Origin of the sequence: Variovorax raffinosi, assembly GCF_051216615.1 — a bacterium.
Classification (GTDB): Bacteria; Pseudomonadota; Gammaproteobacteria; order Burkholderiales; family Burkholderiaceae_C; genus Variovorax.
The window spans coordinates 846,877-903,815 of record NZ_JBPJZR010000002.1; the positions used below are offsets into that span (position 1 = coordinate 846,877).

47 protein-coding genes (2 of these 47 only partly in view) are annotated in these 56,939 nt (G+C 67.7%); 30 read left to right on the forward strand and 17 right to left on the reverse strand.

The window, feature by feature from the left end:
- The 4 genes in view from ACSFB7_RS09915 to ACSFB7_RS09930 are tightly spaced (at most 53 nt apart) and all read left to right on the forward strand, a layout consistent with a single transcriptional unit that may run on beyond the window.
- On the forward strand, positions 1–229 hold the end of the coding sequence (locus ACSFB7_RS09915) for a dihydrodipicolinate synthase family protein (protein ID WP_093246358.1). 710 nt of this gene lie to the left of the window's left edge; only the last 229 of its 939 coding nucleotides appear in the window; the start codon falls outside the window, past its left edge; it ends in the stop codon at positions 227–229.
- A 53-nt stretch (positions 230–282) separates the two neighbouring features.
- Entirely contained in the window at positions 283–1,263 is a 981-nt protein-coding gene (locus ACSFB7_RS09920) for a Bug family tripartite tricarboxylate transporter substrate binding protein (protein WP_435469477.1), read from the forward strand.
- A complete protein-coding gene (locus ACSFB7_RS09925) occupies positions 1,253–1,966 on the forward strand; it encodes an SDR family NAD(P)-dependent oxidoreductase (RefSeq protein WP_435469479.1) in 714 nt (237 codons plus the stop codon). Before ACSFB7_RS09920 ends, ACSFB7_RS09925 begins: the two co-directional genes overlap by 11 nt.
- Before the next feature lie 36 nt (positions 1,967–2,002).
- Positions 2,003–3,169, forward strand: coding sequence for a mandelate racemase/muconate lactonizing enzyme family protein (locus tag ACSFB7_RS09930; RefSeq protein ID WP_435469481.1), 1,167 nt, complete (start codon positions 2,003–2,005; stop codon positions 3,167–3,169).
- Positions 3,170–3,193: 24 nt separating this feature from the next.
- On the opposite strand, the gene ACSFB7_RS09935 is transcribed toward ACSFB7_RS09930, so the two are convergent.
- Positions 3,194–4,171: a tripartite tricarboxylate transporter substrate-binding protein gene (locus tag ACSFB7_RS09935; protein WP_435469483.1), complete on the reverse strand. Its 978-nt coding sequence runs from the start codon at positions 4,169–4,171 to the stop codon at positions 3,194–3,196.
- Between the two features lie 194 nt (positions 4,172–4,365).
- On the opposite strand from ACSFB7_RS09935, the gene ACSFB7_RS09940 reads away from it, so the two are divergent.
- A complete protein-coding gene (locus tag ACSFB7_RS09940) occupies positions 4,366–4,911 on the forward strand; it encodes a MarR family winged helix-turn-helix transcriptional regulator (RefSeq protein WP_435469485.1) in 546 nt (181 codons plus the stop codon).
- Positions 4,912–4,962: 51 nt separating this feature from the next.
- Here ACSFB7_RS09940 and ACSFB7_RS09945 read toward each other — a convergent pair whose 3' ends face one another.
- Entirely contained in the window at positions 4,963–6,096 is a 1,134-nt protein-coding gene (locus tag ACSFB7_RS09945) for a CaiB/BaiF CoA transferase family protein (protein WP_435469487.1), read from the reverse strand.
- A gap of 12 nt (positions 6,097–6,108) precedes the next feature.
- Positions 6,109–7,110 carry a YhdH/YhfP family quinone oxidoreductase gene (locus ACSFB7_RS09950; protein WP_435469489.1) on the reverse strand — a complete coding sequence of 334 codons (1,002 nt, stop codon included), beginning with the start codon at positions 7,108–7,110 and terminating at the stop codon, positions 6,109–6,111.
- A gap of 121 nt (positions 7,111–7,231) precedes the next feature.
- Between ACSFB7_RS09950 and ACSFB7_RS09955 the strand changes: the two genes are divergently transcribed.
- Positions 7,232–8,464 carry an acyl-CoA dehydrogenase family protein gene (locus tag ACSFB7_RS09955; protein WP_435469491.1) on the forward strand — a complete coding sequence of 411 codons (1,233 nt, stop codon included), beginning with the start codon at positions 7,232–7,234 and terminating at the stop codon, positions 8,462–8,464.
- A gap of 12 nt (positions 8,465–8,476) precedes the next feature.
- Here the strand turns inward: ACSFB7_RS09955 and ACSFB7_RS09960 are convergent, their stop codons facing one another.
- Entirely contained in the window at positions 8,477–9,634 is a 1,158-nt protein-coding gene (locus tag ACSFB7_RS09960; RefSeq protein ID WP_435469969.1) for a CaiB/BaiF CoA transferase family protein, read from the reverse strand.
- Positions 9,635–9,868: 234 nt separating this feature from the next.
- Between ACSFB7_RS09960 and ACSFB7_RS09965 the strand changes: the two genes are divergently transcribed.
- From ACSFB7_RS09965 to ACSFB7_RS09980, 4 genes are read left to right on the forward strand one after another with little or no spacing between them, the layout of a single operon-like run.
- Positions 9,869–10,678: an IclR family transcriptional regulator gene (locus ACSFB7_RS09965; protein ID WP_435469493.1), complete on the forward strand. Its 810-nt coding sequence runs from the start codon at positions 9,869–9,871 to the stop codon at positions 10,676–10,678.
- Between the two features lie 28 nt (positions 10,679–10,706).
- Positions 10,707–11,867: an acyl-CoA dehydrogenase family protein gene (locus ACSFB7_RS09970; RefSeq protein WP_435469494.1), complete on the forward strand. Its 1,161-nt coding sequence runs from the start codon at positions 10,707–10,709 to the stop codon at positions 11,865–11,867.
- Positions 11,868–11,908: 41 nt separating this feature from the next.
- Positions 11,909–12,889 carry a tripartite tricarboxylate transporter substrate binding protein gene (locus ACSFB7_RS09975; RefSeq protein ID WP_435469496.1) on the forward strand — a complete coding sequence of 327 codons (981 nt, stop codon included), beginning with the start codon at positions 11,909–11,911 and terminating at the stop codon, positions 12,887–12,889.
- Positions 12,886–13,998 (forward strand): NAD(P)H-dependent flavin oxidoreductase, encoded by a 1,113-nt coding sequence (locus ACSFB7_RS09980; protein WP_435469498.1) that lies wholly within the window; start codon positions 12,886–12,888, stop codon positions 13,996–13,998. The genes ACSFB7_RS09975 and ACSFB7_RS09980 overlap by 4 nt, the downstream gene beginning before the upstream one ends.
- Positions 13,999–14,012: 14 nt before the next feature.
- On the opposite strand, the gene ACSFB7_RS09985 is transcribed toward ACSFB7_RS09980, so the two are convergent.
- Together ACSFB7_RS09985 and ssb are read right to left on the reverse strand one after the other, a co-directional pair.
- A complete protein-coding gene (locus ACSFB7_RS09985; RefSeq protein WP_435469500.1) occupies positions 14,013–14,426 on the reverse strand; it encodes a PaaI family thioesterase in 414 nt (137 codons plus the stop codon).
- A 202-nt stretch (positions 14,427–14,628) separates the two neighbouring features.
- Positions 14,629–15,210, reverse strand: a complete 582-nt coding sequence (gene ssb / locus ACSFB7_RS09990; protein WP_435469502.1) for a single-stranded DNA-binding protein — start codon at positions 15,208–15,210, stop codon at positions 14,629–14,631.
- A gap of 105 nt (positions 15,211–15,315) precedes the next feature.
- Between ssb and ACSFB7_RS09995 the strand changes: the two genes are divergently transcribed.
- From ACSFB7_RS09995 to ACSFB7_RS10005, 3 genes are read left to right on the forward strand one after another with little or no spacing between them, the layout of a single operon-like run.
- Complete coding sequence (locus tag ACSFB7_RS09995) at positions 15,316–16,698, forward strand: chloride channel protein (RefSeq protein WP_435469504.1); 1,383 nt, start codon at positions 15,316–15,318, stop codon at positions 16,696–16,698.
- Between the two features lie 49 nt (positions 16,699–16,747).
- Entirely contained in the window at positions 16,748–19,852 is a 3,105-nt protein-coding gene (gene uvrA, locus ACSFB7_RS10000; RefSeq protein WP_435469506.1) for an excinuclease ABC subunit UvrA, read from the forward strand.
- 8 nt (positions 19,853–19,860) lie between these two features.
- Entirely contained in the window at positions 19,861–20,751 is an 891-nt protein-coding gene (locus ACSFB7_RS10005) for a DMT family transporter (RefSeq protein ID WP_435469508.1), read from the forward strand.
- Here ACSFB7_RS10005 and ACSFB7_RS10010 read toward each other — a convergent pair.
- The gene (locus ACSFB7_RS10010) at positions 20,728–21,852 is read right to left on the reverse strand and encodes an ABC transporter substrate-binding protein (RefSeq protein WP_435469510.1); all 1,125 of its coding nucleotides are present in this window, start codon (positions 21,850–21,852) and stop codon (positions 20,728–20,730) included. The two genes, ACSFB7_RS10005 and ACSFB7_RS10010, sit on opposite strands and share 24 nt — an antisense overlap.
- A 90-nt stretch (positions 21,853–21,942) precedes the next feature.
- On the reverse strand, positions 21,943–23,028 hold the full coding sequence (locus ACSFB7_RS10015) for an aldo/keto reductase (protein WP_435469512.1): 1,086 nt from the start codon (positions 23,026–23,028) through the stop codon (positions 21,943–21,945).
- A gap of 129 nt (positions 23,029–23,157) precedes the next feature.
- Between ACSFB7_RS10015 and ACSFB7_RS10020 the strand changes: the two genes are divergently transcribed.
- Positions 23,158–24,054: an AraC family transcriptional regulator gene (locus ACSFB7_RS10020; RefSeq protein WP_435469514.1), complete on the forward strand. Its 897-nt coding sequence runs from the start codon at positions 23,158–23,160 to the stop codon at positions 24,052–24,054.
- A 13-nt stretch (positions 24,055–24,067) separates the two neighbouring features.
- Here ACSFB7_RS10020 and ACSFB7_RS10025 read toward each other — a convergent pair whose 3' ends face one another.
- From ACSFB7_RS10025 to ACSFB7_RS10035, 3 genes are all read right to left on the reverse strand, one after another.
- On the reverse strand, positions 24,068–24,823 hold the full coding sequence (locus tag ACSFB7_RS10025; RefSeq protein ID WP_435469516.1) for a GntR family transcriptional regulator: 756 nt from the start codon (positions 24,821–24,823) through the stop codon (positions 24,068–24,070).
- Between the two features lie 371 nt (positions 24,824–25,194).
- Complete coding sequence (locus tag ACSFB7_RS10030) at positions 25,195–26,958, reverse strand: glycerol-3-phosphate dehydrogenase/oxidase (RefSeq protein WP_435469518.1); 1,764 nt, start codon at positions 26,956–26,958, stop codon at positions 25,195–25,197.
- Positions 26,955–28,445 carry an FGGY family carbohydrate kinase gene (locus ACSFB7_RS10035; protein ID WP_435469521.1) on the reverse strand — a complete coding sequence of 497 codons (1,491 nt, stop codon included), beginning with the start codon at positions 28,443–28,445 and terminating at the stop codon, positions 26,955–26,957. Before ACSFB7_RS10035 ends, ACSFB7_RS10030 begins: the two co-directional genes overlap by 4 nt.
- A gap of 181 nt (positions 28,446–28,626) precedes the next feature.
- Here ACSFB7_RS10035 and ACSFB7_RS10040 point away from each other — a divergent pair, with 181 nt between their 5' ends.
- The 12 genes from ACSFB7_RS10040 to ACSFB7_RS10095 all read left to right on the forward strand — a co-directional run bounded on the left by ACSFB7_RS10040 (position 28,627) and on the right by ACSFB7_RS10095 (position 44,593).
- Positions 28,627–29,673 (forward strand): substrate-binding domain-containing protein, encoded by a 1,047-nt coding sequence (locus tag ACSFB7_RS10040; protein WP_435469523.1) that lies wholly within the window; start codon positions 28,627–28,629, stop codon positions 29,671–29,673.
- Positions 29,670–31,178, forward strand: a complete 1,509-nt coding sequence (locus ACSFB7_RS10045) for a sugar ABC transporter ATP-binding protein (RefSeq protein WP_435469525.1) — start codon at positions 29,670–29,672, stop codon at positions 31,176–31,178. Before ACSFB7_RS10040 ends, ACSFB7_RS10045 begins: the two co-directional genes overlap by 4 nt.
- On the forward strand, positions 31,175–32,197 hold the full coding sequence (locus ACSFB7_RS10050) for an ABC transporter permease (protein ID WP_435469527.1): 1,023 nt from the start codon (positions 31,175–31,177) through the stop codon (positions 32,195–32,197). Before ACSFB7_RS10045 ends, ACSFB7_RS10050 begins: the two co-directional genes overlap by 4 nt.
- 20 nt (positions 32,198–32,217) lie before the next feature.
- Positions 32,218–33,198, forward strand: a complete 981-nt coding sequence (locus ACSFB7_RS10055) for an aldo/keto reductase (protein WP_435469971.1) — start codon at positions 32,218–32,220, stop codon at positions 33,196–33,198.
- 50 nt (positions 33,199–33,248) lie between these two features.
- The gene (locus tag ACSFB7_RS10060; RefSeq protein ID WP_435469529.1) at positions 33,249–34,100 is read left to right on the forward strand and encodes a class I fructose-bisphosphate aldolase; all 852 of its coding nucleotides are present in this window, start codon (positions 33,249–33,251) and stop codon (positions 34,098–34,100) included.
- A gap of 145 nt (positions 34,101–34,245) precedes the next feature.
- Positions 34,246–38,967: an Ig-like domain-containing protein gene (locus ACSFB7_RS10065; RefSeq protein WP_435469531.1), complete on the forward strand. Its 4,722-nt coding sequence runs from the start codon at positions 34,246–34,248 to the stop codon at positions 38,965–38,967.
- A 486-nt stretch (positions 38,968–39,453) separates the two neighbouring features.
- Complete coding sequence (gene atpE, locus ACSFB7_RS10070; protein WP_013538854.1) at positions 39,454–39,693, forward strand: F0F1 ATP synthase subunit C; 240 nt, start codon at positions 39,454–39,456, stop codon at positions 39,691–39,693.
- A 194-nt stretch (positions 39,694–39,887) separates the two neighbouring features.
- Positions 39,888–41,093 (forward strand): ABC transporter substrate-binding protein, encoded by a 1,206-nt coding sequence (locus ACSFB7_RS10075; protein ID WP_435469533.1) that lies wholly within the window; start codon positions 39,888–39,890, stop codon positions 41,091–41,093.
- Positions 41,094–41,218: 125 nt separating this feature from the next.
- A complete protein-coding gene (locus ACSFB7_RS10080) occupies positions 41,219–42,139 on the forward strand; it encodes a branched-chain amino acid ABC transporter permease (protein WP_435469535.1) in 921 nt (306 codons plus the stop codon).
- A complete protein-coding gene (locus tag ACSFB7_RS10085) occupies positions 42,136–43,131 on the forward strand; it encodes a branched-chain amino acid ABC transporter permease (RefSeq protein ID WP_435469537.1) in 996 nt (331 codons plus the stop codon). The genes ACSFB7_RS10080 and ACSFB7_RS10085 overlap by 4 nt, the downstream gene beginning before the upstream one ends.
- Entirely contained in the window at positions 43,128–43,883 is a 756-nt protein-coding gene (locus ACSFB7_RS10090) for an ABC transporter ATP-binding protein (protein ID WP_435469539.1), read from the forward strand. The genes ACSFB7_RS10085 and ACSFB7_RS10090 overlap by 4 nt, the downstream gene beginning before the upstream one ends.
- Entirely contained in the window at positions 43,880–44,593 is a 714-nt protein-coding gene (locus ACSFB7_RS10095) for an ABC transporter ATP-binding protein (protein WP_435469541.1), read from the forward strand. The genes ACSFB7_RS10090 and ACSFB7_RS10095 overlap by 4 nt, the downstream gene beginning before the upstream one ends.
- Positions 44,594–44,608: 15 nt before the next feature.
- Here ACSFB7_RS10095 and ACSFB7_RS10100 read toward each other — a convergent pair whose 3' ends face one another.
- The 5 genes from ACSFB7_RS10100 to ACSFB7_RS10120 form a co-directional block, all read right to left on the reverse strand.
- Complete coding sequence (locus ACSFB7_RS10100) at positions 44,609–44,953, reverse strand: hypothetical protein (protein ID WP_435469543.1); 345 nt, start codon at positions 44,951–44,953, stop codon at positions 44,609–44,611.
- 23 nt (positions 44,954–44,976) lie between these two features.
- Positions 44,977–45,432, reverse strand: coding sequence for a FecR family protein (locus tag ACSFB7_RS10105; protein ID WP_435469545.1), 456 nt, complete (start codon positions 45,430–45,432; stop codon positions 44,977–44,979).
- A 14-nt stretch (positions 45,433–45,446) separates the two neighbouring features.
- Positions 45,447–49,259, reverse strand: coding sequence for a beta strand repeat-containing protein (locus ACSFB7_RS10110; RefSeq protein ID WP_435469547.1), 3,813 nt, complete (start codon positions 49,257–49,259; stop codon positions 45,447–45,449).
- Between the two features lie 23 nt (positions 49,260–49,282).
- Positions 49,283–50,902: a ShlB/FhaC/HecB family hemolysin secretion/activation protein gene (locus tag ACSFB7_RS10115; RefSeq protein WP_435469549.1), complete on the reverse strand. Its 1,620-nt coding sequence runs from the start codon at positions 50,900–50,902 to the stop codon at positions 49,283–49,285.
- 164 nt (positions 50,903–51,066) lie between these two features.
- On the reverse strand, positions 51,067–52,293 hold the full coding sequence (locus ACSFB7_RS10120) for a multidrug effflux MFS transporter (RefSeq protein WP_435469551.1): 1,227 nt from the start codon (positions 52,291–52,293) through the stop codon (positions 51,067–51,069).
- A 75-nt stretch (positions 52,294–52,368) separates the two neighbouring features.
- On the opposite strand from ACSFB7_RS10120, the gene ACSFB7_RS10125 reads away from it, so the two are divergent.
- Positions 52,369–53,328 (forward strand): AraC family transcriptional regulator, encoded by a 960-nt coding sequence (locus ACSFB7_RS10125; RefSeq protein WP_435469553.1) that lies wholly within the window; start codon positions 52,369–52,371, stop codon positions 53,326–53,328.
- Here ACSFB7_RS10125 and ACSFB7_RS10130 read toward each other — a convergent pair.
- Entirely contained in the window at positions 53,312–54,016 is a 705-nt protein-coding gene (locus ACSFB7_RS10130) for an SDR family oxidoreductase (protein ID WP_435469555.1), read from the reverse strand. The genes ACSFB7_RS10125 and ACSFB7_RS10130 overlap by 17 nt on opposite strands.
- Before the next feature lie 260 nt (positions 54,017–54,276).
- Here ACSFB7_RS10130 and ACSFB7_RS10135 point away from each other — a divergent pair, with 260 nt between their 5' ends.
- From ACSFB7_RS10135 to ACSFB7_RS10145, 3 genes are all read left to right on the forward strand, one after another.
- Positions 54,277–54,915 carry an RNA polymerase sigma factor gene (locus ACSFB7_RS10135; RefSeq protein ID WP_435469557.1) on the forward strand — a complete coding sequence of 213 codons (639 nt, stop codon included), beginning with the start codon at positions 54,277–54,279 and terminating at the stop codon, positions 54,913–54,915.
- Positions 54,912–55,991 (forward strand): FecR family protein, encoded by a 1,080-nt coding sequence (locus tag ACSFB7_RS10140; RefSeq protein ID WP_435469559.1) that lies wholly within the window; start codon positions 54,912–54,914, stop codon positions 55,989–55,991. The genes ACSFB7_RS10135 and ACSFB7_RS10140 overlap by 4 nt, the downstream gene beginning before the upstream one ends.
- Positions 55,992–56,300: 309 nt before the next feature.
- Positions 56,301–56,939: the 5' end (the start) of a TonB-dependent siderophore receptor gene (locus ACSFB7_RS10145; RefSeq protein ID WP_435469561.1), read on the forward strand. It continues 1,773 nt past the right edge of the window; the window shows 639 of its 2,412 coding nt (coding positions 1–639); its start codon is at positions 56,301–56,303; its stop codon lies off the right edge, out of view.

A 56,939-nucleotide genomic window follows, 5' to 3' on the forward strand; every position in this document is an offset into this window, starting at 1 on the left:
CGACCTGAAGAAGGCGATGGCGGTGCAGGCGCTCATCACGCCGCTGAAGGATGCGGTGTACGGCGGTGGTGAGCCGACCGGCGAAGCGCATGCGCGCATGAAGGGCGGCATGTACCTGGCCGGCGTGCTCGACAACGCCACGGTGCGCCCGCCGACCGAAGCGCCCAACGCGCGCGAAATGCAAGCGCTGCACGCGGCCGTGCAGCAGGCCGGCCTGTCCAGGCGCTGAGCGCCCGCCCGGCACGGCCCGGTCTTTCCGATAAACACAAGGAGACAAGAGACATGCAACGCCACCATTTCCTGCGCGCCGCGCAGGCCACGCTCATGGCCCTCGCGCTGGCCACGGCCGCCCCGGGCTTTGCCCAACAGACCTGGCCGAGCCGGCCGGTACGCATGGTGATCCCGTTTCCGCCGGGCGGCACGCTGGACACCATCGGCCGGCTGCTGGCGCAGAAGCTCGGCGAGCAGACGGGCCAGACCTTCATCGTCGAGAACCGGGCCGGCGGCAACGGCATCATCGGCGCCGACGTGGTGTCGAAGGCACCGGCGGATGGCTACACGCTGCTGTTCAACGCCTCGACCTTCACGACCGCGCCGATGACGATGAAGTCCGTGCCCTACGACGTGGTGAAAGACTTCGCGCCGGTGGCGCTGGTCGCCAAGGCGCCGCTGTCGGTGGCCATCAACAAGAACCTGCCGGTGACCGACGTGAAGTCGCTCATTGCCTATGCCAAGGCGCATCCGGGCAAGATGACTTTCGCGGTGGGCTCGATCGGCTCGGCCGGCCACCTGTCGACCGAACTGCTCAAGCGCGCGGGCGGTGGGCTCGACTACCTGATCGTGCCGTACAAGGGCACCGCGCCGGCCTTCCAGGATCTGATCGGCGGGCAGATCGACGGCTTCATCGACCCCATCCTCGGCTCGCTGCAGTACCAAAAGAGCGGCATGGTGAAGGTGATTGCCGTGACCTCGGCCGCGCGCGCCACAAGCCTGCCGAACGTGCCCACGGTGGCCGAGAGCATTCCGGGCTACGAGTTCTACAGCTGGTATGGCCTCTGGGGCCCGGCGAAGCTGCCGCCCGCCATCACGCAGCGGCTGAATGCCGAGGTCAACAAGGCATTGGGCACCGACATGCGCGAGACGCTCAATGCGCAGGGCCTGCTGCTCACGCCGGGCAGCGTCGACGACTTCGCCAGGTTCCAGGCGGCCGACATGGAGCGCTCGAAGAAGATCATTGTGGAAGGCCGCATCCATGTCGAATGAGGCCACCGCAGCACCGCATGCCGTGGTGACGGGCAGCAGCGGCGGCATCGGCCGCGCCATCGCATCGCACCTGCTGGCGCAAGGCTGGCGCGTGAGCGGGTTCGACCTGGCGGCGCCGACGCTGCTGTCGCAGGCGGGCTTCACGCATGCGACGGTGGACCTGTCGCAGCCCGAAGACATCGCGCGCGCCACGGCCACGCTCGGCGACGTCGACGCGCTGGTGCATGCGGCCGGCGTGCTGCGCGTGGGCCCGCTGGGCCGGCTCGACCATGCGGGCGGCGAGCTGATGTGGCGCCTGCACGTCGATGCCGCCACGCGGCTGGCCGATGCCCTCGTGCCCGCGATGGCCGCGCGCGGCACCGGTGGCCGCGTGGTGTTCGTCGGCAGCCGCGTCGCGCAAGGCATGCCCGGGCGCGGACAGTACGCCGCGACCAAGGCCGCGCTGATCGCGCTCGCGCGAAGCTGGGCGGCGGAAGTCGCCGACCGGGGCGTGACGATCAACGTGGTGTCGCCCGGCGCCACACAGACATCGATGCTGCAGGACCCCGCGCGCGCGGGCAGCGCGCCGCGCCTGCCGCCCATCGGCCGGCTGATCCAGCCGGAAGAAATCGCCGCGCTCGCCGGCTTCCTGCTTTCCCCATCCGCCGCCGCCATCACCGGGCAGGACATCGCCATCTGCGGTGGTGCGTCGCTGCACCGCTGAGTTTTTTTCTCTCTCTTTTTCCATCACAGACAGACCATGAAAATCGTCGACATCCGCGAGTCCACGCGCCCCATCAAGTCGGACATCCGCAACGCCTACATCGACTTCTCGAAGATGACCCTGAGCCTGGTGGCGGTGGTCACCGACGTGATCCGCGACGGCAAGCCCGTCGTCGGCTACGGCTTCAACTCCAACGGCCGCTATGGCCAGGGCGGACTGATCCGCGAGCGCTTTTTACCGCGCCTGCTCGAAGCCGATCCCGAATCGCTCATCGACGAGACGGGCGACAACCTCGATGCGCACAAGATCTGGGCCCGCATGATGATCAACGAGAAGCCCGGCGGCCACGGCGAGCGCTCGGTGGCCGTCGGCACCATCGACATGGCCGTGTGGGACGCGGTCGCCAAGATCGCCGGCAAGCCGCTCTACCAGTTGCTGGCCGAACGCTACGGCAACGGCACGCCCAACCCGCGCGTGTTCGTCTATGCGGCCGGCGGCTACTACCACCCGGGCAAGGGGCTGGAAGGGCTGCAGCGCGAGATGACCAGCTACCTGGAACGCGGCTACTCGGTGGTGAAGATGAAGATCGGCGGCGCCTCGCTCGCGGAAGATTGCGAGCGCATCGAGTCGGTGCTCAAGCTGCTGGGCCCCGGCCAGCAACTGGCGGTGGACGCCAACGGCCGCTTCGACCTGCCCACCGCCATCGACTACGGCCGCGCGCTGTCGCAGTACCCGCTGTTCTGGTACGAGGAAGCCGGTGACCCGCTCGACTACGAACTGCAGGCGAAGCTGGGCGAGGTGTATGCGGGTCCGATGGCCACGGGCGAGAACCTGTTCTCGATGCAGGACGCGCGCAACCTGATTCGCCACGGCGGCATGCGACCCGACCGCGACTGGCTGCAGTTCGACTGCGCGCTGAGCTACGGGCTGGTGGAGTACCTGCGCACGCTCGACATGCTGAAGGCGCACGGCTGGTCGCCCTCGCGCTGCATTCCGCATGGCGGCCACCAGATGTCGCTGGCGATTGCAGCGGGCCTCGGGCTCGGCGGCAACGAGAGCTACCCCGACCTGTTCCAGCCCTATGGCGGCTTCCCCGATGGCGTGAAGGTGGACAACGGCTACGTCACGCTGCCGCCGCTGCCGGGCATCGGCTTCGAGGGCAAGGCCGATCTGATTGCGGAGATGCGCGCCCTCGCGAGTTGAATGAAAGGATGAACGGTTGAACGCTCAGGGCTGGAAGCCCGAGCGGCGCACCACCGGCTCCCACTGCTGGCGATAGGCCTTGAGCATCTGCGCGGTCTCCGCGGCGGTGCTGACCACGGGCGTGATGTAGAGCGCGTCGGCGGCCTTCTGCAGCCCCGGGTCTTTCATCACATCGTGGATCGCGTTGGCCAGCAGCTGCACCTTCGCGGGCGCCATCGAGCTGGGCGCGAAAAAAGTGTTCCAGCCATCGGCATCGATCTTCATGCCCGCTTCGCGAAAGGTCGGAATGCCGGGCGCGAAGCTCGCGCGCTTCTTGCCCGACACGGCCAGGATGCGGATCTTGCCGGCCACGTGCTGCGCATAGACCGAGTCGAGCGTGTCGATGGCAATCGGCAGGCTGCCGCCGATCAGGTCGGCCGACAGCGGCGCCGATCCGCCGTAGCCCTTGATCTGCGGCTGCACGCTCAGCGCATCGCCCACCATCAGGCCAAAGAAGTGAGGCAGGCTGCCGGTGGCCGGCACGCCGAAGACCGCCTCTTCGGGATGCGCCCAGAGCCGGCCCACCAGGAACATCGCGCGGTCGAGCTGCAGCTTGTTGCCCACCGCGAGCGCGAAGTCATAGCTGCTGACCTGCGACACGGGCACGAAGTCCTTGTCGGGGTCGTAGCCCGCGTCCTTGAAGACGAGCGGCGCCACCACCATCACGGCGGGGTTGCCGAGCATCAGCACGTTCTGCGACGCAGGCGTGCGCTTGACCTCCTTGGCCGCCAGCCGGCCGCCTTCGCCGGGGCGGTTTTCGACAGTCACCGCCACGCCGAGCTTGGGCGTGAGCCGCTCCGCGATCAGGCGCGCGATGCGGTCGGTGCTGCCACCGGGGGCATAGCCGACCACGAGGCTCAGCGGTCCGTCCAGCGCGGGTGCCTGGGCATGGGCCACGGGTGCGCAAGCGGCAAGGGCCATGCCCCATGCCATGAGCTTGCGCCGGGAAAGGAATGCAACCATCGGATCTCCTGGGGGCGGGTGATGAGCAGGCAGGCAGGCGCGATTCCTGCGCGGCGAAAATCGCCCGTCGAACCTGTTGCTGCTTGTGGAAACTTGTTACCGAGTTATACGTACGCCACAAACAGTTGATCTAATCCATCACCTGTGCGCTGAGGCGAGCGGACCACACTCCCGGCCCTTCTGAATCCATCCGTATGCCATCCTTTCCCGACGCGGCGGCGTTGCGCACGCCCAACTCCCTGGACGACCTGCTGCTGTACCGGCTGTCGCGCGCCGCGCGCGCCGGCAGCGGCATGGCGACCCGGCTGGTCGAAGGCGGCTTCGGCATCACGCGCCGCGAGTGGGGAATGATCGGCACGCTCGCGCAAGAGGGCGAGCTGACGTCATCGACGCTCGCCGAGCGCCTGCAACTGGACCGTGTGCGCACCTCGCGCGGGCTGCGCAGCCTCGTCGACAAGAAGCTGGTGGAGCGGCGCCAGGATGCACAGGACGGGCGCGAGGTGCATGTGCGGCTGAGCCCCTCGGGCCAGCAGCTCTTCGCCAAGCTGTTTCCGCGGATCGCGGCGCTCAACACCGATCTGCTGGCGGGCATCGATCCTTCGGAGCTGGAGATTTTTCTGCGCTGCCTGCGGCATCTGGAGCAACGTGGAAGCGAGCTGATCGCGCAGGGGGCCATCGTGGAGAAGGCGGACCGGCGCTCGGGGGGCACGCGGCATCGGTGGCCGGAGCGCGGCGGCTGAGCGATAAAGAAAAAAGGCCTCCTGTGCAGGTGCTGAAGGAGGCGCCCGCACTCATCGCCGGCCGAGAGCCGACCAGCACGCATCCGCAGGATCGAAACCCCAATCGCGCAACGCTTCACCGCCGCCCTCGCGTGCCTCGGCCGGCGTGCGGCCCGTGACGCTCGCGGTGCGCGAGAAGCGCGGCGCCGGTGCGGGCTGGCGCACGCCGCCGACCTGCACGAAGCTCTCGCGCGCCACGTGGTGTGCATGGCCCGGCACTTCGGCGAGCGACAGCACGGGCGTCACGCAAGCCTCGGTGCCGTCGAAGACCGCACACCACGCGTCGCGCGTGCGCGTGGCAAAGAGCGCTGTAAAGCAGCGTCGCGTTTCGGGCCATGCGGCGCGGTCGTGCTGCGGCGGCAGCGCATCGGCCGCCAGGCCCAGCCCCGCGAGCAGCGCTGCGTAGAACGCAGGCTCGATCGCACCGACCGCCACGTGCCGCCCGTCGCGCGTCTCGTACACGCCGTAGAAGGGCGCGCCGCCGTCCAGCAGATTGGATTCGCGCCGGTCCAGCCATTCGCCCGTGGCCACGCGCCCCAGGATCGGCGCCATCAGCAACAGCGAGCCGTCGACCATCGCCGCATCCACGACCTGCCCCTTGCCGCTTGTGCGCGCCTCCAGCACGGCGGCCATGACGCCGAGCGCGAGCAGCATCGCGCCGCCACCGAAATCACCGATGAGGTTGAGCGGCACGACGGGGCGCTCCGCCGTGCCGATGGCATGCAGCGCGCCCGTGAGGCCGAGGTAGTTGATGTCGTGCCCCACGGTCTGTGCGAGCGGGCCCTGCTGGCCCCAGCCCGTCATGCGGCCGTAGACCAATGACGGCGATGCGGCCAGGCAGGCATCGGGGCCGAGGCCCAGGCGCTCCATGACGCCGGGGCGGTTGCCTTCGAGCACCACGTGCGCGTTCTGCGCCAGCGCGAGCACGGCATCGCGTGCGGCTGCGTCCTTCAGGTTCGCCGTCAGGCTGCGCCGGCCGCGCAGAACCGTCTCGTGCCGCGCGTCCCGTGTGATGCCCATGTCGGCGGGCACGGGCCGCGCGATGCGCAACACGTCGGCGCCCATGTCCGCGAGCATCATCGCGGCCCAGGGCACCGGGCCGATGGCTTCGAATTCCAGCACGCGCAGACCGTGCAAGGGCCCCATCGCAGAGACCTTTCAGCGCGAGAAGTCGACGAGCACGCGGCCCGAGGTCGCACCGTCGAGTTGCCGCGCGCTGTGTTCCATCAGGGCGCCCAGCGGGATGCGTTGCACATGCGGCAGCACGGCCGCCATGTCGGGCTTCCAGTCGGTCGCGAGCTTGGTCCACAGGTGCCGCCGCTGATCGACAGGCGCATTCGCCACGATGCCGAATAGCTGCACGCGCCGCATGATGAAGGGCAGCACGCTGCCCTCGTAGGTGTTGCCGGCCGCATTGCCCACCGACGCCACGGCACCGCCATCGGCCATCGAGCGCAGCAGCCACGACAGCATCGGCCCGCTGACGTTGTCGATGGCGGCGGCGAAGCGCGGCTTTTCCAGCGGGCGCTGCGGCGCGTCGAGCACGGAGGCGTCGATCACTTCATGCGCACCGATGGCGCGCAGCCTTTCTTTCTGCGCCATGCGGCGCGTGATGGTCGCCACGCGATAGCCCGCGCGCGCAAGGATGGCCGTGCCCAGCAGGCCCACCGCGCCGCCCGCGCCGCTCATCGCCACGCTGCCCGTGTCGGGGCCGATCCCGAGTTCGATGAAGCGCTCCAGCGCCATCGCGGCGGTGAAGCCGGGCAAACCGATGACGGCCGCCTCGTAGGGCGTGAGGCCCTGCGGCACCGCCTGCACATGCGCGGCGGGCACGCGCACCAACGCGGAAAAGCCGCCGTCGAATGCAATGCCGGTCTGAAAGCCATGCACGAGCACCGCCTGGCCGGGCTCGAACAACGCCACCGATGACGCGACCACCTCGCCGACCAGCTCGATGCCCGCCACGCGCGGATACGACGCGATGATCTTCGCGCGCCCGTGCAACGAGAGGCAGTCCTTGTAGTTCACGCCCGCATGAAGGGTGCGCACGACGATCTCGCCGGCGGACAGGTCGTCGAGCCGCAAGGTCTCGATGCGGCTGCGCACGCCGCCCTCTGTCTGGTGCGTGCGAAGGGCCTCGAAGGTCTGGGGAATGCTCATGGGCACATCTGACCAGCGCCGGACCGCATCCGCAAGCCGGTGTTTCGCCTGTCGAAACACGGCTCGACCGCGCGGCCCGTGCGACGCCACCATGCAGGCCACCCGACCGGAGACACACCAGATGACGACAAGCACGCCAGCCGCCCGACTGTTCGGCGATCACTTTCTCGAACGCCTGCAGCCCGATGAGCAGGTCACCGTGCAACGTGTGCGCGACCTGTGCCGCGACACGCTGGGCCCGCAGGCCGATGCCGTCTCGCGCGAAGACGTGTTCGCATGGGACACCTTCCGCACGCTCGCACGCGAAGGCGTGGTCGCCACCGCGTTCCCGCGCGACTATGGCGGCACCGACGCGCGGCAGGCCGTGCGCATCCGCATCATCGAAGAGCTGGGCCGGGTGTGCAGCACCTCGGCCTCGATGATCACGGGCACCGACCTGTCGAGCCGCGCCATCGTCGCGGGCGCGAGCGAGGCGGTGCGCCGCCAGATCGTGCCGGGCCTTTGCACCGGCGAGCTGCAGGCAGCCTTCGCGCTGACCGAGCCCGGCGCGGGCTCCGACGTGCGCGGCCTCTCGACGATGATCCGCCGCGAGGGCGAGCGCTACGTCGTCACCGGCCGCAAGAAGTTCATCACGCGCGCGAGCACGGCCGACTGGTTTGCGGTGGTGGGCCGCGCCGAGGACGATCCCTCGGTGTTCATCGCCGTGCTGATGCCGCGCGATGCCAAGGGCTTTCGCATCAGCGCGGAGGTCGACAAGCTGGGCTGGTTCGGCGTGCCGATCTCCTCGCTTGAATTCGATGCGGTCGAGGTGCCTTCTTCACATCGCCTGGGACAAGAGGGTGACGGCTTTTCTCTCGCGCAGGACGCGCTGCTGCGCGCCCGCATCGGCCACGCCGCGATGGCGCTGGGCCGCGCGATCGGTGCGGTCGAAATCGCAAGCCGCTATGCGAGCGACCGCACCGTGTTCGGCAAGCGCGAGGGAGAGCATCAAGGCGTGCAGTGGATGCTGGCCGACATGGTCACGCAGATCGAGGCCAGCCGCGCCCTGCTCGCGCTCACGGCCGACAAGTACGACGCAGGCGCGAGCGACGTGTCGATCTTCGCGTCCATGGCCAAGCTGCAGGCCACCGATCTCTGCATGAAGGTCGTGACCGATGCGTTGCAGCTCACGGGCGGGCGCGGCTACCTGCGCGACTTTCCGCTGGAGCGCTTCTTTCGCGATGCCAAGCTCAACCAGATCGGCGAAGGCGCGAGCGAAGTGCACAAGACCGTGATCGGCCGCGACGTGATGCGCCGCGCGCCGCTGGCGGAGCGCAACCCGTGCCTGCGCGACGGGCCGCTCACGGACTACTGAGAGAACAAGGCTTCAGATCACCCTGGCCTCGCGCAGCGCATCGAGCGCGGCGGCGTCGAGGCCGAACTCGCCGTAGACCTCGGCGTTGTGCTCGCCGGTGTCGGGGCCGGTGCGCGGAATGGGCAGCTCGCGGCCCGGCACGCGCGGCACCACGCAGGGTGCGGGCAGCGTGCCGTAGTCCGGGTCGGGCAGGCGGATGATCGCGTTGCGCGCCTGGTAGTGCGGGTCTTGCTCGATGTCGGCGATGGTGAAGATCTTGCTGAACGGAATGCCCGCGTCTTCGAGCTTGCGCTCGACGGTGTCGTAGTCGTGCGATGCAAACCATTCGCCGAGCCCCTCGTCGAGCGCCTTGAGGTTCACCACGCGCGAAGGGTTGGTGGCAAAGCGCGCGTCGCCCGCCCACTCGGGTTTTTCGATGGCCATGCACAGGCGCTGGAAGATCGGGTCCGACGACGCGACCACCGAAAAATAGATGCCGTCGCGGCTGCGGTACATGTTCGAGGGCGCGGTGTAGCTCGCGCAATTGCCCGCGGGCATGCGCACCGTGCCGAGCTGTTCATGCTCCACGGGCAGCGGATCGAGCAGGCGGAACAGCGCCTCGGTGGCGGCCAGGTCCACTTCGCAGCCCAGCGCCTGCGGGTCGCCGCGCAGCCGTGCCATTTCCGATGCGATGGAGAACGCGCAGAACAATCCCGCCACCGCATCGCCCACCGGAAAGTTGCTGTGCAGCGGCGAGCCGCCCGCTTCGCCCGTGAGGTTGGTGAAGCCGCTCATCGCCTCGAAGATGCGCGCAAAGCCCGGCCGCGCCTTGTAGGGCCCGGTCTGGCCGAAGCCCGTGAGCCGCACCACCACGAGCCGCGGGTTGGCGCGGTGCAGCGTGGCCAGGTCCAGCCCCCAGCGGTCGAGCGTGCCGGTGCGAAAGTTCTCCAGCAGCACGTCGAACTGCGTCACCAACCGGAGCAACAGCTCGCGTCCTTGAGGCTGGCGCACATCGAGCGTGATGCCGCGCTTGCCGCGGTTGGCAATCTTCCACCACAGCGCCTTGCCGTCCTTCACGGGCTGCAGGCCGCGCAGCGCATCGCCGCCGCCGGGCAGTTCGAGCTTCACCACTTCGGCGCCCTGGTCGGCGCACAGCGTGGCGCCCAGGGGCGCGGCCAGCACGGTGGCCATGTCGAGGATGCGCACGCCGGAAAGGGCGCCGCGCGCGGGTTGTCGTTGCGTGTCGTCGGGGGTATTCAACCGTGGCTCCAATGCCGGAGCACAGGCCCCGGGAAAGCGCCGGTTTTGCCAGACGCAGCACGGGCCAACAATCGATGTTTCGCACAGCGAAACACCTGCTGCGTTTCATTGACTCCCCATTTCGATCGGCCAATCATGCCCACACCGCCGCGCTCTTCTTCACGCATGACAACCATCGCGCTTCCGGGTCTCGTCGATCCGCACGACCTCACCGCCGACCGCCAGTTCTCCATGAACCTGGCGCGCGGCATGGAGGTGCTGCGCGCGTTCACCAGCGCCGACCCGGTGCTGGGCAATCGCGAGATTTCGGACCGCACCGGCCTGCCCAAGCCCACTGTCTCGCGCATCACCTACACGCTCACGCTGCTGGGTTATCTGAGCCGCGATGCGGGCGCGCAGAAATACAAGCTCGGGCCCGGCGTGCTGTCGCTGGGCTATCCGTTGCTGGCCAGCATGCAGGTGCGCCAGATTGCGCGACCCATCATGGAAAGGCTGGCGCGCGAGACGGGCTGCTCGGTGAACCTGGGCATGCGCGACCGCGCCGACGTGGTGTACGTCGACACCATCCGCACCGACAACACCAACACGCACATGCCCGACATCGGCAGCACGCGCCCGCTGCTGGCCGCGTCCATCGGCCGTGCGCTGGTGCTGGCCTGCACGGCGCAGGAGCGCTCGGCCATCCTCAACCGGCTGCGCCTGCAGGACGCGCAACTGTTCCAGCAACTGCGCCCCGCGTGGGAAGCCGACCAGAAGCTCTTTGCCGCGCGCGGCTTCTGCCACTCGCGCGGCGACTGGAAGAAAGACATCCACGCGGTCGCCGCGCCCGTGCGCGTGCCGCCGCGCGAAACACCGCTGGCGATGAACTGCACGCTCGCCACCTACCGACCGCCCGGCGAAAAGATGGAGCGCGAAGTCGCGCCCCTGCTGCTCGATGCCGTGCGCCAACTCGAAACGGCGCAAGGCCTGCGCTGAACAAACAAGAAACCAAGCCCCCGCACCCATGATCCGCAACCCCGAAAAGTTCAACGCCCTGCTTGCCGAAGTCCGCGACTTCATCCGCAACGAATGCATGCCCATCGAAGCGGACGTCGACCGCGACGACCTCATTCCCGAGCCGGTGGTCGAGCGCATGCGCGCGCTGGGCCTGTTCGGCCACAGCATCCCCGAGCAGTACGGCGGCGCGGGCCTCACGAGCGAAGAGCTGTCGCTGGTGAACATGGAGGTCTCGCAGGCCGCCACCACCTTTCGCGCGCGCTTCGGCGGCAACACGGGCATCGCATCCGAATCACTGGTGGTCGACGGCACGCCCGAACAAAAGCAGCGCTGGCTGCCCGAGCTGGCCAGCGGCCGTCTCACGGGCTGCTTCGCGCTCACCGAGCCCGAGGCAGGCTCCGACGCCACCGCGCAGCAGACCGTGGCCGTGCGCGACGGCGACCACTACCTCATCACGGGCCGCAAGTGCTTCATCACCAACGCGCCCATCGCCGGCCTGTTCACCGTGTTTGCGCGCACCGACATGCAGGCGAAGGGCGCGGCCGGCATCACGGCCTTCCTGGTCGAGCGCGACACGCCCGGCCTTACCGCGCCCGCGGGCTATCGCAAGATGGGCCAGCACGGCTCGCCCGTTGGCGAGGTGATTCTCGAAGGCTGCCGCGTGCATGCATCGGCCATCGTCGGCGGCGTGCCGGGGCTGGGCTTCAAGACGGCGATGAAGGCGCTGAACAAGCAGCGCATCAACCTCGCGGGGCTGTGCATCGGCCCGGCCATCCGGCTGGTCGACGAGATGGTGGCGCGCGCCGCATCGCGCAAGCAGTTCGGCCAGGCCATCGCCGAGTTCCAGCTCGTGCAGCAGATGATTGCCGAGAGCAACACCGAAGTGCACGCCGCCCGCGCGCTGCTGCTGGAGACGGCGCGCAAGCGCGACGACGGCGCCGACGTGACCATGGAAGCGTCGATGTGCAAGCTGTTCGCCTCCGAGATGTGCGGCCGCGTGGCCGACCGCGCGGTGCAGGTCTTCGGCGGCGGCGGCTACATCAACGACAACGTGGCCGAGCGCTTCTACCGCGACGTGCGGCTTTTTCGCCTGTACGAAGGCACGAGCCAGATCCACCTCACCAACATCGCGCGACGCACCATGGCACGAGCCGGGCACCAGACCTGAGCCGGCGGCGCGCGCCAGTCATCATCAACGGAGACAAACCCATGACCCTCAAAGGCACCTTGCTGGCCGCGCTCGTCGCTGTCCAGTCCCTGGCAATGGCGGCGCCCGCACTCGCGCAGGGCAACTACCCGAGCAAGCCGATCCGCATCATCGTGCCGTTCACCGCCGGGGGCGTGGTCGACTCGATTGCGCGGCTGGTGGGCGAGCGGCTGTCGGTCAAGTACGGCCAGCCCGTCATCGTCGAGAACAAGGCCGGCGCGGGCGGCTCGATCGGCACCGACTACGTGGCCAAGGCCGCGCCCGACGGCTACACGCTGCTGTGCGTGAGCCCCGGCCATGCGGTGGCGCCGAGCCTCATCAAGGGCGTGGCATGGAACCCGGTGCGCGACTTTCGCGCCATCGAAGGCTTCGGTGTGATTCCCAACGTGTTCGTGGTGCCGACCGAGGTGCCCGCCAAGACCATGGCGGAACTGGTCGCGATGGCCAAGAAGGCCAACCCGCCGCTGACCTACGCGACGGCGGGCATGGGCACGTCCAACCACCTGTCGGGCGAACTGCTGGCGCAGAGCGCGGGCATCAAGCTCACGCACGTGCCGTATCGCGGCCAGCCCGACGCGCTCAGCGACCTGCTCGCGGGCCGCGTGACGATGATGCCGCTCACCGTGGCGCTGGCCGTGCCGCACATCAAGACCGGCAAGCTGCGCCCGCTGGCCGTGACCACGAGCAAGCGCTCCAGCGCCCTGCCCGACATTCCCACGGTGGCGGAGGCCACCGGCCTGAAGGGCTACGACGTGGGCACGTGGTTCGGCTTTGTCGCACCGGTGAAGACGCCCGACGCCATCGCCGCCAAACTGTCTGCCGACGTGGCCGAGATCCTCGCCGACCCGGCGATGAAGTCCAAGTTCGACGTGCTGGGCCTCGAGGTGGCGCCGCAGGGGCCCAAGCAGTTCGACGCTTTCATCGCGAGCGAATACGACAAGTGGAGCAAGGTCATCAAGACGGCGGGCATCGAGGCGCAATGAACACCGCGAGCGATTCGCCCGTGCGGCCGCCGCTGTGCGACAGGCTGGGCATCCGTCATCCGATCTTCGGTTTCTCGCATTCGGTGGACGTGTGCGTGGCCATTGCGCAGGCGGGGGGCTTTCCGGTGCTGGGCCTCGCGCGCGAGCTGCCGCACGAGATTCCGCACATCCTGGCCGAGGCCAGCGCGCGCATGGCGGGCATGCCCTACGGCATCGACCTGATGCTGCCCTCGCAGGTGCCCGAAGAGGCCGCGAGCATCGACAGCGTGCGTGCGCAACTGCCCGCGCAGCACGTGGCCTTCGTCGAGGGCTTGCGCGACCGCTTCCAGGTGAAGCCGCCGCAGCAGCCCAGCTTCTTCACGACGCAGGTGCGCACCAAGGCGCTGTTCGATGCGCAGATCGAGGCCGTGCTCGACTCCGATGCGCGCGGCGTGGCCACGGCCATCGGCCTGCGCGCCGACCTCATCGAACGGGCGAAGGCGCGCGGCAAGCTCACCTTCTCGCTGGTCGGCTCGGTGCGGCATGCGCGCAAGGCACTCGACATGGGCGTGGAGGTGCTGGTGGCGCAGGGTTATGACGCGGGCGGCCACACGGGCACGGTCGGCACGCTCTCGCTGTTGCCGCAGGTGATTGCCGAAGCGGGCGATGTGCCGGTGCTGGCTGCCGGCGGCATCGCGACCGGCGCGCAGGTGCTGGGCGTGCTGGGCATGGGCGCGCAGGGCGCGTGGCTGGGCACGCTGTGGATGGGCGCGAAGGAAAACCACACGCCACCCGCGCTGCTGCAGCGGCTGATTGCCAGCGGCAGCGAAGACACGCTCATCACACGCGCCCACAGCGGCAAGCCCTGCCGCGTGGTGCGCAGCGACTGGATCGACGCGTGGAACGAACCCGGTGCGCCGGCGCCGCTGGGCATGCCGCTGCAGCAGGCGCTGACGGGCGACGTGTTCGCCTCGATGCACGAGTTCGACGACGCGCGGCTCATCTACGAGGCGGCGGGGCAGAGCGTGTTCGGCATCGAGTGTGAGACCACGGTGGCTGCGCAGATGCATGCGCTGGTGGGCGACATGCAGGCTGCGTGGGGTCGCATGCGTGGCTGGGCGGCCCGGTAGGCGGCCCAGCCGCTCTAAAGGCTCGCCAACATCCCGGTTGAAGAGGCCTCGGCAGCCAGCTTGCCGTCGGCGTTGTAGAGCGCACCCTCGAGAAACGCAATGCGTTTTCCACGCCTGATCACTCGCCCTTCGACCCGTCCTTCGCCCGGTCCGACTTTTTCATAGAAGCTCACCTTGATCTCCAGGCTGAAGACGGTCTGCGCATGGTCCGTGTCGTGCATGACGGCATGGGCCATGGCGGCGTCAAGCCAGGCGGTGATGAAGCCGCCCTGCGCAATGGTGCCGTTCGTGTGGCAATACTCGCGTCGCACGGTGAAGGCGGCCTGGAGCAGCTTGCGCTCTGGCTCCCACCCGGTCACGTGGAAGTTGCCCATCGATTCACTCAGTGCCTGGCCCGAGCGGATTCGAGCCTCCAGATCGTCGTTCATTGGTTCGTGTGGCTGATGAAGTCATGGCCATTCTCATCCGAAATCGAACGACCGGCCGCGCCGTCGGCGAAGCCGAGGCGCGCGAGTTGGGCCTCGCTGCGTGACGGCACATTTTCAAACCCGGTCGAAAAAGTCGACAACAAAAAAGGGCCCGCGGCGCTGGCGCCGCGGGCCCTTTTTTACAACTGCCTGGAGTCGGTTCTCAGAACGGAATGTCGTCGTCCATATCGTCGAAGCCCGACGACGATTTGGCCGGCGCTTGGCGCGGAGCCGGTGCCGGAGCACGCGGTGCCGCTGCGGGTGCGGGTGCGGGTGCGCGGGGCGCGTATCCGCCACCACCACCACCGCCGCCACCATTGCCACCCTGCGAGTAGCCGCCGCCACCACCGCCGCCTTGCGACGAGTAACCGCCGTCGTCCTCAGGACCGCCCGACGGGCCGCCCTGGCCTTGACGGCTGCCGAGCATCTGCATCTGGTCGGCGCGGATCTCGGTGGTGTATTTTTCGATGCCGTCCTTGTCGGTCCACTTGCGCGTGCGCAGGCTTCCTTCGACGTAGACCTGCGAGCCCTTGCGCAGGTACTGGCCGGCGATTTCGGCCAGGCGGCCGTTGAAAACGATGCGGTGCCATTCGGTGGCTTCGCGCATTTCGCCGCTTTGCTTGTCTTTCCAGCGATCGGTGGTGGCCACTGTGACGTTTGCGACCTGATCGCCGCTCGGGAATGTCCGCATTTCGGGGTCGCGCCCCAGGTTGCCGACGACGATGACTTTATTGACCGATGCCATATGCACTGCCCCTGATAAGTAGATGGAAGAAGAGGAAGAGAACCCTCGATTGTGCCCCATGCCGAACGGCCACACCCCGCCCAAGTGCCAGAATGGGCGCCAGCGATGAACCGCGAACCTGACTTCTTCGAGCACCTGCGCACCGAGCTGTCGAGCGGCCGCGTCTGGCTCGACCGCGCCATCGTGCTGGGCTACGCCATCGCGGCCGGGCTGTTCGTGGTGGGCTTCACGCTGGCCAGCGACTGGATCTTCGCGGGCTTCCACCGTTTCTACCGCGCCTGGCCCTGGGCCGTGCTGCTGACCACGCCGCTCCTGACCGCCGGCATCGTCTGGTTCACGCTGCGCTTTTTCCCCGGCGCGGGCGGCTCGGGCATTCCGCAGATCAAGGCGGCGCTGCACCCCGCGCTGCCCGAGGAGCGGCGTTTCATGTTCGCCTCGCTGCGGCTCACGGTCGCCAAGATCGGGCTCGGCGCGGCGGGGTTTGCGGCCGGGCTGTCGATCGGCCGCGAGGGGCCTTCGGTGCAGGTGGCGGCCGGCGTGATGCAGCATGCTCGGCGCTGGCTGTCGCCCAACACGGCCATCGACGGGCGCGCGCTGCTGGTGGCGGGCGGCGCGGCCGGCATTGCGGCGGCCTTCAATGCGCCGCTGGCGGGCGTGGTGTTCGCCATCGAGGAGCTGTCGGGCCGGCTGGAGGCGCGCTCCAGCGGGCTGATCATCACGGCGATCGTGCTGGCGGGCCTGGTGGCGGTTTCGGCTTTCGGCAACACCAGCTACTTCGGCGTGATCCGCGTGCCCCGGCTGGGCTGGGACGCGCTCGGGCCCGGCCTGCTGGTCACGCTGCTCAGCGGCGCGGCCGGCGGGCTGTTCGCGCGGCTGCTGATCGCCTCGCTGACGGGCGCGCCCGGGCGCCTGAACCGCTGGCGGGCGCGCTTTCCGGTGCGCTTCGCAGCCGTCGGCGGGCTGGCGGTGGCGGTGATCGGGCTGGTCACGGGCGGCGTCACCTTCGGTGCCGGCTCGGAGGCGGTCAAGCAGATGCTGCAGGGCCATGACCAGCTGACGCCGCTCTACACGGTGCTGAAGTTCGTCGCCACCTGGCTCACGGCCTGGTGCGGCGTGCCGGGCGGGATCTTCGCGCCCTCGCTGTCCATCGGCGCGGGCATCGGCGACGCGGTGGCCCGGCTGGCCAATGGCGACCTGGGGCCGGCCCTCATCGCGATGGGCATGGCCGGCTTCCTGGCCGCGGTCACGCAGGCGCCGCTCACGGCCTTCATCATCGTGATGGAAATGGTCGACGGACATTCGATGGTGCTGAGCCTGATGGCGGCCGCCATGCTGGCCAGCCTGGTCTCCCGCATGATCAGCCGGCCGCTGTACGACACGCTGGCCGAACACATGGTCGGACGGGCCATCGGCACCACCGAACCGGTGCGCCCGCCCCCGCCCGAAGCGCCCCCAGCCGAACCGCCGGAACCCGCCCGCTCGCCATGAAATCGCGGGCGGTCTATCATGTCCGGTTGCCCTCGGACGATCGCCCCCTTTGAATTCGACATCCACTGAAGACAGCGCGGAGCGTGCACGCGACGCGCAACTCGAACGCGACACCTACCTCGGCGCGGTGCTTGCGCAGCAGCGCATCAGCATCCGCGGCGCGCGCACCCACAACCTGAAGAACGTCGATCTCGACATTCCGCGCAACAAGCTGGTGGTCATCACCGGCCTGTCGGGCTCGGGCAAGTCGAGCCTGGCCTTCGACACGCTGTATGCCGAAGGGCAGCGGCGCTATGTCGAGAGCCTCTCGGCCTATGCGCGGCAGTTTCTGCAGCTCATGGACAAGCCCGATGTCGACGTGATCGAGGGCCTGTCGCCCGCCATCAGCATCGAGCAGAAGGCCACCAGCCACAACCCGCGCTCCACCGTGGGCACGGTGACCGAGATCCACGACTACCTGCGCCTGCTGTACGCCCGCGCCGGCACGCCCTACTGCCCCGACCATCACCTGCCGCTGCAGGCGCAGACCGTCTCGCAGATGGTCGATGCCACGCTGGCGCTGCCCGACGAGCCCCGGCTGATGATCCTGGCGCCCGTGGCGCGCGAGAAGAAAGGCGAGTTCCTCGAACTCTTCGCCGAGATGCAGGCCGCGGGCTACGTGCGCTTTCGTGTCGACGGGCAGACCTACGAATACAACGACCTGCCCAAGCTCAAGAAGACCGAGAAGCACGACATCGACGTGGTCATCGACCGCCTGCGCGCGCGCCCCGACATGCAGCAGCGCCTGGCCGAGAGCTTCGAGGCCGCGCTGCGGCTGGCCGAAGGCCGTGCGATTGCGCTGGAACTGGGCGCAAGGCCGGAAGGCAGTGCCGATGGCGCTGCGGGCGCGGCCGACAAGGAGCACCTGTTCAACGCCAAGTTCGCCTGCCCGATCTGCCACTACTCGCTGTCGGAACTCGAGCCGCGCCTGTTCTCGTTCAACTCGCCCGTGGGCGCCTGCCCGAGCTGCGATGGCCTGGGCCACCGCGAGGTGTTCGATCCGGCGCGCGTGGTCGCCTTCCCCTCGCTGTCGATCGCCAGCGGCGCCATCAAGGGCTGGGACCGCCGCAACGGCTACTACTTCAGCATGATCGAGAGCGTCGCCAAGCACTACAAGTTCGACGTCGAAGCGCCCTTCGAATCGCTGCCTGCGTCGGTGCAGCAGGTGCTGCTGAACGGCTCGGCGGCCGAAGAGATCAAGTTCAACTACACCATGGAGTCGGGCAACTTCGCGGGCAAGAAGCTCACGAAGAAGCATCCCTTCGAGGGGATCATTCCGAACATGACGCGGCGCTACCGCGAGACCGATTCGGTGATGGTGCGCGAAGACCTCGCGCGCTTTCGCAACCTGCAGCCCTGCCCCGACTGCGGTGGCTCGCGGCTGCGGCGCGAGGCGCGCAACGTGTTCCTGGTCGATGAGTCGGCACGCCCGGCCGATGGCGGCGAGCCGCCGCGCATGGCGATCTTCGAGTTGAGCCACCTCACCCTGCGCGATTCGCTCGCCTGGTTCCAGACGCTCAAGCTGCGCGGCGCCAAGGCCGACATCGCCGACAAGGTGGTGCGCGAGATCGGCCTGCGCCTGAAATTCCTCAACGACGTGGGCCTGAACTACCTGAGCCTGGACCGCAGCGCCGAAACCCTTTCGGGCGGCGAGGCGCAGCGCATCCGCCTCGCGTCGCAGATCGGCTCGGGCCTCACGGGCGTGATGTACGTGCTCGACGAGCCCAGCATCGGCCTGCACCAGCGCGACAACGACCGCCTGATCGGCACGCTCAAGCATCTGCGCGACATCGGCAACAGCGTGATCGTGGTCGAGCATGACGAGGACATGATCCACGCCGCCGACCACGTGATCGACATGGGCCCCGGCGCCGGCGTGCACGGCGGGCGCGTGATGGCACAGGGCACCTACGCCGAGGTGTCGGCCAACCCCGAATCGCTCACGGGCCAGTACCTCTCGGGCGTGCGCAAGATCGAAGTGCCGAAGCACCGCACCGCGTGGTTGCCGGTCGTGAAGAAGGCCGCCTTCAACGAAGGCAAGAAGCCCTCGCGCTTTCCGCAAAGCCCCGCCGCCGAACGGCGCGCCGCGCGCGAAGCGGCCCACCTTGCCACGCAGACCGACCTGCAGGAGATCCGCGTGGTCGGCGCCACCGGCAACAACCTGAAGGACGTGACCGTCGCCTTCCCGGTCGGCCTGCTGACCTGCGTGACCGGCGTCTCGGGCTCCGGCAAATCGACGCTGGTGAACGACACGCTCTACACCGCCGTGGCGCGCACGCTGTACCGCGCGCATGAAGAGCCAGCCGCGCACGAGTCGGTCGAGGGCATCGAGTATTTCGACAAGGTCATCAACGTCGACCAGAGCCCCATCGGCCGCACGCCGCGCAGCAACCCTGCAACCTACACCGGCCTGTTCACGCCCATCCGCGAGCTGATGGCCGAGACCAACACCGCGCGCGAACGCGGCTACGGTCCGGGCCGCTTCAGCTTCAACGTGGCCGGTGGCCGCTGCGAGGCCTGCCAGGGCGACGGCGTGGTGAAGGTCGAAATGCACTTTTTGCCCGACGTCTACGTGCCCTGCGAGGTCTGCCACGGCCAGCGCTACAACCGCGAAACGCTCGAGGTGCTCTACAAGGGCAAGAACATCGCGCAGATCCTCGAGATGACGGTCGAGACCGCGCACGAGTTCCTGAAGGCCGTGCCGACCATCGAACGCAAGCTGCGCACGCTGCTCGACGTGGGCCTGAGCTACATCAAGCTGGGCCAGTCGGCCACCACGCTGTCGGGCGGCGAGGCGCAACGCGTCAAGCTCGCGCTGGAGCTGAGCAAGCGCGACACCGGCCGCACGCTGTACATCCTCGACGAACCGACCACCGGGCTGCACTTCGCGGACATCGAGCTGCTGCTGAAGGTGCTGCACCAGTTGCGCGACGCGGGCAACACCATCGTCGTGATCGAGCACAACCTCGACGTCATCAAGACCGCCGACTGGCTGATCGACATGGGCCCCGAAGGGGGAGCCGGCGGCGGCACGGTGGTGGGCGAAGGCACGCCGGAGGACATCGCGGCGAACGAGGCGAGCCACACGGGGCGTTATCTCAAGCGTTTGCTGTAGACCTGTCCATGCCTTCCTTCACACCGCGCCAATTCGTCCTTCTCGTTCTGCTGACCCTCGCCTGGGGTTTCAACTGGCCCGTGATGAAGCTCGGCGTGGCGGACTATCCGCCGCTCGGCTTTCGCGCGATCTCGATCTGGCTGGGCCTCCCGGTGCTGGGCCTTGCGCTGGTGTGGATGAAGGTGCCGTTTCGCGTGCCGCGCAGCGCATGGCCCGAGCTGCTGTGGCTGGGCGCCACCAACATGTTCGTCTGGCATGCCTGCATCATCCTTGCGGTGAAGGCGCTGTCGGGTGGGCGCGCGGCGATCCTGGGCTACACGATGCCGGTGTTCTCCGCCGTCATCGGGGCCGTGCTGTTCGCGGCCGTGCTCACGCGGCGCGCATGGCTCGGCGTGGGTGCCTGCGCGGTCGGTGTGGGGCTGTTGCTGTGGCACGAACTCACCGACTTCGCGGGGCGGCCCGGCTATGTGGCGCTGGCGCTGGTGGCGGCTGCGACTTGGGCACTGGGCACGCAGTTGCTGCGCCACACGCGCATCGGGTTGCCGACGCTCACGCTGTCGTTCTGGATGACGGCGCTCACGGCGGTGGTGATGACGGTGCTGTCGCTGCTCTTCGAGCGCGAGCAATTGCGCTGGCCCGGCAACGTGACCTGGGGATCGATCGGCTACAACGCCGTGCTGATCTTCGGCTTCGCGCACGCGGCGTGGTTCTATCTGGCGCGCGGCCTGCCGCCCATTGCCTCGACGCTGAGCGTGATGTTCATTCCCGTGCTCGGCGTGTTCAGCGGCGCGGTGTGGCTGGGCGAGGTCGTGCACTGGCAGGACTGGGTCGCGGTCGCGCTGATGATGGTCGCGATCGCGTCGGTGCTGTGGCCTTCACGGACGGCCAGCAGCACCTGAGGGAAACGCCGCCTCGCCTGCGATCGTCTCGACCAGGTCGTAGCAATCCCATTCACCCGTGGACTGCGCCGGCTGCTTGACGCGCAGCAGGTACATGTCGTGAAGCATGGTCCCGTCTTCGCGAATCCGCCCGTCTTTCACGTACATGTCGTTGAGCGTGGCTTTGCGCAGATACGTCAGGACGGCCACTGGATCGGTACTGTTCGTGGCGGCGACTGCCTTCAGGTATTGAAGCGCCGCGGAGTAGTCGGCTGCCTGAAGCGAAGAAGGCATGCGCTGCTGCCGCGCAAAGAAGCGCTCGGCCCAGCGCCGCGTTTGCACGTCGCGCGTCCAGAACCAGCTGTCCGCCAGATAGAGGCCCTGGGCTTTCTCCAAACCCATGTGGTGGATGTCGTCGATAAAGGTCAGCAGGCCGACGAGCTTCATCTGGTGGGTCATGTTCATCTTCTCCATCGCCGCCATCGCCTTGAGCAGTTCGGCGTGGCCGTTCGCCAGGCCCAGCACTTCGGCGCGGCTCTCGCGGGCGGCCTCCAGGTAGGGCGTGAAATCGTCCGCGCCATGCGGGTTCTTCACCGATCCGACAACGACGCCGCCTGCCGCCCGAACCGCCGCCGTGCCATGCGCCTCGAGCTCGCGCCCGAACTGATAGTCGGCGGTGACATAGAACCAGCGCTTCATCCCTTGGCGCGTCAACGCGAGACCGGGGACGGTGGCAAGCGCGATGGTGTCGTAGGCGTACTGGATGACAGGGAACGCCGCGCGCTCGCGTGTCTGGACCGAGGTGCCCGCGCCGACGACGAAGATCGGCTTTCCAAGCCTGGCCGCGATGGCGGTCATCGCCAGGCTGGTGTCCGAGTTGACGCCGGTGATGACCATGTCCACGCCGTCTTGCTCGTACCACTTGCGCGCGATCTCGGCCGCTCTGCCAGGGGCGTTCTGGTGATCACCGAGCAACAGCTCGACACGGCGACCCGCAACGGACCCGCCCATGTCCTCGATCGCCATGCGGATCGCCTCCGCGCCGGCCGGGCCGTCCACGCCTTGATAAGGACCGGCGAGGTCCGTGCAGAAGCCGATGCGGATGGGGTTGTTGTCAGTCATGCGTGCACCTTTCCGAGCCCACAGGCTCGGGGGAAACAAAGCGGCGGCGAGCGCCGCCTTGGTGGTTTGTCTTCGATTCACGGTCTTCTTCTACGGGTGATGGCTCGCGCGCCGCTCGACCGTGGCACCGCCGAAGATCAGGTTCTCGACCACGGGGCGCGCCGCAAAAGAGCCGGGGAAGATGGGCGCGGGCCTGCTGGCCTGGTCCAGCCGGGCGATGTGTTCGTCGCTCAGTTCGACTTGCAGCGCACCCAGGTTTTCCTCCAGCTGCGCCAGGGTTCGCACGCCGATGACCGGCGCCACGACAGCGGGATTCAACAAGGTCCACGCCAAGGCGACCTGTGATGGCGTCGCACCCGTCTCATGGGCCACGGCGCGCACCGCTTCGGCGATCTCCAGAGATCGGCTCGTCATGTGTCCGAACGAGGCGATGGTCGCCTGGCGCGTCGAGGAAACGGCGGCCTCGCCGCCTTGCCGCAGATCGCCCTGGGTGTACTTGCCGGACAGCACGCCGCCACCCAACGGCGACCATGGCATCACGCCAAGCCCGAGGGCCTGCGCCATCGGCATCAGCTCGTGTTCCACGGTGCGTTCGACCAGGCTGTATTCGATCTGCAGCGCCACCAGAGGCGACCAGCCGCGCAGGTCCGCCAGGGTCTGCAGCTGTGCCACCTTCCACGCGGGGGTGTTGCAGATGCCCAGGTACAGCACCTTGCCGGCGCGCACCAGATCGTCGAGCGCGCGCATGACCTCGTCGGCGGGCGTCGTGGAATCCCAGGCGTGAAGGTGCAGCAGCTCGATGCGGTCCGTGCCGAGCTGCTTCAGGCTGGTCTCGACCGAACGCACCAGGTTCATCCGGTGATTGCCGCCCGAGTTCGGATCGCCCGGCGTGCGTGCCATAGTGAACTTGGTCGAGACCACGATGCGGTCGCGCCTTCCGCTGAGCAGTTGGCCCAGGATGCGCTCCGAAGCGCCGTTGGTGTAGTTGACCGAGGTATCGACGAAGTTGCCGCCGTGATCGACATAGGTGTCGAAGATGCGGCGCGCCTCGGCGTCGTCCGCACCCCAGCCCCAGTCGGTGCCGAAGGTCATGGTGCCCAGCGTGAGCGGAGAGACGCGAATGCCTGATCGTCCGAGCAGGCGATAGTGATCCAGGGCGAGGTGAGTGAATGGCATGAAGGCTTCCAGAGAAGGTGTGTTGTTTCTGTAGCCTTGACTTTGCCATCGCACGCACGAATGGCCGTAGCCCTATCATCCGGAGTTCTTGCACGATCGTCCGATTCAACAAACCCCGCGGAGTGATGCATGAGTTCCCTGAAAAAGCTGGTCGATATCGTGAACCGCCATGTCCCCGGCGACGGCATCCACGACAGCCCGATCCCGGGCGTCGACCTGATCCGCGCGAGCACGCCGACGATGCCGATGCCGGTCGTCTACGAGCCGACGCTGTGCCTCATTGCCCAGGGCCGCAAGCGCGTGATGCTGGGCACGACCGCCTACGTGTACGACCCCGCCAGGTACCTGATCGCTTCGGTGGACCTGCCGGTCATGGGGTCGGTGATCGAAGCCAGCGAGGCCGCTCCTTATCTCTGCCTGGCGCTCGACCTGGACATGACGGTGTTGAGCGATCTCGCCTTGCGGCATTCGCTTCCCGACGAAAGCGACAGCGCGCCTGGCGCGGGCATGGCACTCAACAACACGACGCCGGAACTGCTGGATGCGATGGCGCGGCTGGCCTCGTTGCTCGACAGCCCCGGCGACATCGAAGCGCTGGCACCGCTGGTGACGCGCGAGATCCTCTATCGCCTGCTGGTCGATCCGCGCAACAGCATCGTGCGGCAATTAGCCAGAGCGGACAGCCGCCTGAGCCAGATCGCCAAGGCCATCTCATGGCTGCGCGAGCACTACGGCGAGGCTTGCCGGATCGAGGACATCGCCGATCTCGCGGGCATGAGCCGCTCCACCTTCCATGCGCATTTCAAGTCGGTCACCTCGATGAGCCCGCTGGAGTTCCGCAGCCAGCTCCGGCTGCAGGAAGCCCGCCGGCTGATGGTGGCTGAGGCGATGGATGCGGCGGGCGCGGGGTTCCGCGTGGGCTACGAAAGCCCTTCGCAGTTCAGCCGCGACTATGTGCGCATGTTCGGCGCGCCGCCGGCCAAGGATGCCGGGCGGTTGCGCAAGGAAGCCGAGGCGATGGCCTGAGCGATCGATCGGCTCAGGTCGTCGTCTGCACGTGCAGACGGCTGGTCTTGCATCGATGCAGCGCGCGGTAGTGCTCCAGTGGCCGCCCGTTGGCGCCGTAGGCAATCGATTCGATGCGCAGCAGCGGCTCGGGCTGCGGCAGGGCCAGCAGTTCGCAGGTCGCGGCATCGGGCAGCACCGCATCGATCCAGCGTTCGGCGCGCACAAGGCGCAGGCCGTATTGCCGGCGCAGCACGTCGTAGAGCGAGCGGTCGTCCAGGCGCGTGCGATGCAGGCCCGGCGCCAGGTCGGCTGGCACCACGGTTTCGACCAGCAGGCGCAGCTCGCCATCGACGCTGCGCAGGCGCTTGAGTGCAACGACCTGGGTGTCGTCGGTCAGGCCCAGCGACGCGGCCTCTTGCGCAGTGGGCGCGCGCAGTTCCTGCGTGAGGATCTGCGTGCGCACCGAGCGGCCCTTGCGTTCCATCTCGTCGGAGAAGCCGAGCACGGTCGAGACAAAATCTTCGTCACGCTCACGGGCCGACACGAAGGCACCGCGCCCCTTGATCTTGTAGATGAGGTTGTTGCGCACCAGGTCGGCCAGGGCCTCGCGCACCACGATGCGCGAGATGCCGAACTGGTCGCCCAGTTCCGCCTCTGAAGGCAGCTTGGCGCCGATGGGCAGCACGCCTTGCAATATCTGCAGGCGGATGGCATCGCGAAACTGCGCCCACAGGGGGGATTCGGAGCCGCGGTCGAGCACGATGGGAGTGTCGGTCGGAGAGTTCATGTCAGTGTTTCACCACGCGGTCGTGGATTTTTCTTGAGACCGGCTTTGTTGATTCTTTGCGCTGCTGTTCGGGGCGAGTGCGAACGACACCAGGTACTCCCCTCCGCGAATGTCCCCCGCTTCGCTCCTCCTTTATTTCGCTGCGGGGAGCACCTGGTGTCATTCGCACATGGACACGCTGCTGGTGATCGCCGATCAACAACTGCTCTGTCCAACACTCACGTCGATACGGGGCTCTTTTTCGCGAAATAAAGGAGGAGCGAAGCGGGGGACATTCGCGAAAAAGAGCACCGTGTCGGCGGGAGCGTCGCCCTGAACAGCAGCAGCGCTCAAAGCACACAACGCGACGAACAGAAAAGCAAGACGTCATTTCAGGACTGTCCGAAAGCCGGGCTGGTCATCAATGATGCATCGAAAGAAGATGCCACTTCAGGCGACACCGGCGAGAGGCGCACACCATGCCGTTCGCGCAAGGCGGTGGCGCAGGCCTGCAATTCCTTGTGCGCCAGAGCCGCATCCCACCCCAAAGCCTCGGCCGCAATGCTCGCCATTTCAGCCAGCGCAGCGTCGGTGACAAGGCCACGGATTGCGAGCAAGGTTCGGCGGATCACCAGGTCGTCGAGATGGACCACGCCCGTCTCAAGGCACAGATAGGAAAGTTCAGCCACCGAGTAATCGGGCGCATGCAGCAACGGCACGTCGCCCGAAGCCCCGAGGCGCTGCGCCAGCGGCAACGCCTTCGAGCCATAGCGGCGCAGCAGCACCTGTGCGCGCGCACGGCTCAGGCCCGAGGCCGTGACCATGCGATCGAGAAAGCGCTCCGTCGCCTGCGCATCGGCTGGCAATTCGGCGCCTCCGCCAATGGGCAGCCCCTCGGTCGATGCAGTGCGTGGGCGGCCCAACTGCTGCAGCACTTCGTTCGTCGCTTCTTCGGCCAGTGCGCGAAAGGTCGTCCACTTGCCGCCGACCAGGCCGACGATGGGAATGTCGCGCGTGGCATTGGGCAGGTCGACCACCACCGAATGGTCGCGCGAAATCTGGCCCGGCTTGTCGGCATCGGAACGCGCGAGCGGGCGCACGCCGACGTAGGTGTAGACCACGTTGTCGCGGCCAAAGGCCATGTTGGGAAAGACTTCGCCCAGCACGTCGAGCAGGTAGTCGACCTCGGCCGGTTCGGTCGCGATCTTGTCGGGGTCTTCCACCGGGATGTCGGTGGAACCCACCAACACGCGGTCGAGGAACGGGTAGACGATGCACACGCGGCCATCCACCGCCTCGAAGTACGCCATGCGGCCTTCGAGCGCGTCGCGCAGCGCCGGATGGTCGAGCACCAGGTGCGATCCCTTGGTGCCCATCACGCGCGAGCCCGCGCCGCCCAGCACGGCAGTGCTGCGGTCCAGCCACGCACCGCTGGCGTTGACCACGGTGTCGGCCGTCACGCGCACCAGCGCGCCGGTGATCTCGTCGCGCAGCGTGAGGATGTTGCCGGCGCAGCCCATCACGCGGCAGTAGTTTGCGGCAGCAGAGCGCGGCTGGTCGCGGCAGGCATCGCCGATGAGTTCAAGGATGAGCCACTCGGGGTGGCTGATCCACGCATCGAAGAAAGTGGCGGTCCAGCGCACGGCCGCGCGGAACAGGTTGCGGTCGGTCGGCGGCACGCGGCTGATGCGGTGGTTGGGCATCACGCGCTGGCGGCGGCCCAACAGGTCGTACAGGCGCAGGCCCGCGGCCACGGCGAGCAACCCGCGCGTGCGCTGCGGCGGCGTGCGGCCGAAGAACTTGAGCGCGCTGCTCATCAGGCCGCCGAAGAAGCTCGACAACGGCACCACGGTCTTGAGCGGTTGCACCAGATGCGGCGCGTTGCGCAGCAGCAGGTTGCGCTCGCGCGTGGCTTCGGCCACCAGCGAGAAGCTGCCGTTTTCCAGGTAGCGCAGGCCGCCGTGGATCATGCGCGACGGCGCGCTGCTGGCACCGGCGCTGAAGTCGCCCTTGTCGACGATGAGGCAATCGACGCGCTGCAGCGACAGGTCGCGGAACACGCCGACACCGTTGATGCCGGCACCGACGATCACGGTCGAAAAGTGGCGATCCGCCAGCGAGGCGGGACGCACGAAAGGCAGTTGCCAGGCGCTCATTTCGCGCCCCCTGCCAGATGAGAAAACACAGGGGACATGGTGTCGATCAGTTCGTTGAAACCGGCGTTGAAATCGGCATGGGCCTGCGCGTCGCGCGCATCGGGCTCGACGGTGTCGCAGGGCGCGAGCAAGGTGCTGCTGCCTTGCTCGGCGTGGTCGATGCCCTGCGACATGGCCGCATAGATCGCGGCGCCGCGCGCGCCGGTCTCGTCGTCGGCGCAGCGCTCGACCGGGCGGCCGAGAAATGCGGCGAGCAGGCGCACCAGCCGCACGTCGCTGGCACCACCGCCGAGCACGGTCAATGCCGACACCGGCAGGCCGCATGCCGCCAGACGCGCGGTGTGCCGCGCATGCAGCGCGGCCGTGGCATCGACCACGGCGCGCGCCATGTCGCCGCGCGTGTGATGGCTCTTGAGGCCGACGAAGCCGGCGGTGATGCCGCCTCCGCCATTCACGAAAGGCAGGAAGCGCAGGCTGCCCGCACCCAGCGGCATCGACATTGCAAGATCGACCACGGCACGCGCATCGGGCAGGCCCAGCACGCCGGCCAGCCACGCGATGTTGGCCATCGATGAGGGGCTGTTTTCCATGTACAGCCGCTGCTGCTGGCGACCGAAGTTCACGACGGCGGCAACGTCGGGCTTGGGCTCGATCACCGGCCCGATGACCGCGTTCACGCACCACGTGCCGAACACCGACACCGCACGCCCGCGCCCTTCGGCGCAGATCGCGGTCATCGAGGCGAGCAAATCGATGGCACCCATCGCGACGGGAATGCCCGCGGGCAATCCGCACAGCGCCGCTTCCGATGGCTGCAGTTGCCCGAGCACCGTGCCGCTCGGCAACAGAGGCCCGAAGGCACGCGGGCCGAGGTCCGCAATGCCCGAGGCATCGAAGGCCGCCTGCGACCACGTGCCGGTGGCAATCGACACCAGCCCGGCGGTGCTTGCGTCGCTCGCATCGGTCGCAATTTCGCCGGTAAGCAGAAAGGCGAGGTAGTCCTTCGCGAACAGCAGGCGGTGCACCTCGCCGCGCTGCACGGCGTCGGTGCCCAGCAGCTCGGCCGCGATCACCGTGGGCTGCCCCGGCCAGGGCTGGCAGCCGACGTCGGCGAACAGGCGCGGGCCGTGGCTGGCTGCCAGCGCCCGTGCACGCGCATCGGCCCGTTGGTCGGTCGAGGCCACGGCCCGTCCGCCCACAAGTTGGTTGCGCGCATCGAGCGCATAGAGCCCGGCGCCGTGGCCCGTGCAGCCGATGGCGCGGACTTCGGCCACGCGGGTGCCGAGCTGTTGGGCGACGTCGCGCAGCACATGGGTCAGGGCCGAGCGGATGGCGGTCGCGCTCACTTCGCATCCCCCCGCGGGCAGCCGGTCGTGCGGCAATGGCATTCGGGACAGGGCAACGGCGCGGCCGCTCCCGGCTTCAAGGGCCAGGGCTTTCAGGCTGCTCGAACCCATGTCGATGCCGATCAGTATGTTTGGCTTCATGTCATAACAGCTTCGGCGGAATAAAAGCGCCTTGCCAGTAGCGTTTCCCCTAGTTATCCCCGCAAACAGGCAGCGCGTACATTCTAGCCTGTCATAACAACTGTCGTGACAACGAGGATCCGAGAGCTGCCTTGAAACGCAGCATCAGCAAGCTGTGCCACTCAACGTGAGGAGACAAAAAATGAGGCGTAATTTCCTGAAGTCCGCGGCGGCCGCCGGTATCGGCCTGGCCGGTGCGAGCGCGCTTGCGCAGCAGCAAGCGGCAGCCCCCGCCGCCGGTGCCGGCCTGCGCGGCAATGCCAGCGACGTCTACGTGATGAACGTGATGGTGTCGGGCGTGGAGTACTGGTTTCCGGTCTACGAAATGATGAAGCAGCTCGGCCGCACGCTGGGCGTGAAGACGCGCTACACCGGCACGCCGGAGTACGACGTGAACAAGCAGCTCGCGTCCTTCGAGCAGGAACTGGCGCGCAAGCCGGCCGGCATCCTGCTGCACCCGATGAACCCCGACCCCTTCATCGAACCAATCAACCGCGCGGCGGCAATGGGCATCCCGGTCGTCACCTTCGCGGCCGACTCGCCCAACTCCAAGCGCACCTCGTTCATCACCTCGGACAACGACCGCGAAGGCACGCAGGCCGCCGACGCGATTGCCGCGTCGCTCAACGGCAAGGGCGAATACGCCGTGCTGGAAAACCCCGGCCAGGACAACCATGACCGCCGCATCGCCGCCTTCGTGAACCGCATGAAGACCAAGCACCCGGGCATGAAGCTGGTCGGCCGCGCCGCCAGCAACCAGGACCCGAACAAGGCCTACCAGGCGGTGCTAAGCCTGGCGCAGGCCAACCCGAACCTGGGTGCGCTGTTCATGCCCGAAGCCAACTCGGCACTGGGCGCGGCGCAGGCCAAGGTCGAGACCAAGAAGAACATCAAGGTGATGTGCTGCGACGTGAACGCGAAGATTCTCGACATGATCAAGTCGGGCGACGTGTTCGGCTCCATCAACCCCAACCAGGGCATGCAGGGCTACATGGGCATGATGATGCTGTTCCTTGCCAAGAACCCTTCGCTCATCGATCCGATGAACGACGCCAAGCGCAACGGCACCAACCCGATGGCCGTGCCCTTCCTGGACAACGGCTTGGCCGTGGTCAGCAAGGCCAATGCCGACGACTTCTACTGGGACAAGTACCTCGCCCGCCGTGGCACCAAGGGAATCGGCGAGTGAGCTCGTTGCTCGAACTGAAGGGGATCAGCAAGCGCTTCGGCGCTTCGCGCGCGCTCTCGGGCGTGGACTTCTCGCTGCATGCCGGCGAGATCCACGCCCTGTGCGGCGAGAACGGCGCGGGCAAGTCCACGCTGATGAACATCATCGATGGCATCCACCAGCCGGACGAGGGCACGATCTCGCTCGACGGGCAGAAGGTGGTCATCGACGGCCCGGCGCATGCGATGCGCCTGGGCATCGGCCTGGTGCACCAGGAGATCGCCCTGTGCGGCGACGCCACCGTGGCCGAGAACATCTTCATGCCGGAGATCAACGCCGGCAAGCACGCGTGGATGAACTACGCGAGCCTTAACGAGCGTGCCGCCAAGGTGCTGCAGCGGCTGGGGCAAGACATCGATCCGGCCTCGCTGGTGAGCACGCTGAGCATTTCGAGCCAGCAGCTCATCGAGATCGCCAAGGCGCTCACGCTCGACTGCAAGGTGCTGATCCTCGACGAACCGACGGCCGCGCTCACCGACAACGAGTCGGCCGCGCTGTTCAAGGTGCTGCATGACCTCAAGGCGCAGGGCATCGGCATCATCTACATCAGCCACCGCATGGCCGAAATTTTTGCGCATGGCGATCGCGTGACCGTGCTGCGCGACGGGCGCAACGTGCATTGCGGCCCGCTGGCCGAACTCAATGCCGACGACCTCGTGCGCCGCATGGTCGGGCGCGACCTGGGCAACTACTACCCGCCGAAGCAGGACGACCGAAGCTCGAGGGACCCCGTGCTCGAAGTGAGCGACATCGCCGATGGCGAACGCGTGCACGGCATCTCGTTCACGCTCAAGCGCGGCGAGATTCTCGGCATTGCCGGCCTCATGGGTGCCGGCCGCAGCGAACTCGCCGAGACCGTGTGCGGCCTGCGCCCTGCCACGCGCGGCACGGTGCGCCTGCGCGGCAAGGCATTGACGGTGCGCAAGTACAGCGACGCGCTACGCGAAGGCATCGCCTACCTCAGCGAAGACCGCAAGGCGGCCGGCGTATACCTCGACCTGCCGATCGCGCAGAACATCGCATCGATGGCGCTCAAGCGCGTCAGCTCGCGCTTCGGCCTGCTGCAGCGCGCGGCCGAACACAAGCTGGCGACCGACCTGGGCGCCAAGCTCAAGCTGAAGTCCGATGGCGTGGCCATCGACGTGGCGAGCCTGTCGGGCGGCAACCAGCAGAAGGTGGCCATCGCCAAGCTGCTGGCCACCAACCCGTCGGTGCTGCTGATGGACGAGCCCACGCGCGGCGTGGACGTGGGCGCCAAGTCGGAGATCCACCACATCCTGCGCGAGCTCGCGAGCCAGGGCGTGGGCGTGGTGGTGATCTCGTCGGAACTGCCCGAAATCATCGGGCTGTGCGACCGCGCACTGGTGATCCGCGACGGCCGGCTGGCCGGTGAACTGCAAGACAACGAAATGACGGAAGAGGCGCTGCTGCGGCTGGCCTCGGGACTCGAACAGGAGATGGCATGAACTACCCCGCACAACTCGACGCCAGCGCCGGCGTGCCGCCACGGCAGGCACCGGGCGGCCCGGCGAAGCCGCCCAACAAGCTCACCAGCATGCGCGAGATGGGCCTGTTGCTCATCATCGCGGTGCTGTGCGTGGCCATGAGCTTCGCTTCGCCCTACTTCCTGACATGGGACAACGTGCGCGCAATGCTGCTGTCGTTCTCCATCGAAGGCATCGTGGTGGTCGGCATGACCATCCTGCTGATCGTGGGCGGCATCGACCTGTCGGTGGGCTCGGTGGTGTGCTTCGCGATGGTGGTCACGGGCAAGCTCTTTCTCATGGGCCTGGACCCATGGACGGCCGGGCTGGTGGCCATCGGCGCGAGCGCGCTCATCGGCGCCATGATCGGCGGCTGCGTCACGCGCATCGGGCTGAACCACTTCATCGCCTCGCTGGCCTTCATGGTGATCGTGCGCGGGCTGTGCCTGGCGCTCACGCAGGGCACGCCGCAGTCGCTGTTCTCGCTGCCGGCCGAGTTCAAGTTCATCGGCCAGGGCACGCTGTTCGGCATTCCGGCGGTGATCCTGATCTTCCTGGCGATCGTGGTGGTCAGCGACTTCGTGCTGCGCCGCTCGACGCTGCTGCGGCGCGTGTTCTACACCGGCAGCAACGAGAAGGCCGCGCTGTACTCGGGCATTCGCGTGGGGCATGTGAAGTTCTGGGTCACGGTGCTGTGCTCGGCCTCGGCCGGCCTTGCCGGCGTGATCTACACGGCCCGCTTCGGCGCCGCCACGCCGACCTTCGGCATGGGCATGGAACTCAACGTGATCGCGGCCGCCGTGATCGGCGGCGCCAGCCTCAAGGGCGGCTCGGGCACGGTGCTGGGCGCGGTGCTCGGCCTGGCCCTGCTGTCGGTGGTGACCAGCTCGCTGATCCTGCTCGACGTGTCGCCTTACTGGCAGGACGTGATCAAGGGCCTGATCCTGCTCGCGGCCGTGACCATCGACCACATCCTGAACACCCGAAAGACCAAGCGATGAGCACCACCACAGCATCGACGATGAAGAAGACCACCCTCGGCCCCTCCGCCATCGAAAGCTCGGCCATCGGCCTGGGCACCTGGGCCATGGGCGGATGGATGTGGGGCGGCGGCGACAACGCGGCCGCCGTGCTGGCGATCCAGGCCTCGCTGGACGCGGGCGTGACGCTGATCGACACCGCGCCGGCCTACGGCCTGGGTCGCTCCGAGAGCATCGTCGGCACTGCACTGAAGGGCCGCCGGCAAGAGGCAGTGATTGCCACCAAGTGCGGGCTGGTGTGGCACACCCAACAGGGAACGCACTTCTTTGAAGAAGACGGCCACCCGGTGTACCGCTACCTCGGGCGCGAATCGATCTTTCATGAATGCGAAGAGAGCTTGAAGCGCCTGCAGACCGACTACATCGACCTGTACATCACGCACTGGCAGGACAGCACCACGCCCGTGGCCGAGACCATGGACGCGCTGCTTTCGCTGAAGAAGCAGGGAAAGATCCGCGCCATCGGCGTGAGCAACGTGAGCCCCGAGACGCTGGCCGAATACCTGCAGTACGGCCCGGTCGATGCGGCGCAGGAGCGCTACAGCCTGATCGACCGCGAGATCGAGCAGACGCTCGCGCCGCTGTGCAGCGAGCACAACGTGGCGGTGCTGGGCTACTCGTCGCTGGCGCTCGGCCTGCTGGCTGGCCCCATCGACCCCGAACGCCAGTTCACCGGCGACGACCAGCGCGCCACCAACCCGCGCTTCAGCGCGGCCAACCGCGTGAAGCTCAAGGCCTTCTTCGAAGAGCTGGAGCCGCTGCGCAAGCAGCTCGAATGCTCGTTCGGCCAGATGATGATTGCGTGGACGCTCGCACGCGGCAGCGTCTCGGTGGCGCTGTGCGGCGCGCGCGTGCCGAAGCAAGCCATCGAGAACGCGGCTGCCGGCGCGATCACCTTGCGCGACGACGCGCTGCTGCTGATCGACGCGGCAGCCGCCCGCCACCTGAACGCGCTGGCCTGACGGCCCGCCGCTTCACTCCCCTCACCTCTCTGAACAAGGATTCCCTTCGTATGTCGAAAGACAAGACCGCACGCCTGAACCGGCTGCTGAACAACGGCCGCTGCCTGGACATCGCGCTCGACCACGGCGTGTGCAACGAGCCCTCGTTCCTCGACGGCCTGGAGGACATGCCCCAGGTCATCGACAAGCTCGTGGGCGCCAAGCCCGATGCGCTCCAGCTCAACTACGGCCAGTCCGACCTGCTGCAGGACCGCCCTGGCCGCGACAAGCCCGCGCTGGTGATGCGCATCGACATGGGCAACCCCTACAACGCCACGCTGCACCGCGTGATGTGGGCCCAGTTGCAGAACGAGCACGATCCGGTGCTGCCGGCCGTGCAGCGCGACGCCGCCTGCGTGGTGGTCAACCTGTTCATGCTGCCGAACGAGCCCGACCTGTTTCGCCAGTGCGTGCAGAACATCGCGCGCGTGCGCGCCGACTGCGACCGCTACGGCATGCCGCTGATGATCGAGCCGCTGGTGATGCAGTCGCCCACGCCGGGCAGCCGCTACATGGTCGACGGCGATGCCGAGAAGATCGTCACGCTGGTGCGCCTGGCGCGCGAGATGGGCGCCGACATCGTCAAGGCCGACCCCACCAGCGACCCCGCCGACTTTCACCGCGTGGTGCAGGCCGCGCGTTGCCCCGTGCTCGTGCGCGGCGGCGGACGCGAAGACCTGCAACAGGTGTTCGCACGTTCGCGCGTGCTGATGGACCAGGGGGCGGTCGGCATGGTGTACGGACGCAACGTCTACCAGCACGCCAATCCGTCGGCGGTGGTGAGCGCACTGATGGCCATGATCCACCGCGGCGCCAGCGCCAAGGAGGCATGGGACATCTATGAATCGGGCGGCGTGAAGTAACGCTGCCACTCCGAAGGGGGTTTTGTACGGGAGGCGATGAACCCCTCGCCTGCCGGGGTGCGCCCTGCGCGCGCACTTTGCGATGAGTCTGCCGAAGAAGAAGAAATGGGTTGCCCTGCGAACTTCTAACAACTTGGAGGCGACGATGAAAATCCGGTATTACCTGATGGCGTTTCTGCTGCCATGCATCACCTTGCTGACGCATGCGGCAATCACCGGGGTCAGCCCGATCACGACCCTGAGCAACATGGCCACGGCGGTTTCCGCCGCCGTCGCCGACCCGCTCCCGCTGCAGGGGCCGGGCCTGGGCAACCTCACCTACACATCCGCCGAGCTGTTCAAGCCGGTGTCGATGATCACGAGTGCCGCGCACCCGCTCGACCCGGCGCACAGCAGTGCCTACGAATCGCGCGAGGTGCCCGCCACCTACCCCGGCCGCAAGGACTACGGCATGAACGCCGGCATCATGGTCAACGGCTACTTCCTCACCTCCTTCGCGCCGGACAGCGGCCTGGGCCCGGGCGGCTTCTTGCTGTACGACGTGTCGAACCCGCGCCAGATCAAGCTCGTCAAGAAGATCTACGAGCCCGATGACGCGACGGGTGGCCGCACCAAGGAGTTCCGCGAAACCCACTCCTTCGGCACCGCCAAGATCGGCGGCAAGACGTATGTGGTGCTGCCCAGCATCAACGGCGTGGAGTTCTGGGACTTCACCGACATCAACGACATCAAGCAGGTGAAGAAGCTGGCGCTGCCCGGCGTGAGCGGCGGCGACTACGAGAACGTGGCATGGCAGCTCTGGTGGCAGGCGCCGTACCTGTACGTGGCGTCCGCCGGGCGCGGCATCTTCATCGTCGATGCCACGGACCCCGCGAACGCCGTGGTCGCGAACCGTGGCGCCGGCAGGCCCAACCCGGTGCCCACCGGTGAACTCGGCGGCTTTCGCATCGGCCCGATCTTCACGATGGGCAACCACATGGTGCTGACCGCGATGGAAAGCAACGGCGGCTTTGCGAGCCTGGACATCTCCGATCCGCTCAACCCCAAGGTGCTCGATTCGATCGTGGGCACCACGCCGTTCTACTACGCGACCTGCTTCGACGGCCGCAACCTGCATGTCTCCACGCGCAACAGCGGCGCGAAGATGTACAGCTACGACCTCTCCGACCGCTCGCGCTTCGTGGCCGAAGACAACCGCCTCGTCATCGACGAGCAGTTGTACTGCGCCACGCAGGACAACTACGTCATTCAAGGTGCGCAGACGCGCATCCACAAGGTCGACGTGAGCAATCCGCTGAACCATGTGGAGGTGGGCCGCGGCAGCATCCTGCGCGAGGACGATCCGAACTTCACGCATTCGGACAACGGCCAGGTGGCGATGTTCGGCAACCTGGTCTTCGTGGGCAACGACCACGGCTCTGGCAGCGGCTTCATCGTGCATTCGGTCGACCCCGACACCACCAAGCCCGAGGTGAAGCAGGTCTCGCCCACCAACGGCGCGAAGCAGCAGGCGCTGACCTCGCGCATCGGCCTGGGCATGACCGACAACATCCGGCCCGAGAGCGTGAATTCCAACACCTTCATCGTGCGCCCCGTGGGCGGCAACACGCTGGCGGGCACCTACAGCGTGCAGCTGGGCATCATCAACTTCCACCCCGAGCAGCCGCTGCAACCGGGCACCAGCTATGAAGTGTTCCTGCCGGCCAACGGCGTGAAGGACTATGCGGGCAACGCCATCGGCGCGGACTACAAGTCGACCTTCAACACCGGCAACGCGACCGAGATCGGCCTGACGAACCACTGGCCGCTGACCGGCAACCTGACCGACGCCATCAGCGCCAACAACGGCACGCCGGCCTCGGGCGATGCCTTCGAGAGCATCGGCCTGAACTTCGCGAACCGCACCGCCGGTGTGCCGCTGAAGAACGACACCGTGGCCACCGTGCTCGGCGGCACCGCCTCGGTGAGCTTCTACATGAAGACCACGCAGACCGGCAGCGCGAACTCATGGACCGCGCCGGGCCTCTTCGGGCGCGACCAGTCCGGCGGCGCCGACGACGTGTTCTGGGGCTGGCTCGACAGCAGCGGCTTCATCAAGCTGTCGGTGGGCAACGACGCCGGCACCCGCTCGACGGTGGCCGTGAACAACAACGAGTGGCACCACATCGTCATGACACGCGATGCCGCATCGGGCGCACAGGCCGTGTACGTGGACGGCGCGAAAGCCAGCTCGACCGGCACCACCGGCAACAAGGGCATGTCGAACAAGTTCCAGTTGCTGGGGCAGATCCAGGGCAATGCCGCGCTGCTCAACGGCAGGCTGGCGGAAGTGCGCGTGTACAACCGCGTGCTCACCGACAGCGAGGTGACGACGCTGGGCGGCCAGACCATCATCGGCGACCCCGGCATCGGCGGCGGGCCGAAGCTCGTCAACGGCCAGCTGGTGTTCAACCCCGGCACGCTGGGCAGCGGCAGCGCGCAGTTCCGCTGGAACTTCGGCGACGGCACGCAGACGGCCTACTCGAGCGCATCGAACTACACCTACACCTACACGCGCCCCGGCCACTACACCGTGACGCTGACGGTGAAGGATGCGTCCGGCCGCGAGACCTTCCACACCTACAACCTCACCGTGATCGCACCGACCACGGCGCGGGCGCCGACGCACACCACCAACATCGCGGGCGATGCGAACTCGGTGTACTCGGTCAACCCCGACAGCGGCACGGTCGCCGCCATCGACGCGCAGACCCTGGCCAAGCGCTGGGAAGTGCGTGTCGGCGACGAACCGAAGACGCTGGCCGTGGGCCCCGACGGACGCATCTGGGTCACGGTGCAGGGTGAAGACAAGCTGGTGGCGCTGAGCGCGGCCGACGGCAGCCTCTCGGCCACCGTAGCGCTCGCTTATGGTAGCGGCCCCTATGGCGTGGCCTTCACGCCCGACGGCACCAAGGGCCTGCTGACGCTGGAGAGCAAGTCGATCCTGATGAGCTTCGACCCGAGCAACGGCGCCACCACCGGCGCGGTCGCGCTCGAAGGCAACCTGCGCGGCATTGCCGTCAACGCCGACGCGCAGGTGGCCTACGTCACGCGCTTCAAGTCGAAGATGACCGGCGGCCAGCTGCACAAGGTGAACCTGCAGAGCATGAGCGCCATGAGCACCATCGCACTGCCGGTGGATACCACCACCGTCGACACCGAGAGCCGTGCACGCGGCGTGGCCAACTACCTGAGCCAGGTGGTCATCTCGCCGGACGGCACGCGTGCGGTGCTGCCTTCGAAGAAGGACAACATCGTGCGCGGCAAGTTCAGGGACGGCAACAACCTGGTGCACGACCAGACGGTGCGTTCGATCCTGTCTCAGGTCAACCTGCAATCGGCGGCGGAAGTATTCGCCGAGCAGATCGACTTCGACGACCGCGCACCGGCGCGCGCCGCGCTGTTCTCGCCGTCGGGCGACTACATCTTCGTGGCGCAGATGGAAGGCAACCGCGTGGCCATCGTCGATCCGTACAGCCGCACGGTGCGTGGCGAGATCAACGCGAGCAGCGCGCCGCACGGGCTGTACCTGGACGCGACGCGCAAGCGCCTGTTCGTCAACAACTTCCTGGCGCGCTCGGTGTCGGTGCACGACGTGGCGGCGGTGCTGTCGTCGGAATCGGCGGCCGCGACCTTCCTGCAGAACGTGTCGACGGTGGCGCAGGAGCCGATGGCGGCGGCGGCGCTGCGCGGCAAGCAGGTGTTCTACAACGCGTCCGACCGGCGCATGAGCAAGGACAACTACATCTCCTGCGCGAGCTGCCATGCGGATGCCGGCGACGACGGCATGGTGTGGGACTTCACCCAGCGCGGCGAGGGCCTGCGCCGCACCATCAGCCTGATGGGCAAGCGGGGCATGGGCCACGGCAAGCTGCACTGGACGGCCAACTTCGACGAGGTGCAGGATTTCGAGAACGACATCCGCAACGAGTTCGGCGGCCTGGGCTTCCTGAGCAATGCCGACTGGGCCGCCACGCAGGACCCGCTGGGCGCGCCCAAGGCCGGCAAGAACGCGCAGCTGGACGATCTCGCGGCCTACCTGACCTCGCTGAACAAGTACATGCGCAGCCCGGCGCGCAACGCGGACGGCAGCCTGAGCGCCGATGCGGTGCGGGGGCAGACGCTGTTCGCGTCGGCGCAGTGCGTGACCTGCCACACCGGCGCCACCTTCCGCGACGGGCAGCGGCACGATGTCGGCACCATCCAGCTCTCATCGGGCAAGGGCATGAACCAGGCGCTGGCGGGCGTGGGCTTCGACACGCCGACGCTGCTGGGCACCTGGAACACGACGGCGTTCTTCCACAACGGGCAGGCGGCCACGCTGCAGGATGTGCTGGCCAGCGGTCACGGCAACGCCAGCAGCCTGCCGGCCGCCGACGTGGTGGCGATTCGCGAGTACGTGCGGTCGCAGGACACCGACCCGACGCCGACGATCACCCGCATCCGTTCGAACCACAGCAACCTGTGCGTGAACATCAAGGGTGCGGCGACGGCGAGCGGAACGACGGCGGTGCAGTGGCCGTGCGGCAACGCGGGCAACGAGAAGTTCACGGTGATGAGCCTGCCCGGCGGCTACGTGCAGTTCAAGGCCGAGCACAGCGGCCTGTGTCTGGCGCAGAGCGGCACGGCGACGACGAATGCGGCGGTGGTGCAGCTGGCCTGCTCGGCGGGCGACACGACCCAATGGAGCCAGGTGGGCGGGGCCCTCAAGAACCGCGCTTCGGGTTCCTGCCTCGACGTGCCGAACAACGCGACGACGCAGGACACGGCGTTGATCACCTGGACGTGCAACGGAGGGAACAACCAGAGCTGGACGCAGCTGCCTTAGCGTTCTCTTTCTGATTCGTTCATGGCCGTGCAGGGGACCCGTTGGGGTTTTCTGCACGGCTTTTTTCTTGGCGCTGCTGTTGGGAGCGGGTTCGGGTTCATTCGGGGCGAGTGCGAATGACACCAGGTGCTCCCCTCCGCGAATGTCCCCCGCTTCGCTCCTCCTTTATTTCGCTGCGGGGAGCACCTGGTGTCATTCGCACAGGGGCACGCTGCTGGTGATCTCGCGATCAACGACCGCTCTGTCCAACGCTCGCGCCGATACGGGGCTCTTTTTCGCGAAATAAAGGAGGAGCGAAGCGGGGGACATTCGCGAAAAAGAGCACCGTGTCGGCGGGAGCGTCGCCCTGAACAGCAGCGGCACAGCACAAACCACGCAACACGAAAGGCAGGCCTTTCACACAAGACATGACCTCCCACGTCATGGACCCCACGCACCCGCTCTGGGAAAGTACGTCCATCGATCAACCAACCAGGAGAAAACACCATGACCGGCTTCAACATCCTTCCCCTCGCAGTCGCCCTGCTGATCGGCATTGCCGCACTCGGCTCGTGCCTGGGCATCGGACTGGTCGGCCAGAAGTTTCTGGAAAGCACCGCCCGCCAACCCGAAATGGTCGACGTGCTGCAGACCAAGTTCTTCCTGATTGCGGGTGTGACAGACGGCGCATTCATCATCGCCACCGGCATCGGCCTGTGGTTCGCGACGGCCAATCCCTTCGGCTGATCCGGGGTAAACGGGCCCCTGAAAACGGGGCCCGCGCACCAGGAAGTGACACGGACCACTGGCACCATTCGTGCTAGCACCGTTGACACTGAATCGTTTATGGTTAAAGTATTTAGCTATCAACGGTTCGATGTCACCGGTGCTGCATGGCGCAGTGCCGGTGCGTCGTTTCATCCTTCCCAGTCGGAGAACCCATGAGCCACCTGTCCCCGAAGTCGCCCGCGCTGCCGCGCACCCTGCTCTCGCTGTTGCTCTGCGGCGCAGCCCTTGGTTCTGCGGTGTCGGCCATGGCCGCTCCCGTCAAGGTCGGTTTGGCCCTCGACATCTCGGGGCCTTTCGCGGCATTGGGCGCCGAGGCGCGCGACGGTTTTGCGCTGGGCATCAAGCAGCTCAACGGCAAGCTCGGCGGGCAGGAAGTGGAGTTCATCCAGGCCGACATGGCCGGCAGCCCCGACCAGGCCAAGCAACTGGTCGACCGCATGATCCAGCGCGACAAGATCGACATCTTCAGCGGCCCCATCGGCTCCAACGTGGCGCTGGCCGTGGGCCCGACGCTGTTCAACGCCAAGGTGCCGTACCTCTCGGCCAATGCCGGCCCCAGCCAGTTCGCGGGTGCGCAGTGCAATGCGTTCTTCTTCGGCACCGCTTACCAGAACGACCAGTTCCATGAAGCCGCCGGCAAGTTCGCGCAAGACCGCGCCTTCAAGAAGATCGTGCTGATCGCTCCCAACTACCCGGCCGGCAAGGATGCGCTCGGTGGCTTCAAGCGCCAGTTCAAGGGCCAGGTGGCCGACGAGCTGTACACCAAGCTCGGCCAGATCGACTACGCCGCCGAACTCGCGCAACTGCGCGCGGCCAAGCCCGACTCGATCTACTTCTTCTTGCCCGGCGCGATGGGCATCAACTTCATCAAGCAGTTCGTGGGCGCGGGCCTGTCGAAAGACATCACGCTCGTGACCAGCGGCTTCTCGGCCGACGAAGATGTGATCGGCGCGGTGGGCGAGCCGATGCTCGGCCTGTTCAACACCTCGCATTGGGCGCACGACCTCGACAACCCTGCCAACAAGGCTTTCGTGGCTGCGTTTCGCAAGGAATACAACGGCCGCTATCCGTCGGTGTATGCCGCACAGGCCTACGACGCGATCCTCGCGATGGACGCGGCCGTGAAGCAATCGGGCGGCAATGCGCAGAACCGCGAAGCCGTGGTCGCGGCGCTGAAGAAAGCCAACTACGCATCGACGCGCGGCAACTTCAAGTACGCGAACAACCACTACCCCATCGAGAACTTCTACCTTCGCGTGATCGGCAAGGATGCACAGGGCAAGGTCACGAACAAGCTGATCAACACGGTCCTGACCAACTACGGCGACAGCTACGCCGACAAGTGCCCACTGAAGTAATTCGCCCCCAGACTGCGCGCACTTCGTGTCGCGTCTCCTCCCCCTATCGGGGGCAACACTGAGGTCCGGCAAAGCCGGTTCCTCGGTGTTCCTTGAATGAAAACGCGGGCAATCCTGTTGGTTCTATGAGTGGAATTCTTGTTCTGGAGCAGTTGCTCAACGGCCTCGGCTATGGGCTGATGCTGTTCCTGCTGGCGGCCGGGCTCACGCTGGTGTTCGGCATCATGGACGTGCTCAACCTTGCGCACGGCTCGCTGTTCATGTCGGGCGCGTATGTGGCGGCCGAGGCGCACACGCGCACCGGCTCTTTCACCGCCGCCATCGTCATCGCGGTGGCGGTCACCGTGGTGGTGGCGCTGCTGCTCGAAGTGCTGCTGATGCGCCGCCTCTACACGCGCGACCACCTCGCGCAGGTGCTCGCCACCTTCGGCGTGATCCTGGTGGCCGACGACATCGTGACGATGGTCTGGGGCCCGTCGCCGATCATGGCGCCGACGCCTGCCGCGCTTTCGGGGCCGGTCAACCTGATGGATGGCCTGCCCTATCCGTCCTACCGCCTCGTGATCCTGGTGGGCGGGCTGCTGGTGGCGCTGGCGCTGTACCTGCTGGTCAACCACACGCGCATCGGCATGCGGGTGCGCGCGGGCGCGTCCGACCGGCCGATGGCCGAGCTGATGGGCGTGCGCGTGGGCCGCATCTTCAACGGCGTGTTCCTGCTCGGCGCGGCATTGGCCGCACTGGCCGGGGCGCTGATGGGCCCGATCGTCGCGGTGCAGGTCGGCATGGGCGAAGCGATCCTGATTCCGGCACTGGTGGTGCTGGTGATCGGCGGCATCGGTTCGGTGCGCGGCGCCTTCGTGGCCGCACTGCTGGTGGGCGTGGTCGATACCGTCGGACGCGCCTTCGTGCCGATGCTGCTGCGCGCGACGCTGCCACCGGCTACCGCAGCAGACCTCGGCCCGCTGTTCGCCGAAGTCGCGATGTACGCGCTGATGGTGATTGTTCTGATCTTCCGGCCCTCGGGGCTGTTCTCGGCGCGCGCATGAAGCCCTCTTCCTCATCTTCACGCTACATCGGCCTCGGGCTGGTCTTCCTGCTGCTCGCGGCGTTTCCGCTGGTCGCGCCGCTGTTCGGGCTCGAGTTCTACATCGGCTTCGTGCGGCGCGTGCTCATCGTGGCGCTGGCCGCCGCGAGCCTCAACTTCATCCTCGGTTTCGGCGGCATGGTCGCGCTGGGGCATGCGGGCTTCATCGGCATGGGCGCGTACACAGTGGTGGCGCTCAGCGATGCGGGCGTGATGTCGGGCTGGATCATGTGGCCGGCGGCCGCACTCGTGGCCGGCCTCGTCGCCGCGCTGATCGGCACGGTGGCGTTGCGCACGCGCGGCGTGTACTTCATCATGACCACGCTGGCCTTCGCGCAGATGCTGTACTTCGTGGTGGTGTCGCTGCGGCGCTATGGCGGTGACGACGGCTACACGCTGATGTCCCGTCCCACGCTGCTGCCCGGCCTGGACCTGGGCAACGAATCGAACTTCTACTGGGTGGTGCTGGCCATCGTCGCGCTGGCGCTGTGGTGGCTGCACCGCGCGACGCAATCGCGCTTCGGCCATGCGCTGATGGGCATTCGCGACAACGAGACACGCATGCGGGCGCTGGGCTATCCGGTGTTCAGGCTGCAACTGGTGGCGTTCGCGATCGCGGGTGCGATTGCCGGGCTGGCCGGTGCGCTGCTCGCGGGTGGCAACGGTTTCGTGAGCCCGGCGACGATGCACTGGACGCAGTCGGCAACGCTGCTGGTGATGGTGGTCATCGGCGGACTCGGGCGCAGTTGGGGCGGGCCTGTGGGGGCTGTCGTGTGGCTGGTGCTCGAAGAAGCGTTGAAGCAGCACACGGAGCATTGGCACATGCCGCTCGGGCTGCTGTTGATTGCCGTTGCGTTGTGGGCGCCCAAAGGGTTGGCCGCACTGTACAAGCGCCGCCTGCCCCTCACCCCTACCCTCTCCCCAGAGGGGCGAGGGAGTAAGACAACACCATGAGCCTTTTCAGAATCGAAGGGTTGGTCAAGCGCTTCGGCGGACTGCTGGCCACCGACCATGTGAACCTGACCGTGGAGCGCGGCGAAGTGCATGCGCTGATCGGGCCGAACGGCGCGGGCAAGACCACGCTGGTGAACCTGATCACCGGGCTGCTGAAGGCCGATGCCGGTCGCCTGCTGCTCGACGAGAAAGACATCACCTCGCTGAAGGACCATCAGCGCGTGGCCGCCGGCATGTCGCGCTGCTTCCAGGTCACGCGCGTCTTCGCCAAGGAGACGGTGCACGACAACCTGATGCTCGCGGCGCAGGCCCATGCGGGCAGCAGCCTGCGCTTCATGGCGCCGCGCGCGAAAGAACGCGACCTGATCGACCGCGCGGTGGCACTGGCCGACCGCGTGGGCCTGGGCAGCGAACGCGATCGCATCGCGGGCACGCTGCCGCACGGTGCGCAGCGCGCGCTCGACGTGGCGCTGGCGCTCGCGGCCGAACCCAAGTTGCTGCTGCTCGACGAGCCGATGGCCGGCATGGGCCCGGATGAATCCGCGCGCATGGTCGAGCTGATCGAATCGCTGCGCGCGTCGATGGCCATCCTTTTGATCGAACACGACATGGACGCGGTGTTCCGCCTGGCCAACCGGCTCACGGTGCTGGTGCAGGGCAAGGTGCTGATGAGCGGCACGGCCGACGAAGTACGGGGCCACCCCGATGTGCAGGCCGTCTACCTCGGCACCGAAGCGGAAGGCCATTCATGACCACGACATTGCTCGAAGCGAAGGCCATCGAGGCCGGCTACGGCGCGAGCCAGGTGCTGTTCGGCATCGACATCGACATCCGCCCCGGCGAAGTGCTCGCACTGCTGGGCCGCAACGGCATGGGCAAGAGCACGCTGCTCAAGGTGCTGACCGGCACGCTGGCACCGATGCGCGGCCACGTGAATTTCGACGGCACGGCCATCGGCGGCCACAAGCCCGACGCCATTGCGCGGCGCGGCGTGGCCATCGTGCCCGAGGGCCGGCATGTGTTTCCGAACCTCAGTGTGGACGAGCACCTGCGTGCCTTCGCAAGGCCGCGCCCTGGCAGCGCACCACGCTGGACGGTGGAGGCGCTCTACGGCTTGTTCCCGCGCCTGTCGGAACGCAAGGCCAATGCGGGCAACCAGCTCTCGGGCGGCGAGCAGCAGATGCTGGCGATTGCGCGTGCGCTCTCGACACACCCGCGCCTCTTGATCCTCGACGAAGCCACCGAAGGCCTCGCACCGGTGATCCGCGAGGAGATCTGGCATTGCATCGCCACGCTCAAGGCCGAAGGCGAAGCGATCCTGGTGGTCGACAAGTACGTGCAGCGCCTGCTGCCGCTGGCCAACCGCCACGTGATCCTCGAACGCGGACGCGTGGTGTGGCAGGGCGACTCGGCCGCGCTCGACGCCGACCGCTCGCTGTGGACGCGCTACCTGGGCGTCTAGGCCTTCAGTCCGCGCCTAGCGCACTTCGCAGTCGACGGCATTCGACTTGGGTGCACCGCCGTTCGACGCAACGGGCGTGCTCGAACTGAACGCGGGCGGCGGCGTGAACGGTATGCCCGGGTTCGCCGGCAACATCACAGGCGGTTGTCTGAACGAGGGCGCGTAGCCGAACTGCCCCGAGCTGAAATTGCTCGTACCCGCCGGATTGGTCACATGGATCAACCCATCGAGCACCTGCACGTAAAGACCGGGCGCCCGTCCGGCGCCGGGCACCGGCGGCACGTTGTTCTGTGCAAGAGCGGGCGTCGCTGCCATCGCGACCACGGCGGCAAGCAAGGCGAAGAAGAGTTTTTTCATCATCGGTGTCTCGCGAAGGTGGCGGTTCAGGGCTGCTGCAGGGACACGACCATGCTGGCGTTGCCCTTCAGTGCGCCCATCGGCGTGTTGATGACGGTGGCGTCCTTGCTGCGCTGGCCCACGGCCCCGGCGGTGCTGCGAAAGCCGCCTTGTGCAAGGCCCAGCTCGATGCTGTCCTGCTGCGGCTTGCCGGCGTCGTAGTCGTAGCGCGTCACCACCAGCATCGACTGCGGCTGCAGGATCAGCTCGGCGCCGTCGTTGAACTTCAACTGCGCGTAGGCGTAGCTCTCGGTCATGAGCGTGTCGCCCCGGCGGATCTGCGAGTCCACGGCCAGGAGCCGGGTGGTGCCTTCGGCGCTGCGAACGACCAGCACGCCCGACAGGTTGGTCACCGTGCCGACGGCTTGTGCGTGGGCGGCTGTTGCCCCTGCGAGCGATGCGGCAAGGGCCAGCATGCCGGCGATGGATTGGAACGGTTTCATGGTGTGGGCCGGCCTCAGTTGCAGTACATCTTCTTCGCGGGCGCGCTGGACTTGGGCTCACTCGTCGCTACCAGCTTGGTATCGGCCTTGTCCTTGTCATCGGGCTTGTCCTTCGACTTCGGATCCGTGATGAACACAGCGCCGTTCATGGGCAGCAGCATGGTCACGACGGTGCTGACGACTTCATTGGCCGCCTGCTGCACAGGCGCGACCGGTGCCGACGCCGTCGGCGGTGACAGGATCTGGCAGAGCGCCGAGTTGGGCGCGATCGTGCAGATGTCGGCGGACGGTGGAGGCGCCACCGCGGGCGTCGATGCCACGGCGGAGCAACCCGCCAGCGACGGGCTCACCGCGCACATGGCCGCGCTCGGCAGCACGGCGGAGCAGCCTGGCAGCGCAGCGTTCACGGTGCAAGAGGCCAGCGTCGGCAACACGGCGGTGCAACCCGGCAGCGCGGCGTTGGCGGTGCAGGCGTTCAGTGTCGGCAGCACGGCCGAGCAGCCCGGCAATGCGGCATTCGCGGTGCACGCCGCCAGTGTCGGCGCGGTGACGGCCAGCGCACGCGCCACGGTCGCGCTGCTCGACGGATAGCTGACGAAGAGCGTGGCGGTGCTGCTGCTCGATGCCACGGGCGGCGCATTGACCTGGGCGAAGGCGCCGCTGTTGTATGCGCCGCGCGCCACCACGAAGTCGGCCGTCGCGCCGTTGGCGGGCACGAAGCCGCCCAGCGTGCCGAGGTTCAGCGTGCCGCCGAGGTTGGCCGATCCGTCCACGTCGAGCAGGTCGAAGCCGTCGTTGCCGAGCCGGATGTTCAGCACGCCGCTGCTGCCCTGCGTGTAGTTGCCCTGCACGGCAAGCGTGCCCGTGGCGCCGGCCGTGCCGGGCGACACGGTACCGTTGTTGAACAGCGTGGTGTCGCCACCCAGCGCGATGGTGCCGCTGCCCGCGATGCTGCCGTTGTTGTACAGGTGGGAGTTGTCGCTGCCCAGCGTGCTGCCGGCCTGCAGCACGATGGCGCCGTTGTTCGGGTTGTCGGCGCCCAGGCGCGCATCGAGTTCGCCTTCGTTGATCAGGACCGTGCCGCCGGCCAGGTTGGCCAGCGGTACATAGGCCGTGCCGGCGCCGCTCTTGACGACGGTGCCGCTGTTCGCGAGCCGCCCGGTGTCGCCCGCGGTGAAGAGCGGCCCGGCGCCCGAGGTGTCCGCCGCGATGCGCACGGTGGCGTTGGCATCGTTGGTGATCGTGCTGCCCGCAACCAGCGTCACATGCGATTGCGCGGCGAGGTTGAGGGCCGCGCCCGCCTTGTTGTTGAAGGCGCCGCTGCCCTGGAAGACCAGGCTGGCCGGCGACGCCGCGCCGAGGTTGACGGTGCCGTGGTTGTTCCAGGTCGTCCGGTCCAGGATGTCGAGCCGAGCCCCGTCCACGCTCACGAGGTTGCGCGTGGTGAGCGCGTAGCCCTGCCCGTTGATCGTGGCCGCCTCGCCGATGGCGAGCTGCGGCGCCGAGGCACCGATGTCCACCGCGCCGAGCAGCGTGATGTAGTTCTTCCAGGCCATCGTGCCCGCGCCGGCAAAGGCGACGTGGCTGTTCAGGCTCACGCTGTCGAGCGTCAGGCGCGTGCCGCCTGCAACCTGCACCTGCCCGTCGAGCGAAACGCTCTGCAGCGTCAGCGTGCCCGTGTCGACGCGCACCGTGCTGCCGGTGCTGTTGGCCATGCCGCTGTATCGCTGGTCGCTGGTGCTGTTCTTGATCAGCGTGCCGTTGTTGACGAAGTTGCTGACGAAGGCGCCCGAGCCCGCGAGCACGTCGGACTGCGTGCCCGAGGTGGTGATGCTGCCGTTGTTCTCGAAGTAGGTGCCTTCGTTGCGCGCATTGATCGCGCCGCCGCCGATCACGGTGATGGCCGCGCCGTTGCGCCATGCGGTGGCGCCCCGCAGCATGACCTGGCCGTCGACCACCACGGGCGCGCCCTGGGTCGAGAGCGAACCGCCCCCGCTGCTGTAGAGGTTGGTCGCGTGCAGCACCAGGCTGCTGCCACCGGCGCCGAACACCATCGCCGTGCCGAGCGTCACGTCGCCGGACCACTCGACGGTGCCGGTGCCGGTGAAGCCCGCACCCGCATTGAAGCCATGCCCGCCCGAGAGCGACAGCGTGGCGCCCGTGCCTACGTCGAAGCTGCCGGTGTGCGTGCCACCCTGGCCGAGCACCGCGATGCCCGCGCCGCTGACCGACACCGTGCCGGCGTTGTTGAGCACGCCCGAGACCGGCGTGCCCGCGACACCCACCGCCAGCGTGGCGCCCGATGCGACATTGACGCTCGCCGCGTTGATCGTCGAGCCCGGCAGGCCGAGCGTGGTCGTTCCGCTCACGATGTCGAGCGTGCCGTTGCCGTTCTGCATCACGCCCTCGGACACCGTGAGCACGCCGCCGTGCAGGTCCATGCCCGCGTTGAGCTTCACCGCATGGTTGTCGGCGGGATAGTCGTTCTGGTAGTTGCTGTTGAGGTTCAGCGTGAGCGCGCTCGCGCTGCTGCTGATCGGTGCGTTGATGACGATGTTGTTGCTGGCGTTCAGCGTCAGCGCCGATTCGATGGCCCCGGTCTTGGCGATGGCCGACGAGACGGTGATGTTGCCCTGGTCGATGTCCGTCGCCGGATTGCCGCGGCCGGTCGTGATGCTCACGTTCACGCCCTCGTTGAGCTGCGCCGTGACGACGTCGGCGCCGATCTGCGCGCCGGTGTCGGTCGAGCTGATGGCGCTGCCGCCGGTCGCGTTGTTGCTGCCGCCACCGGCCACGATCTCGATGCTGTAGGGGTCGATGTGCCACTCGCCGCCCTTGCCTACCTTGGGCACGTTGACGACGTCGAGCGAGCGTTGGCCCGAGGTATCGACATAGCCGCCGCGTCCCGCGCTTCCGGTGGCCGACACGCGCCCGTCGATGGCGGCCGCGCCGTCGGCGTAGAGCTGCACGTTGCCGCCCGTGGTGCCGTTGGCGCTGATGTCGGAGGCGGCCGTGGTCTTGAGGTCGCCCGACGCGCGCAGGAACACGCGGCCGCCCTCGCGCACCACGCTGTCGGCGTTGATGCTGCCGCCGTTGCTCACCAGCCCCGCCGCCAGGCCGATGCGGCCCGCCTCGGCGGCGATGCGTCCGAGGTTCTTCACCTCGCCGGCCGTGCCGGTGATGGCCACCGAGACGCCCGGCGTGCCGGTGTCCATCAGCTGCACGCTCTGGCCGGCCGCGAGCAGGATCTCGCCGTTCGGCGCGGTCAGCGTGCCGGTGTTGGTCACGCTCGGGGCGACCATGTAGATGCTGCCCCCGCTGGCGGTGGTGATGGTGCCCGCGTTGCGGATTTCGCCGGCGGTGGCGCCGGCCTTGAAGGTCAGGCGGCCCGCCAGGAAGTCGCTGTCGTTCACGTTGAGCGTGCTCGCGATGAAGCTGCCGACGTCGATGCGCGCACCCGGGCCGACCATGATGCCGGCCGGATTGATGAGCCACAGCGCGCCGTTGGCCTTGATCTGCCCGTAGATCAGCGACGGGTCGCCGCCGATGGTGCGGGCGAGCAGCGCCGAGGTGCTGCCGGGCTGGCGGATATCGACCAGCGCGTCCGCGCCCACATTGAAGGTCGCGAAGTTGACCAGCGCCTGCGGCGTGCCCTGGTTGATGTTCAGCGTCGTGCCGTTGCGCACGATCGAGACGTTGCCCGAGGTGACGTTCCACCCGGTCGGCAGCGCGCCCGGCGCGAGCTGTGCCCACAGGGGCGTGCCGATCACGGCGCACGCGGCGGCGATGGCAAGGGAGATGAAGCGGGGGCGTAGGTGCAAGCGCATGAGGGTCTGCCTTGTGGAGAGGGTCAGAACGCCAGCATGGCGCTCAGGTGCGCGCGCCAGTCGCCGCGCTTCTCGGTCAGCGAATTGCCGGCGTCGTTGACGCGGGCGATGTCCAGCCGCAGGTTGAAGTCGCGGCTCCAGGCGTAGCGCGCGCCAACGCCCATGCTCGAGACGGTGACGTGGCGCGGCACCGAAGTGCCCGCCACGCGGCTGTTGGCGCCGTAGCCGGCGTCGTAGAACACCAGCGCGCGCAACTGGCCCGGAATGCCGGTCAGGCCGGCCAGCTCGGGCGAGTACAGCTCGGCGTTGACGATGGCGCCGCTGTCGGCCGCCACCGCACGCTCCTGGAAGCCGCGCACCAGCGACAGCCCGGTCAGGCCGAACTGCTCGCTCGACACCAGCGGCGTGCGCGCGTACTGCGCGCTGCCGTTCAGGCGCACCTGCCAGTCGCCCGACAGGCCCTTGAACCACGAGGCCGCGCCGTGCAGCACCACGAAGCCGTCGCGCGTGTCGCGGTTGCCGGGCGTGAGGTACGAGTAGCGGTCGGTGCGGCCGTCGACATTGGTGTAGCGCGTGCCGCTCGCAAGGTTGCGCGAGATGCCGACGCTGTAGCCCAGCGTTTCGCCGACGCCTTCGCGCTGGCCGATGTAGGTCAGGCTCAGCGGGGCCGTGGTGTAGGGCACGCAGGACGCGATGGGCGGCGTGGGCGGCGCGATGCTCACGTCTTCGCCGCCGATGTTGCAGCGCGAGTCGATGCGCTTGCGGTCGATGCCGAGCACGAGCTTGGCGCTGTACTCGCCGCTGCGGCCCAGGAAGTGGTTCCAGCGCAGGCCGTAGATGTCGCCCTTGCCGGTGAAGCCCAGCACGCCGCCCAGCGTGGGCGAGCTGGCCGGCGAGTTGGCGCTCGACTTGCCGTAGACAAAGTCGATGCTGTCGCCCAGCGCATAGAGCGGAATCCGGTAGCCGAGCGAGAACAGCTCCAGGCGCATGCCCGAGGGGCTGTCGGGCGAGGTGGTGTAGGCCAGCGTGCCCACCTGGTCGCGGTCGAACAGGTTGGCATGCTGCAGCGCGATGCCGGTGCGCCAGCGCCCGCTCGCGGGCGTGCCGGTGTTGTCGAGCGTGGCGATGAGGCGCAGCGGGTTGTTGTCGGTCACCGCCACCTTGGCGTCGAGGGTGCCGGGCGTCGCGCCTTCGCTGAACGACACGCCGATGCGCTTGGCCGGGCTGTCGTTGGCCAGTTGCACCGATTCGGAAATGGCACGCAGGTCCGGCACGCGCCCCGGCTGCAGTTGCGGCAGGCTGGCGCGGATGTTGTCGGTGCTGAACCGGTTGTTGCCGGTGACGGCAACCGCGCCGATCACGGGCTGCGTGACCTTGAGCTTGACGATGCCACCGGTCAGCTCCTGCTCGGGCACCGAGACCTTGACCATCGTGTAGCCGGCCTTTGCGTAGGCCTGCTGCAGCGCATCGATGGCGCGCTGGATGTCGCCGTAGGCGCGCCCCGGGCCCGTCAGCGGGCCGACCAGCCGGTCGATCTCGGCGGGGCCGAGCAAGGTGTTGCCGTCGACCTCGAAGCGCACGATGTCGAAGCGTTCGCCCTGCGCACCCGCGCCCAAAGCCACCGCCACAAGTGTCGCGGCCACACCACATCGAACCCACCACTGTCTCATCGCGCGTCGCCTCATTGTTTTTGTTCCACCAGCAAGCTGAACAAGAGGGCGCCATCGTGGCGATGTTCAGAATAGATACGAATGGTATCTTGATGTAAACAAAAGTGTAAAGAGGACGGACCCGGAGCGGCGCGGAATCAGGTGCTTGGCACCTCCGTCCGCTGCCCGCCGTGGCTGCCGCCACGGCCCAGGACGCGCAGTGCCAACGCACCGACGACGACCGAGCAGCACGCAATGCCCGCCACCATCGGCAGCGGCGTGCCGTCGGCAAACGGCGCGACCAACGCCACGGCCACTGCGCCACCCGCGAAGTTCATCGTGCCCAGCAGCGCCGATGCGGTGCCGGCCCGCGCGGCATGCCCTTCCATCGCGACCACGAAGGTGGACGGCACGATCACGCCGTTGAGCCCATACACGGCCATCAGCAGGCCGACCAGCACGCCGAGGCGGTCGACGCCCGCCAGCGTCAGCACCAACAGCAGCGCGGTGACGGCAACATGCGCCATGACGGCCGTGCGCAGCACGCGCCGGATGCCGAAGCGCGCCGCGAGCCAGCCGTTCATCTGCGAGGCCGCGATCATCGACACGGCATTCAGCGCGAACAGCATGGCGTACAGGCGCGGCGACACGCCGAAATGCGTGCTCATCACGAAGGACGAATTCGCGACGTAGATGAAGAAGCCCGACAGCGTGAGCGAAGCCATGAAGGCCACGCCCATGAAATGCCGGTCGCGCAGCAGCACGCCGTAGCCGGCCATCGCGCCGCGCAGGCTGCTTTGCAGCCGCGCCGCCGGTGGCCGCGTCTCGGGCAGCAGCAGCGCCACCATGGCCACGGCCAGCACCGCGAGCGCGCCGATCACCCAGAACACCGCGCGCCAACTGGCCGCGTCGGCGACGAAGCTGCCGACCAGCGGCGCAAGGATCGGCGACACGCTGTAGACCAGGATCAACAGCGACATGAGCCGCGCTGCTTCGGCACCGGTGTGCAGGTCGCGCACCACCGCGCGCGGCGTCACCATGCAGGCACAGGCGCCGAGCCCTTGGAGGAAGCGGAACGCGATCAGCACGCCGATGCTGGATGCCAGCGCGCAGCCGATGCTCGCGGCCACGAACACACCCAGGCCCACGTACATCGGCCGCTTGCGCCCGAACATGTCCGACAGCGGACCGGCCACCAGCTGGCCCATGCCGGTCGCGATGAAGAAGGCCATCAGGCTGGCCTGCACCGCGTGCGGACCCGCGCCCAGCGCATGCCCGATGGCCGGCAGCGCGGGCAGGTACATGTCGATAGCCGACGGTCCGATCGCGGTGAGCAGGCCCAGCACGATGGCGTAGCGGGAAAGTTGAGCGTTCGATGAGGACATGCGCCGATGGTCGCGCCGCGGGCTGGATGATTGAATAATCAACAGCCCGCATTTCCTATTCATCCGTACAAAACCATGGACCCCTTGTCCGATGTGCTGTCGATGCTCTCGGTGAGCAGCACGCTCTCGTCGCGCTTCGAGGCGCGTGGCCTGTGGGCGTTTCGTTATTCGCACTACGCCTCGCACATCAAGCTGGGCGGGGTGCTGGAGGGCCGGTTCCGCCTGCAGGTCGAGGGTGCCGGCGCACCGGTCGTGCTGGAGGCGGGCGACTTCTTCCTGCTGACCAACGGGCAGCCTTTCACGGCCTCCAGCGATCCGCCCGGTCCGCTGCAGGACGGCGTGCAGATCAGCCGCGACCATCGCGGGCCCGATGGCGTGTTGCGCTACGACGGCCAGGGTGCCGAAGGCGGCCCGCTGGCCGTGATGGCCAGTGGCCGCTTCACCCTGCATGGCGAGGCCGGCGAACTGCTGTTGCGTTATCTGCCGCCGCTCATTCACCTGCGCGCAAGCGATCCCGGTGCGCGACCGCTGGTGGGGTTGCTCGACCTGCTGGCATGGGAAACGGCCGAGCTGCGGCCGGGCGCATCGCTGGCGCGCACCAACCTCGCGGCGCTGGTGCTGGTGCAGGCATTGCGCGTGTACCTGGCCCATGCGCCGCAACCTGAAGGCTGGCTCGGCGCGATGGCCGATGCGCGCATCGGCGAGGCGCTGTCGCAGATGCATGGCGACATCGCGCGGCCATGGACCGTGGAGCGTCTCGCTCAGTCAGCCGGCATGTCGCGCACGGCCTTCGCGGTGCGCTTCAAGACGTTGACCGGCTCGACGCCGCTCGACTACCTCGGCGGCTGGCGCATGACGGTGGCGCGCAATGCGCTGCGGCATGGCGACGAAGCCATTGCACGCATCGCCGAACGCGTCGGCTACCAGTCGGAAACGGCCTTCAGCGCGGCGTTCAAACGCACCGTGGGCGAAAGCCCGGGGCGCTTTCGAACGTTGAGCCGCGACGGCGCGGGCCTCGTCACACCGAGCGCGTGATCCCGCCGTCCACGCGCAGGTTCTGCCCGGTGATGTAGCCCGCGCCTTCCGATGCGAGAAAGCCGATGACGGCGGCGATCTCGCTGCTCTTGCCGTAGCGGCCCATCGGAATGCGCGAACGGAACTCGGCCTTCTCGGGCAGGCTGTCGATGAAGCCGGGCAGCACGTTGTTCATGCGCACGTTCTGTGCGGCGTACTTGTCGGCAAAGAGCTTGGTGAAGGCTGCAAGGCCGGCGCGGAACACGCCCGAGGTCGGGAACACCGGGTCGGGCTCGAAGGCGGCGAAGGTCGAGATGTTGATGATGGTGCCGCCGCCCTGCGCCACCATCAGCGGTGCCACGAGCCGGCTGGGGCGCACGGCGCTCAGCAGGTAGACGTCCATGCCGCGGTGCCAGTCTTCGTCGGTGATCTCCAGGATCGGCGCGCGAGGGCCGTGGCCTGCGCTGTTGACCAGCACGTCGACGCGGCCCCATTCGTTGGCGACGCGGTCCACGAGCCGCTTCACATCATCGTTCGACTGGTTCGAGCCGGTCACACCGATGCCGCCCAGCTCGGCCGCGAGCGCTTCGCCCTTGCCCGACGACGAAAGAATGGCGACGCGAAAGCCGTCGTCCGCGAGCTTGCGGGCCGCGGCGGCGCCCATGCCGCTGCCGCCGGCGGTGACGATGGCTACTTTCTGATCCGACATGTTGGTTTTCCTTTGTGCGAGTGAGCCCCGTATTTAGCCAAGGATCGGCATTGCGCGCTCGATACAATCGCCGCCGGCTTCATTCAGCCATCCGACATCCGCACGTAGCCAGGCCCGCCGGCCGCCCTCGCCGTTCCACGGCGCAGGGAATTCGCCAATCCGGATCCATGACATCCCGGTGCGCGCGTGCTCATTTCCCCGATTGCCATTGCCGACGAATTCGTGGTCCTGACCTTGCCAGGACAGGACGGGCCGCGCCCATGAACCGGGGCTCCCTGCCGTCCCCCGCGCACGAGCGCGACGACACGGCAAGCGCCAACGGCCAGCTCGCCAGCCTCTACGCACGCTGGCGCAAACCGCTGGTGCGCCTGTTCCGTGGGCGGCTGGGCAATCACGAAAAGGCCGAAGAAGCCGCGCAGGACGTCTTCGTGCGGATGGCTGTCGCGGGCAAATCGCTCGCACCCGAGGAAGAAGAACCCTATCTGCGCACCACGGCGCGCAGCGTCTCGCTCGACGAATGGCGCCGCAACGGCCGCAGCGCGGCGCCCGAAGTCGTGTCGATGGAAACGGCCGCGAACGAGCTGGCCGCACTGCCGGCGGACGACCGTCAGTCGCCGCTCGAACTCGCCGCGCACCGCGAGCGCCTGCAGCGCCTGGACGAAGCCGTGGCCGAACTCCCCGAGCGCCAGCGGCAGGCCTTCCTGCTCAACCGCATCGACGGCCTGAGCCACGACGAAGTGGCTGCCGCGATGGGCATTTCGGCGCGCATGGTGGCCAAGCATCTGCAACGGGCCATGGCGTATTGCCAGTTGCGCGTGAAGTACCCGAGCCTGCAGCGGATGACGCAGTTGCATGTTCACGATGAAACAGGCGACGAAGAGCGCCAGGAGACCCCATGACCACGACGACACGGATTCCCGCAGGCCTGTCACCGCAGGCGCTGCTCGCGCTGCACGAGACGGCGGCCGCGTGGTTCATGCGGCGCAACGAAGCCAGTTGGACCGGCAGCGACGAACGCGCGCTGGACGCATGGCTGAATGCGGCGCCCCTGCACCGCGAGATCTACGACGGCATGGCGCTCACCAGCCATGACCTTCATCAGATTCCGCTGGCGGAAGACGCGTCGTGGCGCATTGCCGCTTCGCCTGTCGCGCCCGTCGCCCCAGTCTCACCCGTCGTGGCCAGGCAGGTCGGCCGTCGCAAGCGCCCCGCCACTCTCTTCGGCCGCCGCGATTGGGCTGCGGCGCTGTCCGCAGCCCTGGCCGTCGTCGCGGTCGTGGTGCTGGCTGGTGGCTATGGCGTGCACCGCTGGGCCAACACCGCCACGTACACGGCCGAAGTCGCCACCGCGCGCGGTGAAACCCGGCACGTCGATCTGCCGGACGGCAGCAGCGTCGTGCTCAACACCGACAGCACACTGCGGGTGCGCTACTACCCGCGCCGGCGCGAGATCGTGCTGGACCAGGGCGAGGCCTTCTTCGAAGTCGCGGCCGACACCGGCAGGCCCTTCACGGTGGACAGCGGCATCAGCCAGGTCAAGGTGGTGGGCACCGCCTTCAACGTGCGCGCCGCGCCGCCGGAGACCGTCGTCAAGGTGCTCCGGGGCCGGGTCGAAGTGCGCCCGGACCGCCATGCAGCCGAGCCGCAGGTGCTGGTGATGGGGCCCGGCGCCGGCCTGGCCGTCGACCCCGTCACCGGCGCGCACCACAGCGTGCCGGCCGCGCCCGCCACCATCGGCGACTGGCGCACCGGCCAGATTCAGTTCCAGCGAACGCCGCTTGGCGAGGTGGCGCAGGAACTGTCGCGCTACCTGGGTCGGCCGGTCACGCTGGCCAGCGCGGACCTGGCGCAGCAACCGATCTCGGGCGTTGCCGCCACGGCCACACCCGAAGCCTTCCTGCAGGCGCTGCCCGAATTTCTTGCGTTGCGGGTTCAGCGGCAACCCGACGGCAGTTGGCGCATCGCCAGACGATGAGCCGGCCGATTCGCCGACCCGTTGTCGCTTGCCGCCACCGGAACAAAAAATTTCGGGCTTGACGCGCAACCCTGGGTTCTGACTTTCAGCGGGATCTGCGTTTTATATGTGTGAGGGCCGCGAATTCTTCGCGCCCTCCCGACTGCCAGCCAAGCAGCTCGACGGCCTGCGCCCTCGTTCTATCCAGCCAACGGTCTCCATCACCGGCGCGGGCACAGTCCCGCGCGGATCGACGAACGAACAGGAACACAGATGCGAGCAGCAAGGAATTTGAGGGGCGCGGTCGCGCGCGGGGCATTGGCGGCGGGCATGCGCAACGGGGCCGGCGCTTCGGTCGCGGCAGTGGCGGGTGCGCTGGCCATGCTGGCCGCGGCCGGCACGGTGCAGGCACAGGAGGCTCGCGTCCAGTTCAACATTCCGGCGCAACCGCTGGCGAGCGCGCTGCGCGCCTTTGCCAGCCAGGGCAGGCAACAACTGCTGTTCGACGAAGACAAGCTGGCCCGGTTGCGCGCGCCGGCCCTGAACGGCAGCTACACGCCGCGCGAGGCGCTCGACCTGCTGCTGTCCGGCACGGGCATCGCGGCCACGCGGTCGAGCCCCGGCTTCTTCACGCTCAAGGATGCGCCCGCCGCTTCCGGCGCCGCCTTGCCGGCCGTGACCGTCACGGCGACCAGCGACAACACCAGCGAAGGCACGGGCTCGTATGCCGCGCGCGCCAGCAACAGCGCGACCCGCATGAACCTGTCGTTGCGCGAGACGCCGCAGTCGGTGAGCGTCATCACGCGCCAGCAGATGGACGACCAGGCGTTGACCAACGTGCCCGAGATCCTGGAGAAGACCGTGGGCGTGACGGTCGGGCGCAACGACAGCGAGCGCTCGACCTTCTATGCGCGCGGCTTCTCGATCGAGAACTTCCAGTTCGACGGCGTGCCCAACACGATGGACAGC

Excerpts from the sequence above, each read along its gene's own strand:
- ACSFB7_RS10060 (WP_435469529.1), top strand. The coding sequence starts at position 33,249 with ATGTCGAAAGACAAGACCGCACGCCTGAACCGGCTGCTGAACAACGGC.
- ssb (WP_435469502.1), bottom strand. The coding sequence starts at position 15,210 with ATGGCATCGGTCAATAAAGTCATCGTCGTCGGCAACCTGGGGCGCGAC.
- ACSFB7_RS10110 (WP_435469547.1), bottom strand. The coding sequence starts at position 49,259 with ATGCGCTTGCACCTACGCCCCCGCTTCATCTCCCTTGCCATCGCCGCC.
- ACSFB7_RS10010 (WP_435469510.1), bottom strand. The coding sequence starts at position 21,852 with ATGACTGACAACAACCCCATCCGCATCGGCTTCTGCACGGACCTCGCC.
- ACSFB7_RS09960 (WP_435469969.1), bottom strand. The coding sequence starts at position 9,634 with ATGGCCACCGTGCTGGCCGCGCCCCTGGGCGCCACGCTGTGCGCCGAC.
- ACSFB7_RS10055 (WP_435469971.1), top strand. The coding sequence starts at position 32,218 with ATGAAGAAGACCACCCTCGGCCCCTCCGCCATCGAAAGCTCGGCCATC.
- ACSFB7_RS09965 (WP_435469493.1), top strand. The coding sequence starts at position 9,869 with ATGACAACCATCGCGCTTCCGGGTCTCGTCGATCCGCACGACCTCACC.
- ACSFB7_RS10130 (WP_435469555.1), bottom strand. The coding sequence starts at position 54,016 with ATGTCGGATCAGAAAGTAGCCATCGTCACCGCCGGCGGCAGCGGCATG.
- ACSFB7_RS10065 (WP_435469531.1), top strand. The coding sequence starts at position 34,246 with ATGAAAATCCGGTATTACCTGATGGCGTTTCTGCTGCCATGCATCACC.
- ACSFB7_RS10030 (WP_435469518.1), bottom strand. The coding sequence starts at position 26,958 with ATGAGCGCCTGGCAACTGCCTTTCGTGCGTCCCGCCTCGCTGGCGGAT.
- ACSFB7_RS10080 (WP_435469535.1), top strand. The coding sequence starts at position 41,219 with ATGAGTGGAATTCTTGTTCTGGAGCAGTTGCTCAACGGCCTCGGCTAT.
- ACSFB7_RS10035 (WP_435469521.1), bottom strand. The coding sequence starts at position 28,445 with ATGAAGCCAAACATACTGATCGGCATCGACATGGGTTCGAGCAGCCTG.
- ACSFB7_RS10125 (WP_435469553.1), top strand. The coding sequence starts at position 52,369 with ATGGACCCCTTGTCCGATGTGCTGTCGATGCTCTCGGTGAGCAGCACG.
- ACSFB7_RS10140 (WP_435469559.1), top strand. The coding sequence starts at position 54,912 with ATGACCACGACGACACGGATTCCCGCAGGCCTGTCACCGCAGGCGCTG.
- ACSFB7_RS09935 (WP_435469483.1), bottom strand. The coding sequence starts at position 4,171 with ATGGTTGCATTCCTTTCCCGGCGCAAGCTCATGGCATGGGGCATGGCC.
- ACSFB7_RS09955 (WP_435469491.1), top strand. The coding sequence starts at position 7,232 with ATGACGACAAGCACGCCAGCCGCCCGACTGTTCGGCGATCACTTTCTC.
- ACSFB7_RS10085 (WP_435469537.1), top strand. The coding sequence starts at position 42,136 with ATGAAGCCCTCTTCCTCATCTTCACGCTACATCGGCCTCGGGCTGGTC.
- ACSFB7_RS09995 (WP_435469504.1), top strand. The coding sequence starts at position 15,316 with ATGAACCGCGAACCTGACTTCTTCGAGCACCTGCGCACCGAGCTGTCG.
- ACSFB7_RS09985 (WP_435469500.1), bottom strand. The coding sequence starts at position 14,426 with ATGAACGACGATCTGGAGGCTCGAATCCGCTCGGGCCAGGCACTGAGT.
- ACSFB7_RS10075 (WP_435469533.1), top strand. The coding sequence starts at position 39,888 with ATGAGCCACCTGTCCCCGAAGTCGCCCGCGCTGCCGCGCACCCTGCTC.
- atpE (WP_013538854.1), top strand. The coding sequence starts at position 39,454 with ATGACCGGCTTCAACATCCTTCCCCTCGCAGTCGCCCTGCTGATCGGC.
- ACSFB7_RS10025 (WP_435469516.1), bottom strand. The coding sequence starts at position 24,823 with ATGAACTCTCCGACCGACACTCCCATCGTGCTCGACCGCGGCTCCGAA.
- ACSFB7_RS10100 (WP_435469543.1), bottom strand. The coding sequence starts at position 44,953 with ATGATGAAAAAACTCTTCTTCGCCTTGCTTGCCGCCGTGGTCGCGATG.
- ACSFB7_RS10020 (WP_435469514.1), top strand. The coding sequence starts at position 23,158 with ATGAGTTCCCTGAAAAAGCTGGTCGATATCGTGAACCGCCATGTCCCC.
- ACSFB7_RS09930 (WP_435469481.1), top strand. The coding sequence starts at position 2,003 with ATGAAAATCGTCGACATCCGCGAGTCCACGCGCCCCATCAAGTCGGAC.
- ACSFB7_RS10105 (WP_435469545.1), bottom strand. The coding sequence starts at position 45,432 with ATGAAACCGTTCCAATCCATCGCCGGCATGCTGGCCCTTGCCGCATCG.
- ACSFB7_RS09945 (WP_435469487.1), bottom strand. The coding sequence starts at position 6,096 with ATGGGGCCCTTGCACGGTCTGCGCGTGCTGGAATTCGAAGCCATCGGC.
- ACSFB7_RS10050 (WP_435469527.1), top strand. The coding sequence starts at position 31,175 with ATGAACTACCCCGCACAACTCGACGCCAGCGCCGGCGTGCCGCCACGG.
- ACSFB7_RS10015 (WP_435469512.1), bottom strand. The coding sequence starts at position 23,028 with ATGCCATTCACTCACCTCGCCCTGGATCACTATCGCCTGCTCGGACGA.
- ACSFB7_RS10040 (WP_435469523.1), top strand. The coding sequence starts at position 28,627 with ATGAGGCGTAATTTCCTGAAGTCCGCGGCGGCCGCCGGTATCGGCCTG.
- ACSFB7_RS09950 (WP_435469489.1), bottom strand. The coding sequence starts at position 7,110 with ATGAGCATTCCCCAGACCTTCGAGGCCCTTCGCACGCACCAGACAGAG.
- ACSFB7_RS09940 (WP_435469485.1), top strand. The coding sequence starts at position 4,366 with ATGCCATCCTTTCCCGACGCGGCGGCGTTGCGCACGCCCAACTCCCTG.
- ACSFB7_RS09920 (WP_435469477.1), top strand. The coding sequence starts at position 283 with ATGCAACGCCACCATTTCCTGCGCGCCGCGCAGGCCACGCTCATGGCC.
- ACSFB7_RS10120 (WP_435469551.1), bottom strand. The coding sequence starts at position 52,293 with ATGTCCTCATCGAACGCTCAACTTTCCCGCTACGCCATCGTGCTGGGC.
- ACSFB7_RS09925 (WP_435469479.1), top strand. The coding sequence starts at position 1,253 with ATGTCGAATGAGGCCACCGCAGCACCGCATGCCGTGGTGACGGGCAGC.
- ACSFB7_RS09980 (WP_435469498.1), top strand. The coding sequence starts at position 12,886 with ATGAACACCGCGAGCGATTCGCCCGTGCGGCCGCCGCTGTGCGACAGG.
- ACSFB7_RS10005 (WP_435469508.1), top strand. The coding sequence starts at position 19,861 with ATGCCTTCCTTCACACCGCGCCAATTCGTCCTTCTCGTTCTGCTGACC.
- ACSFB7_RS10090 (WP_435469539.1), top strand. The coding sequence starts at position 43,128 with ATGAGCCTTTTCAGAATCGAAGGGTTGGTCAAGCGCTTCGGCGGACTG.
- ACSFB7_RS09970 (WP_435469494.1), top strand. The coding sequence starts at position 10,707 with ATGATCCGCAACCCCGAAAAGTTCAACGCCCTGCTTGCCGAAGTCCGC.
- ACSFB7_RS10135 (WP_435469557.1), top strand. The coding sequence starts at position 54,277 with ATGAACCGGGGCTCCCTGCCGTCCCCCGCGCACGAGCGCGACGACACG.
- ACSFB7_RS10095 (WP_435469541.1), top strand. The coding sequence starts at position 43,880 with ATGACCACGACATTGCTCGAAGCGAAGGCCATCGAGGCCGGCTACGGC.
- ACSFB7_RS09975 (WP_435469496.1), top strand. The coding sequence starts at position 11,909 with ATGACCCTCAAAGGCACCTTGCTGGCCGCGCTCGTCGCTGTCCAGTCC.